This is a genomic window from Rhizobium sp. CC1099, from assembly GCF_029714385.1.
GTDB lineage: Bacteria > Pseudomonadota > Alphaproteobacteria > Rhizobiales > Rhizobiaceae > Rhizobium.
In genome coordinates, this window is the sequence record NZ_CP121642.1 from 56856 (window position 1) to 114526 (window position 57671).

Consider the following 57671-nt stretch of genomic DNA (forward strand, 5'->3'; position numbering starts at 1 on the left):
CTTTCGAACCACTCCGGTAGGCCGTCGGTGGACAGGCTGTCTTCCTTCACACCGTACATGATCACCGACCTGCCTTTGAATGAACGATCGGCTTGCCAGAACTCGAACATCAGCCCACTCTCTCCGAAGAGGTTCCGACTGGTAATGTCGTTCAACGCCGTGCGACCTCTGCTGTAAAAGCCGAGTTCGCTGGCGACGTTGTACTTGTCCATCCCGACAAGGAGCGGCGGCGAACCGGTCTCGGCCGCGACCTTTGTCTCAATGTCTTCGGCGGCGGAGACGAATTCGTCGGCCGTGAAGAACTCGGAAGCCGCTGATTTGACGTAAGAATTGAATGATCTGCAGATCTTATAGTTGCAGGAAACAGCCGCCGAACAGGCTGTTTCCTTGCAAAATCAGTTTGAGGTTTCCCTGGCTGGCGAAGCGTGATTCACTGGGTTATCGCGGTGAATCGGAGAGCCAGGCATGGGCAAACCACGTGAACGGCGCGAAACGGGTGAACAGGATCTATTCCGATCCCGGCTCGACCAGATCATCAACATGAAGCACGAACTGGTGCGTCTGGCGCAGGCCATTGACTGGTCAGTGCTGGAAGCCCGTTTTGGTGATGTCTATTCGGACGGAGCGGGCATGCCGCCATTGCCGACGCGGCTCATGGCGGGGCTGGCCATTCTCAAGCACACGTTCAACCTGTCGGACGAGGCCCTGTGCGAGCGCTGGGTGGAGAACCCCTATTTTCAGTACCTGTGCGGCGAGGAGTTCTTCCGGCACGAACTATCGTTCGACCGCTCCTCGATGACGCGCTGGCGGCAGCGCATGGGCGAGGAGCGGATCGCCGCGCTCTTGCAGGAGAGCCTGGCAGTGGCAGTCAAGACAGGCGCGATGAAGCCACAGGATACGCGGCAAGTGATCGTGGACACGACCGTTCAACCGAAGAACGTCATGTTCCCGACGGATGCCAAGCTTATTCACCGGGCGCGCGAACGGCTGGTGCGGCTGGCGAAGAAAATGGGGCTCGACCTGCGCCAGACCTATGTTCGGCTCGGTAAATTCGCCCTGATCCAGCATCAGCGCTATGCTCATGCGAAGCAATTCAAACGGGCTGGCAAGGCGCTGCGCAAGTTGAAGACCTATCTCGGTCGGACCGTTCGCGACATCGAGCGTCAGATCGCGGGCGACGAACAACTCGACGCGATCTTCAAATGGCCGGTCTATCAGGCAAAAACGGTCATGGAACAGCGGCAACGTCAGCATGGCCGCAAGATCTACAGCCTGCATGCCGACGAGGTCGAGTGCATTGGTAAAGGCAAGGCGCACAAGCCCTATGAGTTCGGGGTGAAGGTGTCCGTGGCCACAACACTGAACCGTTCAAAGGGCGGGCAGTTCGCGCTGCACGCGACGGCGCTGCCCGGCAATCCCTACGACGGCCACACGCTCGCGACCGTCATTCCGGATATGGAAAAGATGATCGGCAACGAGCTCTCCCGCATTCTGGCCGATGCTGGATACCGCGGCCATAATGCTCCCGAAAGTCACAAGCTGAGGGTCTTCACCAGCGGCCAGAAGCGCCGCCTCACGCCCGCCATCAAACGCCAGATGCGGCGACGATCGGCGGTCGAGCCCGTCATCGGACACCTCAAGAGCGAACACAGAATGGAGCGGAATTATTTCGCTGGCGAACAGGGTGATGCCGTCAATGCCGTTCTGGCGGCCGCCGGATACAACTTCTCCCTCCTGCTGCGATGGTTCAGGCAGCTTTTGTGTCTGTTAGCCGCACTACTCTTCCCGTTCCAGAGCCGACCAAAGCGGTATCTCCCTGCCTGAAAACGAGTTCTTCACGATCGACGAATTCTTCCCATGCGATGGGCAGCCCGCGCAGGCCGTTGGTATAGCCGACCAGGGGCAGGCCGAGCGCTAGATAATGGAAGAGGATCGCGAAGAACAAAACACTGCCCCCCGCGGCGGCTTTCACTGCCGCCAGCAGACGGGGCATTGTGCCCCGAGACAGCGCCGTCTCGACCACATTCGCCATGACCGGCAGCAAGGAAAGCCAGACGGGACCCGTCCAGTTCATCTTGACGCTATGGAACAGGCTGAAAAAGATGAAGACGAAGAGCGGCACCAAAGTGAAGACGGCGAGGAACGCCTCCTTGCCACGAAAGTCAAACCTGTCGGAAAGCAAAGCGATCCTGCCGGCGCCAGCGCCGGCGAGAAGCAGTCCAACGGGCCCAAGCAATATAGCGATGAAGAGGAGAAGGCTCGGCGTCGAAAAGACCAGGTCTTCGAATGCCCACCGCCGACTTCCCTGGAACTGAAACGATGCCCAATCGTGGCGGGCATTCCAGGCAATGACGGGCGAGAACAAAACAAATGCCAGAACTGCCCCGAGGTAGGGCCATTTCGTAAGAAGCCCCCGCCGATGCATAGGATGGAGGAGCAGGAAGACGAGCGTAGCAGGTCCAAGGAGGGCGATCGTATATTTCGAAAGCATGCCGAGGCCGATGCAAACGCCCGCGCGCAGCCACGCTTGCGGACGGTTTTGAAGAATTGCCCGCTGCAAGAAATACAAAGCGCCGGCCCATGCGGCGGTCAGCGGAGCATCCGGCGTCGTCACGGTTCCGATCATGAAGAAGAACGGAAGGACTGACAGCAGCAAAAGCGTCAGGAAAGCGGTCATGCGCCCGAAGAGACCGTCCGCGAACCGGAACGCGAAATATGCGGTCACCAGCCAGCACAAGGTGGCACCGATCCGCACGCCGAATTCGGTGTCGCCGAAGACCGCCGTTCCCAGCCATATCAGCCAGGCTACCATTGGCGGGTGATCAAAATATCCCCAAGCCGGATATTGCGCATATCTCCAGTAATAGGCTTCCTGCGGCATGAGGTCGATGGCGCCCTGGTAAAGCAGCCGCAGTGCGACGACGTAGCAGACGAGTCCGACAGTGGCCATTCTCCATCGGGTCTTGGCGGCGTGCTGGCCACCGCCTCGGAAGACGTAGAAATCATTTCCGATGTAGCTGACGATGCCTCCGCCGATGATGCCAGCGACCAATACGACGATCATTGGCAGGCCAAGCGCTGATGTCGTGGCGATCGCGCCCCCGCGCATCGCCAGGGCCATGATCCCTACGAGCACAAAGCGCTGCAACTGCATGCCGCCCTTCGGGCGATCGCGGAATGAAAAATGGGCATGTGCAACGTAGTTGCAGACTGTTGCGACGCAAAAACCCCAGATGTGGGCGACCATGATGTCGGCGCCGAGCGTCTGTGCGGAAGCCACGATCAGAAGGTCGAGGAAGAAGCCCACCAAACCGACCAGTGAAAAGCGCTGGAGGGTCTCAAAGGAAGAGGTTCCTTTGCAGAACCTTATCAACTGGCTGAGATAGGCGGCGAACTGGCTTCCTCCGATTTTTGACTTTCCCTTTTGCCGCTCGAAGAAAGAAATCGGGACTTCGCACACGTTGAGCGAGTCGCCGCCTGCAAATAGCGTCTCCAATCCGATCTTGAATCCCTTGGCACGAGTGCCTGCATCCAGGAGTTGCTCTCGGCGTATGGCAAAAAAGCCCGACAGCGGATCTTTGACATCGGTGAACGGGGACGCGAGCGCCGCGCCGAGACGGGAAAGCGCGTTGCGGTAGAAGGGCCAGCCGACCGTCGCTCCGCCATCGACGTAGCGGCTGCCGACAGGACATCTTCGGCCAGACTGCCGCCTCGGCCGTTCTGGATGAGGGAGACCGGGTGGGCTGGCTGCCATTGCTGGACTTTTTCGCAGGTTCCATCCGTTGAACCGCCGTCCGTCACGATGATTTCGAAGGTAAAGTGGCGGTAGACATTGTCTATGATTTCGCCAATCGTCTCGTCGATGTTTTCGGCCTCGTTCAGCGTGGGAACGACGATCGAGATGGACGGGCAAGGCGCGCCTCTCTCTGATTCCGAGGGCTGCGTTCCCTCGAACGCCGCGGTCCCCCGCAATGGCTTCACATGCGACAACATGAATTTCTCCAGGCAATTTCGATGAGGGCGCAACCGGCGGGCCGGAGACGCTAGGGCCTGGAAGTAGCGGTTCTGGCCGCCAAGTGGTTTTAAGTGATGTTAATGTGTGCTCCGATTTGTTTCCCTGCCCGCTGCAGCCCGGATGCCGGTGGTCCCCCTCAACTGGAGCGTCAGAAGCACGGTCTCCGGTCCTAGGAAGCTGCTTGCGCCTGCGGTGAAGGTCTCAGCGTTCGCCCGTCCTGAAGCATGGCTCGGCTTCCGCCGACGGCGCTTAGAAACATTTCTTAACAAGACAAAATCCATCCCAAAACGGTTTGCCTGCACGGTGCAGCCGGTCGGGGGGCGGCGAGCCCTTTAAAACACCCAGGAGCGGATGTTGTCTTCTATGAAGCAAAATGCTGGTTTGATGTTATTGTCGGCGCTGGCCGTGCCTCTTGCAGCGGGCACTGCGGCACGGGCCGCGGATCCGGGCGAATTTGGCGCCGGCGAACCTCCTGAAGCATCCAGCGAACGGCCCAGCGGTTTTCGCGGCAAGCTTCGCGACTGGAACGTCGTTGTTGGGGCTGGAGCCATATACGGACCGAAATTCGAGGGGTCGAAGGACTTCAAGGTCATGCCGGCCCCTTTCGTTTCTGCAAGCTTCTTCAACGATTGTGTACACGTCGGCCCGGCCGGCGTGCTCGTCGATATCTACAAGGTCGAAAATTTCAAGATCAGCGCTAAGGGCGGTATGGAATTTGGCCGTGACGAAGACGAGAGCGATCATCTGAAGGGACTGGGCGATATCGATTCCGGTGCGGAAATCGGAGGTGTCATTTCCTATGAGCTGGGACCGATCGAGCTCACCGCCGGGATTGACAAAATCATCGGTGGCAGCGACGGTCTCACCGGCACATTCGGCGCAGAATATTCCCATATGGTAGGTCGGTTTATCTTCTCCGCGGGCGCTTCGGCGACCTGGGCGGACAAGGATTACATGAAGTCCTATTTCGGCGTCACTCCTCTGCAGTCGGCAAGGTCCGGCCTCGAGGTTTATGACCCTGGAGCGGGCTTCAAACGCATCGACCTCACCGCGTCCGTCACATACCTGGCATCCGAGCACTGGTTCGTCCGCGGCCAGGCGGAACTCGGGATCCTGACCGGCGACGCACGAAATAGTCCGGTGGTTCAGAAGGAAACCCAGCCTTCCGTCATGATGTTCGTCGGCTACAAATTCTAGAAGGAACGCCTCAACCGAGATCATGTCCGAGCCGAGGTGCGGGCCGACGACTACATGGTCGATTGCCATGTCAGAGTGTCGGCCGGCTCGGCGCGGGCATATTCGTAAAGCTCCGCATCGGGCCGGTGATTGAGATCGCCCTAAACGCCGATAATTTGTTTTCGACGGCGCTGGTCCAACCGCGCATCTCTTTCCACGTAATGGGCGGAGATATTCTCAGCGGTCGACCCTTTTTAGCGAAGCTAAACGAGATCGACTCTATTTTTCTGTTAAACAGGATCTGAAGCGGATGCTTTTCCAAGTCCAGGCACCAAGTATGAACAACATCGCACCCAACGCGCCCTCGCAGGCTCCCGTCCGAATTCTTATCGTCGAGGACGATCGAGATATCGCGAGCATGTTGATCGACCTGATGAAGGATGCGGGCTACATTGCCGAAGCGGTCGGCTCCGCGATGGAGATGGACCGGGTCCTGAAGAAGAAGGAATTTCAGCTCATCGTCCTGGACGGCATGCTGCCGGGTGAGGACGGCTTCAGCATTTGCCGGCGAATCAGGTCTACCAATACTGTTCCAATCCTCATGCTGACGGCCCTGGCGAAGGAAGTCGATCGGGTGATCGGTCTGGAACTCGGCGCCGACGACTATGTTACGAAACCCTTCAATTCGAGGGAACTACTGGCAAGGATCAGGGCGCTCTTGCGGCGCTCTTCCTATTCCATGCAAGTCAAACCGGTTCAGGAGGCCATGACCTTCGCCGGCTGGCGCATCGACCCCGTCACGCGCGAACTGATCGACAGTGATGGGGTTCATGTGTCCCTGACGACAGCAGAATTCGATGTCTTGCTGGTGTTCTGCCAGAACCCGCGACAGGTCATGAATCGCCAGGAAATCCTTGCCCGCACCCATGCCGGTTCCGCCGGCCCGGTCGAGCGCAGTATCGATGTGCATGTCAGCCGCGTTCGGCAAAAGATAGAGCCAGACTATAAGGATCCGACGTTCATCAAGACGGTACGGCTGGGCGGTTATATCTTCACGCCTGAGGTTTCGGTGACGCGCGATTAGTATAAGCCGAGCCCGATTTCACCAGCGTTGCCGGCCTCGATGATCCGGTTGAACATGGATCTGTGTCCTTTACGTCTATGAGCGTCACGGCCTTGCGCGAGCCGCATCGATTTCTGCCGCCTGCGGAACATGCTGGAAATGCTCTGACACAGACTGCCTCGTGGCTGCTTCCCCAAGCCGCTTTTCCAGCTGTTCCACAGATACGCAGTCGGCCCGCATCATCTGTCCGATCAGTGGGTCGTTCAGGATCTCGGCGACGGTCATCTCATGATGGCGCATGGTAATCTCCTTTGTCGCCGACACGAATAGTCGGTGCAGGGAGCCTGGCGATGTCAAAACGGACGAAATCAAGGCGGTTGGTGAAGATATGTTTCCGGTCGATTCTCGCCCCAGCATGCGAAGCCCTAGGTCGCAGCAGCGATGTTGACGGTAAAGCGTGATGTGGAGCCGCGGCTAAGACGGGACGGGCAATACGCCCTTCTCCGCTGAAAGCCTGCGGGGTCCGCAACAACTCTTAACATCACAAAGCGAATCCGGATTAATGCCATCAGACGCGATCCGGAAGGAAGCTCGCGGGGCGACGCTCCACGGCCGGCGGCGATCTTGCCGCTCTCGCCGTGGTCGAAGACAGGGCGACAAAATTGATTCGACTGATGGTCATCCTGATGCTGGCCCTTCTTGCTGGTTGCATGGCGCCGGACCGGGTTGCCTATAGCCCGAAGGCGGCGGCCACCGCCAATATCGAAGGGTTCGGCGATATCCGCACCTATGCGGATACCGGCCGGCAACTGCCCGATGCGCGCGCCTGGCTCGCCGTCCCGAGACACAAGGACGTCAATTATCTCATCTTGTCTGGCGGCGGGGCCGGAGGAGCCTTCAGCGTCGGAGCACTGAAGGCCTGGTCGGACAGAAAAGAGCGGCCGGAGTTCGATATCGTCAGCGGGGTCAGCACCGGCGCGCTGATCGCGCCAATGGCTTTCCTCGGTCCCGCCTATGACGACACGCTCGTTGATCTCTATACGAGCGGGGTCGCAAAAGAACTGGTGGACGCGGATTTTCTGCCCAAGGGGCTGCTTGGCCCAAGCCTGCTGAAGCAGGAGCCGCTTCGCCGGATGGTCGAGCGCCATCTGACACCGGAGATCCTGAGAAAAATCGCCACCGAACACCGAGCGGGGAGGCGCCTTCTGGTCCTTACCTCCAATCTCGATTCACAGAGACCGGTGATCTGGAACATGGGCGCGATTGCCAATAGCGGTCGGCCCGATGCGCTGAAGCTATTTCAGGATGTCATCATTGCCTCGGCCAGCATCCCAGGGGTTTTCCCGGCCGTGCTCATCAAGGTTAAGGCAAGCGGCCAGGAGTTCGAGGAAATGCACTCGGACGGCGGCTCGTCATCCCAGATCCTGACGATCCCCGAGGGCTGGATGGCGAGTCCGCAGCAGGCCGCTTGGCCGAAGGGCTTCAAGCTGAACATGTATGTCATCGTCAACAACGCCCTCATGCCGGAGTTCTCGACAACGACGAACAACACGCTGGCTGTCATGGCCAGGGCGAGCGCAGCCCTTATCAAGTCACAGACACGCAGCGCACTTGTAGCGACCTACGTCTATGCCCAGAAGAACGGCATTCGCTTCCGTGTCGCCTCCATCGACAGGCAAATCCCCTACAAGATGACCGACCCCTTCAACACCAACTATATGCGTGCCGTCTACCACCTCGGATACGCAAAGATGGCGAGCGGCAGCCTGTGGAAAGATGAGCCGATCTTCACGGACCTTGTCTCTGCAGAGCCCGCCCAACCCTCGCAATAGTCGGCCGACTGTCCCAAACTTTCCAACCATAGGAGAACGAAATGTCACATTCCCATATCGGCACGGCCACCCATCGACGCCATTGTAGTCCGGCAGCCTTAGCACTCTTGTCTTGCCTGATCGTTTCGGCTGCCGCCGGTTGCGCCGCAGTGCCGCTGGAGGAGGCCCACACGCTGGTATCCTACGGCGGTCTGACGTCGAACAATGGCAGGATCACCAAGGCGAAATTTAAGATCGATCCCAACGAACTCGCGGCAACCAAGACCATCTACATCGAGCCGACGATGGTTTCGCCCAATGCGGCGCCGTCGATCAAGAAGCCTTCCGATCAGGCCCTCGTCGCCAATGTCATCAGCCGTGCCCTCTGCATTGGCGTCAGCGACCGTTTCCAGGTTGTCGATCGGAGGGAGAACGCAGACGTCGTCGTTCACGCCACCGTTACCCGCATCGTACCGACAAATGCCGCGATGGCCGGTGTGTCGACCGCGACGTCGCTCGGAGCGTCGTTGGTCGTTCCGGTTCCCGTGCCTCGGCTGCCGATGGGTCTCGGAGGACTTGCGGTCGAGGCTGAAGCGATGACAAGAGACGGCAAGCAGGTGGGCGCCATGGTCTGGGCGAAGGGCGCCAACGCCATCACCACGAGCGCACGTGTTTCGCAAGTTGGCGACGCCTACTCGCTCGGCTCGAGCTTCGGCAGCGATTTCTCCAAGATGCTCGTCACCGGCAAGACACCCTATAAGGGGCTGCCCAAATTACCATCGGCACAGAAGATCAAGTCAAACCTCGGCGGAAGGCCGAAATATCCGGCCTGCGAGCGGTTCGGCCGGTCACCTGGGGTCAAGGACTTCGCGGCCTCGCAAGTTGGCCTGCCACCATCCTGGACGGACAAGCGGCCTGCGGTTGTCGGCCAAGGTCCCCATGATGAGGCACGACGATAGAAGTTTAGCCGGTGAGCCGGCTTCGTCCGGTCTGTCGGACCGGACAATCAAGTCTACACCGCTCGATATGTAAAACGGCGCGGAATTTGAACCTCGTGTGATCCCTCGCCGACATCCCGGATGTCGGCGGATTTGTTTGTGGCCACGCGGCTGACGCGGTTCGAGAGACGCCGTCCGCCATTCGCGCGAGTGTCTCCTCCGAGCGACCTGGCGTGGAAACAAGGACTTCGATGGTGATTGGCTGCATGCCGAGACTGCATTTCGTAGAGCGTCTCTGGCGTGATTCAGTGAGCCTTTCCGGCCTCCGGAGCTACCCCGCAGGTCTAGTCTGCCGATTGCCCGAAGGCGGAACGAATGTCTCCTTTCGATCCGTCGCCGATAGCGAGAGCGGGATGCACCCCGTTTCATGGCAGTACTGGGAATTCGTCGATAGGCTGAGAGTTGGAGTGGGAGAGGCGGTCTCTCCTCTGTCGATACCGGCTCGATTGCACTTTATTGGCGACCTCCCCCGCTGAGCCCTGCGGGGCTAGTGCCGAACGCACCGCTTGCCCGTGCAAGAGCATCATTTCGCCAGGCTGATTTTTCCGCCGTGGCGCCTTGAATCCTTCGGAATTTCTTCCCGTTTTTCAGTTGCCGGCAAAGCCTCCTGCAGCCGTGCGCCGACAATTCTCCTGAGGATTTGGAGGAAGTCGTCGACGACGGTGAAGATGACGGGAATGACCAAGAGGCTGAGGACAGTCGAGGTAATCAGGCCGCCGATCACGACGATCGCCATTGGCTGCCGGAAGCTTGCATCGCCACCGCTGAGGCTGAGAGCCACCGGGAGCATGCCGCCACCCATCGCCATCGTCGTCATGACGATCGGACGGGCGCGCTTGTGGCAGGCATCCACCAGAGCATCCAAGCGCGAGGCACCTGTGCGTCGCGACATGATCGCATATTCGACCAGCAGGATCGAGTTCTTCGTCACCACGCCCATCAGCATCAGCAGACCAATGACAACAGGCATGGAGAAACTGGTCCCCGTCAGCACGAGCGGCAGGAGGGCCCCGCCGAGTGACAAGGGAAGCGCCATTAGAATTGTCGCCGGCTGGAGGAAGTCATGGAAGAGCAGGACCAACACAGCGTAGATGCAGAATACGCCAATTGCCATGGCAATGCCGAAGCTATCGAAGAGGTCGGACCTGCGCTCGAGTTCGCCCTGTTCGACAAGCCTCACGCCTTCAGGAAGGTTCTGGAGCGCAGGCAGGGCCTGGGCCTCGCGGTAAACGTCGCTGAGAACGCGACCGTTGAGTTCGACCGAGAGCATGACTTTGCGCGTTCGGTCGATGCGGCTGATCTCCGACGGACTGCCACCGATACGGATATTCGCGACCGAGCCGAGGTCGACGCTGCCTCTGCTGCCGGCGACGCGAAGATTGGCGATGTCGTCGAGCGTCTTGCGGTTGCTCGGATCGAAACGCACGCGAATGGCGAGTTGGCGTTGCGGCAGGTTGAGCTTCGCAAGAGCGGAGGAATAGTCGCCGCTGGTTGCAACGCGGACCGCCTCGGAGATCGAATCCGCCGTTACCCCGAGGGCGGCAGCCCGGACTAGATCCGGAACGATCTGGATTTCCGGAGCTTGGAGCGAGGCGCTTGATGTCACCGCCCCAATGCCCCGCAGCGTCCGAAGCTGTTCCTCGAGCGCGCCAGCCGCCTTGCCGAGTGCGCCGGCATCGTCACTGGCAAGCGTAATGTCCAGCCTGGTGCCGTTGCCCCCCGAGCCGACCTGGATCCGCGCGCCGGGGAGAACGCCGAGCGCCTGCCGGATATCGTTTTCAATATCTAGCTGCGACCGCTGCCGTTCGTTGATCTTCTTCATGTTGACCACGAGGGATGCGCTCGCCGTATCGACCGTTGTAGCGGAATCCAGGAGATCGCTTGATGAAACGGTTCCGACAGCGGTAAACACATGTGTCACGTCCGGCAGATGGGAGATGATATTGGCCGCGCGCCGCGTGGTCGCGTCGGTCTGTTCGATCGGTGTGCTAGGCTGCAACGTGATGGTGACCTGCGTTTGCGCATCGTCCGAAGCCGGCAGGAAGCCCGAGCTGAGCAGCGGGATCGTCGCCAGCGACAGACCGAGGAAGACGAAGACGCAGATCATGGTCAGCATGCGGTGATGGAGGCAAGTTTTGACGAAGGCCATGTAGTCCCGCATGATCCGACCGTCCTTGGCTTCGACAGGATGGGCTTTCATCATGTAGGCGGCCATCATGGGCGTCAAAAGCCGTGCGACCAGCAGCGAGGCAAGAACCGCGACCGACGCCGTCACCCCGAACTGCCGGAAGATCCGTCCCGGAATGCCGCTCATGAAAGCTGTCGGCAGGAAGACAGCGACGAGTGTCAAGGTCGTGGCGATGACGGCAAGGCCGATCTCGTCGGCCGCCTGGAGGGCTGCGTTCTTCGCCGATTTGCCCGACTTCAGGTGGCGCGCAATGTTCTCGATTTCGACAATTGCGTCGTCCACGAGGATGCCGACCACCAGCGAGAGCGCCAGCAGTGTCACCGTGTTAAGACTGAAATCGGCCAGATACATGACAAGGAAGGCCGGAATGACGGACAGCGGCAGCGCCACCGCGGACAGGAACGTCGCCCGCCAGTCGCGCAGGAAGAGCCAAACCACGACAACAGCCAGGATAGCCCCTTCGTAGAGCATCTGCATTGAACCATCGTAATTCTCGATGATCGGACCGACCGTGCTGTATGCCTCGACGATTTCAACATCGGGATTGGCCTTGGCGAAGTCCTGCATAGCTGTTTCGATGGCCGTGGCGACGGCCGTGTCGGAGAAGCCATTTGAGCGCTTGATCTCTAGGGCGATCACCGGTTTGCCGTCGAGATAGGCGATCGACGATCGGTCGGCAAAGCTGTCGGTTACCGTGCCGATTTCGTCGAGCCGCACCAGCGCCCCACTCGGAAGCGGGATTGCGAGTGCCGTCAGTTCCTCGACCGAGGAAACCGCTCCGAGCGTTCGGATCGCCTGTTTGATGCCTCCGACATCCCCTCGTCCGCCCGAGGTGTCGGACTGCACGGACCGCAGTCCCAAGGAGATGGTCGCCGCGTTGACGTTGAGCGAGCTCATGAGCTGCGAGTCGAGGTCGATATGGACTTCACGGTCGATGCCGCCGACGCGGATGACGTTGCCGACGCCTGGAACGGCAAGCAGCGCTTTCGTTAGGTCGTTGTCGACGAACCAGGAAAGCTCGGTCTGGTCGAGCCGGGTGGACCGCACGGCGTAAGCGATCAGGGTCGACCCCTGAATCATGTTCCTCGTTACGCTCGGGGCCTGCATGGCAGGGGGTAGATTCCCACTTGCGCTGTCGACGGCGTTGCGCACTTCGTTCAGCGCTTCCTCGCCGTCCTTGCCGATCTGAAAGGACACACTGATCAGGACCGTCCCCTCCGTGATCGTCGTCGTTATGTGGTCGAGCAGGCTGAGCGAGGCGAGTTTGTCTTCGATCTTGCGAGCGACTTCAGTTTCAAGTTGGGCCGGTGCGGCGCCCTCGAGAGTGGCGTTGATCTGAACCGTCGGAAGATCTATGTCGGGAAAATTCTGCACCGAGAGCCGGTCGAAGGCGATTAGACCGCCGGCAGTCAGCAGGATGAACAGAAGGACGGCGGGAACCGGATTTCGGATGGACCAAGCGGAGAAGTTCATCGTGCTTCTCCTTCCACGCGCACGAGCGCGCCGTCCGAAAGGAAGGCGCCGCCAGTTGACACGACCTCTGCTGAGTGATCGAGACCGGAGAGGATTTCGACTTCGCCGCCGTTACGGCGACCGGTTTCGACGCGGACGCGTGTAACGCGTTTGTCTCCATCGACGGCAACCACGTAGCTGATACCGTCGCGCACAACAAGCGCGGTCTCAGGCACGGTGAGGGCGGGTTCGGCCCCGAGCTCGATCTGCCCGGTCGCATAGAGGCCGATCGGCGGATGCGCCCCGGCTGGCAGGGAGATATAGACCAGCGCCCTGCCAGTATCGGCGCTGACAGTTGGGGCGACAAGCCGAACCATTCCCTCCATCTGCTGGTCGCCCGGACGATGAATCGTCGCCGCTAACCCTTCCTTGATGAGAGGGCGGTATCGCGCCGAGACCTCGGCCTGCCACTCGATGCGCTGTTGGCGCACGAGGCGGAACAGCTCCGTGCCGGATGCGACGACAGCGCCGAGCTGGGCGGAGCGAGAGGTAATAAGCCCATCGTCGACGGCCACAATGGTGGTCTGGGAAAGCTTGATCCTTTGGCTCTCGACCAAAGCCTCGGCGGATTCGACGCCAGCGATCGCCGTTTGCTCGGTGCTTAGATATTCGATTATCTTCTCATCCGACAGAACGCCGCTTCCCTTCATCTTGCGCGCGCGCTCGGCATTTGTCGCGGCCTTGGAGAGATCGGCTTTGGCCGTTGCCAGAGAGGCTTCCTCCTTCCGCAGATCGGCGCGGACGGTGTCGTCGGTGAGCCGCGCGAGTGGCTGGCCCTTCGTCACCACAGACCCGACATCGACGAGAACATCTGTGATACGCAGGCCGCCGACCTCCGCAGCGCTAATCGCCTCATGCCAGGGTTTCAGCCAGCCGCTGGCAGGGACAGTTTCGGGCCATTGTCGTTCCGCGGGCTTTTCGACAGCAACGGTGAGTGCCGCAGCACTGCTCTGTTGCGCGAACGCTGCTCCCTGGGAGACAGGCAAAGCGCCCAGTACAAGGCCAAGGACTAAGGGGAGACGTTGCGTCAAAGCAGAGTTCCTTTTCGTGATCTTCTTGCAGCCGGTGCGTAAAGTGCGCTCGCATGCCCGATGGCAGGCGACCTCGCGACGCATTGGCCCGCGATGGGCCTCGGCCGGGCGACGGTTGAAAGCCGCCTTTTTCTGCATGGGGTGTAGCGGATCGACCGCTCGATGCGGTCAAAGATCGGCAAAGATTGGTTAAGTAAGATTAAGCCGATGGCTGCAGGGCCCGCGGGCAACCCTGAATTTGCCAAGCGGCGCGATGAGAACGCCTGTCCGATCGGAGCGCGCGTGTGCGGTGCTATTCCCTCCTCCCAAGCACCGCTTACCCGCCGCATCCAAGCCGGGCAGCCGTGGTGACAGGCTTGCGACAGGTCTGCGGCGTTTGCCCCTGCTATGCAGTCGCTGCTTACTGTGCTGGCTGGGAGGGGGCTGAGGGGCCTCTGGTGAGGTGGCCGGATCGTTGGAGCGCCGAAAGTGTTGTCAAGAGTGCGAGCAGGCTCGGATGGCTGCAGCTATAGTAGCGGTACTGCGCCTTCTTTCTGACGGACACCGGCCCGGATTGGTGCGGGCGCGCCAAGTGCCGGCTTAAAGCCGACTGCGTAGTCCGACCCTCGTGGCAAGGCTGCTGACATCAAACTCGTCCCGCGACAGCAGCGGACAGATTTTCAGGCGCCTGAAATTGGCGAGCTTCTTTAAAGTCGCGATTCAGTCTGGAAACGGTCGGCTTTCCCCTGTTTTCCAACGCTGAGATCCCTTCCGGCGTAACTGGACTATGGAGATAGACTAGCGTCGGCACTTGCTAAGATCCTTTCGGATTTATTAACAATTGTTGCAGGAGCGAGACGTCTCTTGCTGTTCCCAAATGGCGCAGAGGAATTGCTCCACGGGCAGTCCGCTTGAACTCCTGTTCGCTTGCCGCCGGTCTTAACAAATCAAAATATAACTCGTGGTGACATTCGGGAGGGCGTCGAAGATGATCCGGATGATGTCATAGAACCCCTTGATGAACCTCGCGACTTTTCACATCGGCCCTGGGCTGTCCGGGCCAGTTCTCGCCACGGAGCACTCAAGAAAATCAACGCCATTTGCATTCCATCGTAGAAAAGACTTCTACGGGAAAGGAAATCCCCATGTCTGCCGAGTGCCTGCCCAGGGACCGCTCTATTCCAGCATCGGTTATTTTGTTGATCGCTACCGTTCTGGCCAGGGAACCCGTCAGAGCCAACGAGCCCCTGGCAAGCGTCATCGCCGACGGCAAGCCATGGGAAATGTTCGTTGTAAAACGGCGGGCTTCCAATATTCTCGTGTTTCGACCGGACGGCGGCGGAACAATCAGCGACAGCTTGGCAAGCATCCATCCGACATGGAGAGCTGTTCCCGATGGAATTTGCATAACTCCCAAACCTGGTGATGCCGAAAAATGCCTTCAGCTGACTCGGACGAAAGGCGGCATTAAGGCTTCGCAGAACGGCGAGACGGTTTGGGTGCTTAAGCGATGACCCTGACGTCAGCGGCAGATTCTCGCTGTCGGCGACGCGGTTTGGCTAGCCCTGCGCTCCGGGCACCTGCCGGGATCCAGACTCGTGGCTGACAAATTGGATCCGGTCTTGGAGGCCGACATGCATTGGCTGTGGTCCGTGCTCCCGACGATCATTCCGTCTGCGCGGGCCCCGCTCATAGCTAAACTACTCCGTAGTGATATTCCTGCGTATCTTTTGGCCTCGCCGTTTGCCGCTGTGGCCGGGATGCTCTGACCGTGCTGAAGAAGATGACGCTCGCTGAAGATCAACCGCGACGCCGTGCACGCCTCTTGGAACTGATTGCTGCTTTTCCTGATCCACTCGCAACTGCGTTTCTGGTTGAGCTCTCGGCACGCGGTCGGCTCGGCATGCCGGTCAGCGATGACACGATCCTTCGGCAATTGGAGTGGGACCCCGTGCTTGCGCGCAGCGACTCCTCGATCCGTGTGGTTGGCATAGATGACTGGAGCTGGCGGCGATCCTGGCGCTACGGCACGATGATCGTCGACCTGGAGCGTCGCTCGGTTGGCGACATCCTTGAGGACCGCAGTGTGGCGAGTGCGGCGCAATGGCTGGAGCGGGACCCTCTATCGAGATCGTGAGCCGAGATCGATGCGGGCTTTACGCGCAAGCTGTTCGCGAGGGTGCGCCGCAAGCGCGTCAGGTGGCCGATCGATTCCATCTCATGCAGAACTTGCGGATCGCAATCGAGGAACAGATGAGCCTTTCCGGCCGCCACACAGGACGGGCATTGCTGTTCGATGAGAGTATAGGGCGCGCGCAAGTCGATCTAATTCCCAATGATCCACACAACGACGCAACGCATCGACGCCGTGCCCGTGCTGCCCACCGACAATCACGGCAGACGGTGTTCGATACGGTGCACGCCCTAAACAAGGAAGGTCTGTCCTGTTCGGAAATAGCGCGGCGCACCGGGTACGGCCGGCGCAGCATCGCGAAATGGCTAGCTTTCGAGACGCCACCCGACCGACGTAGGCCGGCGTTGAGACCACGTCACCCTCGTATTTTGAGGCGTTTCTCAACGCATCACGCCCGTAAAGCTGAAATTTGCCGGCACCTTAGCGCGGATCCTGCGTGACTGGGATGTGCGTGTCGCGAGCTCGTATCCTTTCAAGGCGGTTACTGAGCCCCGCTTATTTAAGAGCGCTTATCTTAGCCTCTCCTTATTGAAATGCCTCTTGCTTAAATAGAGATCGAAAATACTCCGGCCATGTCTGATTTTGAACCCAATCAGCGGCTCGGCCGCTTTTGTAGAAACATCCGCTGCCGGCGAAACGGTGCGGGCGTTCATACCGCCGCCATTGCCGCCCCTGCCTGCTATCGACGTGCTTTCACTGCTGGAGCGCCTTAGCTTGGCGGAGCGAGCTCTCGGACGCTTGGACGGCATCACGGTGCTGCTCCCGCGTCAGGAGCTCTTTCTCTATATGTACTTTAACTTTGCGGCATGTGACATTGGGAAGGTGGGGATGTTGAAGCCGGAAATGTCGCATGGACGTTGAGGCCGCGCCTTGAGGCTTCGACGTGAGCGCCCGATCGGGCGTCAGGTGGTCAGGGTTGCTCAGCCCGATCGGGTGCGATCCAGTCAATCTTCCCCGGCTTTAGCTTTCTCATCCCGATTGCGACACGATCTCGAACCGGAGCTTTCGACCCGAAGCGGTCGCTGACGAAGTGAGCGCGGATAGTCATTTCTTTTCACTTGTGGCGGCCGCCGCGAAGGTGTACCAGCTTTGCATTGTGCACCCTGGTCCTAAATAGGGTCCACGTTTTGCGCCCTGCCAGGCCCGACAGCGGTTCGGCCTGCGCCTCATCCCTACATCCAAAGAGTTGTTTCCCCGAGAAAGACGGAGGATTTTCCATGTCTGATGCCCAATGCGTATGCGGCGCACTCAGACTTAAGATGCGAGAGCCAACAAAATTGGTTGCCGCGTGTCATTGTTTAGCGTGCCAGCGGCGAACGGGTACATCATTCAGCGTCAACGCGTTCTATACAACTGATACCGTCGAGGTTTCGGGAGCCGCAAGGGAGTTCATTCGCGTTGCCGACAGCGGCCGCAATGTACGCATGTATTTTTGCCCGGCCTGTGGTTCGACAGTCTATTGGAAGCCTGATGCTCTACCCACAATGATTGGAGTAGCAGTTGATGCATTGGCCGATCCAAATTTTCCGGCCCCAACCTTATCAATATTCGAGCGAGATAAACATCATTGGATAACTCTTCCGGAAGCGGTCGAGAGCTTCCAGACAAGTCTGGACGACGACAGGTCCGGCATTATTTATGAATAATCGCCCTGATCTGACGCGAAGCTCACTACAGCGTCTCCTTTCCACCCAACCTCTTGGCGCGCTGCGCAACAAAACTTAACAAAGTGAAGCGTTGCGGGACCGGCCGAGATACCTACTGAGAAGAGTGGCGCCATGAACCAGACTGCGTGAGGTCGGGTCGCGTATCGACAAACACCCCCGGCAGCCGGTCTCTACGATAGGCGTTTCATCGTTCGGTTTCGTAGCAAATCGACACTCAAATCGTAGCCGAGAGCTATTCAAGACCGCCCTGCGGATTTCATTGCTGCAAGTTTGACCCTTACAGTCTCTGTATGTCCCGAAACTACCTGGAAAAATATTCACCCAAACGGTTGACTAATGTTCGCCGATGATTATATTCAACCATACGGGTGAATAAATGAACGAAGACGCTCTGTCACATATACTCAAGGCCGCTGGCGACACCACGCGGCGCAAGATTCTCACGCTCCTCGTTCAGGAGGGCGCGTTGAGGGTGACGACGCTTGCTGCTCATTTTGACATGTCCCTGAACTCCGTTTCCAAGCACATCAAAGTTCTGGAGGAGGCGGGGCTGGTCATCCGCCGGACTTTGGGCCGCGAGCATCTCATTGCCGCGGAACTTGAACCCCTGCGGCTGACGGAGGCCTGGTTCGCCGAACTGAAGTCCGTCTGGGAACTGCGCCTGCAGGCGCTCGAAGACGTGCTAAATGCAAAGGATGAAGGAAATGAGTGAGCTTGAAGTGACTATCAACCGCAAGATCGCCGCGCCTCGCGAGAAGGTGTTCGCCGCATGGCTTTCGGCGGAAATGCTTGCCAGATTCATGCATACCCCGACGGGCAGCAATGGCCCGTCGAGGGTCAGCGCGGACGCCGTCAAGGGCGGTCGGTTTTCGATTGTCATGCTAGCAAACGATCGCGAAATACCACATGCAGGCACCTATCTAGAAATCGATCCCTATTCGCGCCTGTCCTTTACGTGGGAATCTCCTTATTCCCTTGACGACAGTGTCGTCACGATTGATCTCGCCGCCATCGACGCGAACACGACCGAGATTACCTTGAAGCAGGTCAAGTTCCGAAGCGAGGAGGCGCGTCTCGGTCACATCGGCGGATGGAACGCGATCCTGAACAATCTCGAAGAAGCCATCGCTTGACGTTTCGCTGAAATGCCAATGCCCGCCCGGTTGCGCCGGCGGGCTCGCGGCTCCGTCCGCTCAATGATCTCACTATAGTTTTGTTTAGCCGATGCGGCGCTGCTTGAGCAGCGTCGAACGGGCAGGAGGAGAGTTATGTCTTCAATCAAGGTTACACGTAGAAATATAGGTAAAGCAATTGTTGTGGCCCTCGAACGCGCAGGCGACATCTTTAGGGGAGCCACAGAACGACTGCTCGCCGTTGCCATCGCGCTCGGCATCAGCATCGCTTTACCGGGCAGGAGTCAGGCAAACGACACGGCCCTCGACAAAATGGCATCCGACCTCGAAATCCGGTACGCTCTCAGCGCGCTTCCCCCGGCTTTACGGGGCAAGGCTGCAGTCTACATTCTCGATCCCGCCAAGGGATACGCGCTGGCCAGAACGGGAAGCAACGGATTGGCCTGCCTGGTCGAGAGGACGGCGTGGGAACTCGCCGACTTTCGAAACGATATCTACATTCCGCTCTGCTACGATGCCGCCGGCACAAATGCTCACTTTAAGGTCATCATGGACGTGGCCGAACTCCGCGCTCAAGGAATGTCCCCGATGGCCCTGAAATCCGAAATCGAAAAGCGATATGCGGACAAGACCTACGGCGTTCCCAAGAGACCAGGCCTCTCTTACATGGTATCACCGATCATGCGCACGATTGGGCCGCCGGACATGGAGGTTCATACCATGACAATGCCGCACTTCATGTTCTATGCCCCCAATGTCACGAATGAAGATATCGGTGCTCGGCCTGCCCTTGCGAACCCCGAAAGCCTCTTGAACCCGTTCATCGACAGACAGGGCAATGATCAGCAGAGCTACATCATCCAGCTCGTAGGCGAGGCGGAGAAGGCTAAAATCCTCGCCACCGAAAGGACGCTGATTAATGAGCTGTGCGCGTATCGCGAAATTCTATGCCTTGCGCACGCGAAACACTGAAACGACTTGGCTGCGTATGGCGGCAGCTGTCGTCAACGATCCTCGAAGACTTTATCGCCTCGTTGCGCGGCGACAATCACGCACCCTGGTGGCGATGCTGGCGAAGGCTCACAGCGACGGCTCGCCAGCAACTGCATATCGGCCCAGCATTGCAATGGCTTGCTCAAGGCGAGTTGGTCACGACATTGCCGGCGACTTCGGTTACGAGAGCGTCGGTGCGTTCATCTGTTCAGGCGGATGCTTGGCACAACGCCCACGGGTTACTTTGGTGCGGGATCGAGCGGCTTGGAGCGTAGCGATCGGAAGATGCTCGCGCGCGATCGGAGTGGAAGCGACGCCTTGGAAGAAGCCGATAACGGCGCCGCGAATGTCCGCGTAGGCGGTCGAGGATCAGCGTCGGGGTGTCGAAGTTCTGAAAAGACGTCTGCAATCGGACAGGAGGGGTGTAGGCGCGAAGTGGCGCGCGATCTTGCGACTGTCTTGCAGACGCTTTCGGTCAGCTCCTCGGCGAGCCCCAGCCTGTGCTGATTGCGCATGATTGCTGGCTATCGCGGCACACCAGCCGAGGCGGTTGGAGGGGAGGAAGTCCATCAGTTCCTCGAGTTGGTCCACTCGAAGCCGCCGACGTAGTCGTCGCCGTCGATGTAGCCCCGGGGAGGGCGGTCCTGTCGAAACGGGTGGCCTGGCTGACCCCGCCTTCCGCCAGGACGATGGCGCTGAAGCTTAGGTTGGCGGAAAGTCCGAGGCTCAATCCGGCCGCAACGTCTTGCCCGATCCCGCATCGAATAGATGGAGCTTTCCGGTACGAGGGGCTATCGTCACGACCTGCCCCGGCTCAAAATCGTGGCGTTCCGAAAACACCGCGACAAGCTCGCCCGGCCCGTAACGCAGAAACACCATCGTTTCATGGCCGGTGGGTTCGGTGACGTTAACAGTTGCCGTGAGGCCGCTTTCGGCCAGCGACAGATGTTCAGGCCGCACGCCTAGGAGGACAGACTGCCCGTCGGACGCTTCCGGGGTGAAGCCAAGCGCGATCTCGTCGCCGTTCTCCGTGACGAAGATTGCACCATCGGCCCTGTACCGGCCTTTGAGGAGATTCATCGACGGCGAGCCGATGAAGGTTGCCACGAACGTGTTGCTGGGACGGTCGTAAAGTTCCAGAGGCGTGCCGATCTGTTCGACCTTGCCGCCCTGCATCACCACGATCTTGTCGGCCATGGTCATCGCTTCGACCTGGTCATGAGTGACATAGATGGTCGTGGTTTTCAGCCGCTGGTGCAGTTCCTTGATCTCCTTGCGCATCTGCACGCGCAGCTTGGCATCCAGGTTCGACAAAGGTTCGTCGAACAGGAATACTTGCGGCGACCTGACGATGGCTCGACCCATCGCCACACGCTGCCGCTGGCCGCCCGAAAGCTGGCGCGGATAACGGTCCAGATAGGGCACGAGATCGAGCGTTTCGGCCGCCGCCTGCAGGCGCTGTTTGATGACGTCCGCTGGCTGCTTCTGTAGGCGCAGCGCAAAGACCATGTTTTCGGCAACGGTTTTGTGCGGATAGAGCGCATAGCTCTGGAAGACCATCGCAATATCGCGGTCCTTGGGCGGCAGATTGTTGACGACCTTTCCGCCGATTGAGATGGTGCCGCCCGTGATGCTTTCGAGCCCTGCGACCATCCGCAACAGAGTCGACTTCCCGCAACCGGACGGGCCGACGAGCACCACAAACTCGCCGTCGCGAATTTCTATATCTACACCATGCAGGACATTTAAGGCGCCGTAGGCCTTCTGCGCCCCCGAAATATTGACCTCAGCCATGTGCCTCCCACTCGCTTTCCGGCGACCCCCCGGGCAGCCCCAAGGGTTATGCATCTCTTGACAGCTACTCCAGGCATCCGGGCGCGCGAAACCGCCCTCTGCCCCCACCCAAAAGTACCCGCCAGACCTCCTTCATGAAACGTTTCATTTTTCATTGACTTTTTCCGCCTGCCGTCTAATGCTCGATGGCGAGACCGGGAGGAGCGGTTTCAAGCAAGATATGAAACGTTTCATATTCTTGTTTACCAGATAGTTCTGCACGAGGCCAGCCTTAAATGGGCCCGGAGCCAGCCTGGCAACACCGGCTGGCGGCAGCACAACGAAACGTGGAGGAGGAAGACATGAAAGTCGAAATATACGATGCATTAATGCGCCGTCAGGCAAGTCGCCGCGACGTTTTGCGCGGAACGGCAAGTGCCGCGGCTCTGCTCGGCTTGTCGGGCGCGATGGGCGGGATTGCTGGCACCGCGTTTGCCGCCGATGATTTGCGCGCTCAAATCCTGCAAATTCCGGGTGTCGGCAAGGGCTCGCCAACGGACGCAGACTGGCAGAAGGTGGGCGAGCTCTGCCTCGGCCCGACCAAGGCGAATGTCAAGGAGGGCGAGTTCGCCGGTGTCGAGCTGACCTTCATGGGGCTCAACAATCAGAATCTCCACAACTTCCTGTTCCGCGGTTTCCTGAAGCCGTGGGAAGCTTATACGGGAGCCAAGATCAACTGGATCGACCTTGCCCAAGCCGACTACAACGCCCGCCTTCAACAGTCGATCGCAACGGGCACGGTCGACTTCGACATCCTTGAAATGGGCGCACCCTTCGAAGGCGACACCGCCGGGCGCGGGCTTCTAGACGAGATGCCCGACTGGGTTGGAAAGCAGATCGAGGCCGACGACATGGTGACCTACCTGAAGCCGCCGGTCGGCACCTGGGACGGCAAGACCTATCGCGTGACGATTGACGGCGACTGCCACACCTTCGCCTATCGCAAGGATTACTTCGGCGAAGGCTCGATCAGCGGCATGGCCGAGCCGCCGAAGACCTGGCAGGAAGTTAACGAAGCTTCCAAGGCGCTGATCGGCAAGACCGATCCGCTGACCGGCCAGCCAGCCTACGGTTATCTCGACCCGCTCAAGGGCTGGGGCGGTTTCGGCTTCTATTTCATCGAGAACCGCGCGACGGCCTATGCCAAATATCCGGGCGATCCGGCTTGGCTGTTCGATCCTGAAAACATGAAGCCGCTGGTCAATAACCCCGCGTGGGTTCAGGCGATCCAGGACGTTTTGGATCTGATCGCGGCTAAGGCCTATCCGGCCGACCAGATCAATGCTGATCCTGGCACCACAGCCTTCTCGCAGTTCCTGGCAGGCACCGGCGCAATGCTGATGTGGTGGGGCGATGTCGGCTCCGGCGCGCGCACCTCGGACACCTCAGTTGTGGGCGACGTGGTCGGCTTCGGCATCAACCGCGGCTCCAACCGCGTCTTCAACCGCAAGACCGGGCAATGGGAAGACAAGTATAACGAAGCGCCGAACATGGCCTATATCGGCTGGGGCATCTACGTTACCAAACAAGTCTCCAGCGACGAGAAGAAGCGCAAGGCGGCTTGGTCTGCTGCTGCCCATCTCGGCGGCAAGGATCTGTCCCTGTGGACGTCGGCCTATCCCTCCGGCTTCCAGCCCTACCGTCAGTCCAACTTCAACTATGACGAATGGGAAAAGGCAGGTTACGACCGCGCCTATATCGAGGACTATCTGGGTTCGAACGCCGACAGCTACAACCACCCGAACGCGGCCATCGAACCGCGCATCCCCGGCATCTTCCAATATTACTCTGTCGCCGAGGACGAACTGGCGAAGGGTTTTGCCGGACAGTACAAGTCGGCACAGGAAACCGCGGATGCGATTGCAGGCGCCTGGGAGAAGATCACCGACCAGATCGGCCGCGATAGCCAGCTGAAACTCTATCGGGCGAGCCTCGGGCTCTGACCGGTTGACTAAACGCGCTGGCGCATCGGAAGCGATTTCGCCAGCGCCCATTCTGTCCGGGCGAGGAATATCATGTCGACAGTCGAAGGCGACCTGCTCCACACGGTCGAAGCCGGCTCCATTTCCGCGAGCCGTCGTTTCTGGGGCCGCACGGTTCTGTGGCTGAGCGCTATATGGTTCGTAGCATCGTTTGTATTACAGGGTGCCCATGAGCTGGGCTGGACCGATTGGGGATTCGCGAACTGGCGCCCGGTTCTCTACGCCTATTTTCTCTGGGCCGCCGTTCTCTGCGTCACTCGCGTCGTCATTTACGGCGAGGCAGGCAAGAAGGCGCTTTTTGTTCTGCCGGCAGCGCTTTTCGTTGTGTCGATGGTGGTATTCCCGCTGATCTTTGCGCTCTGGATCGGCTTTTCTGATTGGAACCTCGCCTCTTCAACCGGGCGCCGCTTCAACGGGCTCGACAATGTGCGCCGGATGATCGCGGATCCGTTCTATACCAACGCCTTGCTCAATATGATCCTTTATTGCCTGGCGATTGCGGTCGAATATGCAATCGCGTTCGGCCTGGCCTTGCTCCTCAACCAGGAAATCATCGCACGCAAGTTCTGGCGCGTAACCTTCCTGGTGCCCTTGATGCTGTCGCCGGTCGCGGTGAGTTGGATGGTCGGCAAGTCGATGCTGGAGACCCGTTTCGGCCCGGTCGCGCGGGTTGCCCGCTGGCTCGGCTGGGAAAATCCATCCTTCTTCGGCGACCCGGTGACAGCGCGGCTTTGGATCATGATCATGGACGCCTGGACCTTCATTCCCTTCATGATGATCATGCTGCTCGCCGGATTGCAGGCCTTGTCGCGGGAGGTGCTGGAGGCGGCCGAAGTCGATGGTGCCACCAAGTGGCAACGCTTTTGGAAGGTCATTTTCCCGCTCATGCTGCCGGTTTCGGTAACGGCGGTGATGATCCGCATCATCTTCAAGCTCAAGCTCGCCGACATCATCATCACGGTGACATCAGGAGGTCCCGGCGGGGCGACCGATTCCGTCACCAGTTTCATTTATCGCGAATACCGCGACCGTTCGAATGTCGGATACGGCACCCTTCTCGCACTCGTCTATCTGGTGATCATCGTCTTCGGTATGACGGTGCTGATGAAGTTTTCCGACCGCATTGTGAAGCGTATGACAGGAAGGCTCTGATGGTTCGGATCGATTTCGAAAAATACGCGCGTGGCCAGCGCATTCGCTGGTGGGCCATGCGTTTGGCCGTCTACGGCCTGCTCGTCATATGGGCATTTGTATGTGTCTTCCCGCTGTTCTGGACGGTCTCGACCTCGTTCAAGACTGCCGCCGATGTCATGCGGGGCAATCTGATCCCCTGGTTCAACTTTTCGCCCAGCTGGCTGGGCTGGCGCTCGCTCGGGCTTTCCCCGGATACGATTTTCCAGATATCGACGGTGCGTGACGAGTTCATGCGCAGGCTCTGGAACAGCGTCATCATCTCGGTCACGGCGTCTGCCCTTGCGGTCGTGCTCGGATCGCTCGCGGCCTATGGCCTCAGCCGCTTTTCCTATAAGTTCGGTCATATGCGCAACTCAGACATTTCCTTCTTCTTCTTGTCGCAGCTCATTATGCCGCCCGTCGTCCTCGCCCTGCCGTTCCTGGTTCTCTACAAGGAGCTGGCGCTGCTGGACACTTATGTGGGCATGATCGCCGTCTACACGCTGATGGTCCTGCCGATTGTCGTCTGGATCATGCGCGACCAGTTCGCTACGGTGCCAGTAGAGCTCGAGGAGGCCGCGCTCGTCGATGGGCTGTCGATCTGGGGCGCGTTTGCCCGCATCGTCGTGCCGCTCGTTCTGCCGGGCATGGTTGCCGCCTTCCTCCTGGCGCTGATCCTGTGCTGGAACGAATATTTCTTCGCCGCACTGCTGACCTCCACCAATACCAACACCCTGCCGGTAATGATTGCCAGCCAGACGGGCAGCCAGGGCATCAACTGGTGGTCGATGGCCGCCCTTTCCACCGCCGGTATCCTTCCGCTGGTCATCGTTGGCGTCGTGCTGGAAAAGCACATCATCGCCGGGATGACCGCAGGAGCAGTAAAGTAGCTGCGGGACGTTCGAAAATGTCAAAGATGCCCACAGTCAAGGATGTCGCCGAATATGCAGGCGTATCCGTGGGCACCGTTTCGCGCGTGCTGTCGGGCGAAACCGCGGTCAAGCCTATGCTGCGCGAAAAGGTCAACGGCGCGATTTCTGCGCTCGGTTACCGTCCGAACGTGACCGCGAGAGCGCTGCGCACCAGCAGGACCGATGTCATCGGCCTCGTCGTTCCCGACATCACCAATCCTTTCTTCGCGCAGCTTGCCGCAAGCGTCGAGCGTGCGGCGCTCGAATGCGGGCATAGCCTCATGCTGGCGAGCTCGCATAACGATCGCGCGGCGGAGCAGAGCCACGTTTCTGCGTTTCTTGACCGGTCGGTGCGCGGCATCATCGTGGTGGCTTCGAGCGACGGTTCGGGGCTCCACCTCGAGGCAGCGGTTCCGATCATATCGCTGGACCGGCGCTTCGGCACCTTTCCCCTGGTGTCGACCAACCATGCCCAAGCGGCCGCGCTGATTGCGGACCATCTCTACGGGCTGGGGCACCGCCACATCGCCTATATCGCCGGGCCGCCCGACACGGAGGCCGGGCGCATGCGCGAGGAGGGCTTCGTCAGCCAAATCGACCGGTTCGGCAAGACCGGCGAACCTGTTGAACTCGAAATTGCCTACGGTAGATTCGACTACGAGTCCGGTGAAAGAATTGCCCGCGAGCTGCTTTCGCGTCCGCCGCAGGACCGGCCCACGGCGGTTGCAGCTGCCAGCGACCAGCAGGCCATCGGCGCGCTGCGCGCTGCCCGCGACCTCAAGATCGACGTGCCGCGCAAGCTGTCAGTGACGGGTTTCGACGACATTTCGCTCGCCAATCTCGTCGTGCCGCGGCTGACAACCATACGCCAGCCGGCCGACACGCTGGCACGGCGCGCGGTCGGCCTTCTCCTTGAGGAGCAACCGGGCAGGGGAGACGAGATGGTTGACGGGTCGCTGATCGTGCGTGGTTCGAGCGGCCCGCCCGCGCAACCTAAGGCGGATATCGCTGGGCATAAAAATTGAAGCAAGGCCGGCACTGCGGCCATTAGAAAGGGATGGAAAGATCAATGCTCAAGGGAATCAGGGCCGAACTCAACGGCGACATTCTTCAAGCACTTTGCAACATGGGACACGGCGACTATCTCGTCATTTCCGACATGAACTTTCCGTCGGACTCGATAGCCCGCCAGACGCGTCTGGGTACGCTTTTGACTATGGAAAACATCCCCGCGCCGCAGGCGATAGACGCGGTCCTTTCCGTCTTCCCGCTGGACACACCAATCCAGCCTTCGGTGGGCCGCATGGAAGTGATCGGCAAGCCCGATGAAATTCCGCCGATTCAACAGGAAGTCCAGGCCATTGTCGACCGCGCCGAAGGCAAGCCATCGCCGATGTATCCCGTCGAACGGATGGCGTTCTATGACATCGCCAGCAAGGCCTATTGTGTGATCGCAACCGGGGAACTGCGGTTCTACGGATGTTTCCTTCTAACCAAGGGTGTCATTCCGGCGGCGGAGGCCGTCAGATGAGCGAAAAAAGTGGGATCGTCATTCTGGGCATTTTTGCCGCCGACACCGCCTACAAGGCCAAGCGCCTGCCCCATCTTGCCGAGACGTTGATGGGGTCGGGCTTTACGCTTGGGCCGGGAGGCAAGGGCTCCAACCAGGCAATTGCCGCGGCAAAAGCCGGCGGTAAGGTGACCTTTATCTCCCGGGTCGGCAACGACCCGTTCGGGGAGATGGCGCTTGCGGCCTATGCGGCGGCGGGCGTCAAAGCCAATGTAATGAAGATGGAAGGCGTATCCACAGGCGCGGCCTTCATCTTCGTCGACGAAGTAAGCGGCGACAATGCCATCATCGTCGCACCGGGTGCCGCAGGCCTTATCGGCATCGACGATGTCGACGCGAACCGGACGGAGATCGAAAACGCTGCCATTTTCATGACCCAACTCGAACAGCCGCTCGAAGCGGCCATACATGGCCTGTCGATGGCGAAAAGGGCAGGAGCGACGACGATCTTCAACCCCGCGCCTGCCCGCGCCATCCCGGACAGCATCTACGGCTTGTGCGATTTCATCGTCCCGAATGAAGTCGAAGCAGCGGAAATGGTGGGCCACCCGATCGAAACCGATGAACAGGCACGTGCGGCGGCCTGCAGCTTGCTTGATCGAGGGGCGCGAGCGGTGATCATCACGCTCGGCGCACGCGGCGCCTTCTATCACAGCACCGGGCAGAGCGAATTCGTACCCGCGTTCTCGGCGGGCAATGTCATCGACACAACCGGAGCCGGGGATGCCTTCCTTGGCGCCTTCGCGACGGCGATTTCCGAAGGATGTGCGCCGGTCGAGGCTGTCCGATTCGGTTGCGCGACCGCGGCAATCGCCGTGACGCGGCCGGGCACGGCCCCCGCCATGCCTTCGCGCGCCGAGATCAATGCCTTGCTGCGCTCATCATGATTGAACAACGCAAGGGAAATCTAGATCACCCGGCTGTTGGATGCGCGGAGCGAGAGAGTGGTCGGTTTGTCATCGGCGTGACGTGGGAACTGCAACGTGCCGCTCGTTAGGCAACTGTGGCCGGCGAGTGCGACACGGAAAGTCTTAGCCGGGAAGAGGGGCGTCGGCTCACGCCACGGTTTTTGGCCCGAACAGGTCGGCGCTCACCTCGCCCGAGAAAGTCGGTCGAATAGCTTTTGGAGCGCGCGTTTTGTCACCGAAGGTTTCGATCACTTTGCCCATCGAGCAGAACTCTCTAAGGTCCTCCAGCACAACTTGGCCTTAGCCGTCGTCGCCAAGATGGCGAAACACCCGGACCCAAAAGGCGAAGTCGCCTCTCCGCCCATCACTGCGCGCGTGAATGGCGCACCAGGCGACAGCCGTTTTCGCGTAGGCGCCGTAGAGTGAGGAGGCGGCGGCCGCCGCCGCTTCGATTGTAGTGCCAGCGCCAAGCGCCGCTTCAAAACAATGTTGTTGCTTCAGACCTTTGTCACGCATCCACTCGTCCCGTCACCGTCCGGCGCGGGTTGATCGAAAGACGATTGCCGGACGTCAATCCCTGCGCGGGCCACGATCACGTGCCGTCCTTGGCAATCAGCCACGAGTGCTAGCGTTCAAGTAACGCAGCTCACATTATGTTGTAACAAAAATAGAAGGTCAAGCCTTCATGAATCACGTAAAACGTGTTTAATAGACGAAGTTCTCGTATATACGCCTATTGGAGGTGGTTTTGCCGCTATCTGCCTTGTATGATGTAACATCAAAAATGGCTTTTCATCGCAGGACGTCCGCGAGGTACCAAATGACACCCCGTATCGCAATCCTATCAATGGATGCGGACTACTACCTGATGCTGTCCCACGTTCTCTTGGCCGCAGGCTATTCGACAGTTCTGGCCGATGGATCCGAGGCAGCACTGGCATTGATCGCCGAGAAAAAGATCGAAGTGCTGCTGATCGACTGCCAGCCGGCGTCCTCCATCCTTTCAGACCTTTCCGACCGGCTGAAGGCATCAGGCCATTCAATAGACGTGCTGGTTGTCGCGCTCGTTGCCGAAGGAGTTCCCTATATCGACATTCTCAAGGCTGAGGTCGATGAGAGTTTCATCCGCCCGATGAAGCCCGAATGGCTGCTGTCTTACCTTCATGGCCGTCTTAAAGGAGGCACCAATGACGCTGCCGGTCGCTCCGCCACTTCCGGTCCAAACGATCTTCGGCTCGATGCCGGCGCAAGGCGGGCGCTCGCAAACGACAAGCCAGTAGGCCTCAGCCCGATCGAATTCCGGATACTCAGCACTTTGATGAGCACACCCGGGCGGGTGTTTGGCCGGCCCGAATTGATCGAGGCAGTCTGGCCAAAGGCGAATTTCGTAGACCCGCGAACCGTCGACGTGCATGTGGCGCGATTGCGCCGCTCCTTGCACGATGCTCTCGGGCGCGAGGTCATCCGGACCGTTCGCGGCGAGGGATATGCTGTCGATATGAAGGAATGAACGTCACGCAAGCCTTTCGGACCGTCACAGAATCTTAAGGAAAAATTCGGGCTGGCTTCGTTGTATGAAGGTGGGGCTCCTCCTTACGCTTAATGGATCAGAAGCGGGCGGGGAGGGTTCCATGCAGAACGAACAACAGCGCAATGCGCCGATGCCAATGCGGCATCGCAACACCGCGGCTCTCATCCATACCTCGGCGCCGCATTTTGCCGCGGCACATTCGAAGGGCCTTATGGCGCTCTATGCAAGGCCGCTTGCAGGGCGAAAGGTCGAGATACGATCGGCAAAAGGCCAGAAGAGAATCGTCACCGATTTCGTGCGGTGTTCCTATCTCGGACTCGACAACCATCCAGTGATCGCGGCCGGTGCGATGGCAGCAGTCCTGGACTACGGGACCCTTCACTGGTCCTGCGCGCGAACGCGCCTGAATTTTGCCGCTCTCGGTACCCTCGAGGAAGCCCTATCGGATCTCTTCGGTGCGCGTGTCATTACATACACGACGGTGCTTGCCGCCAACATGAGTGCATTGCCGCTAATCGCCTCGGGCGCGCTGACAGAGGGTGTGAAGCCCGCCATGGTTTTCGATCGTTTGGCCCATGCAACGCTCGCCATTAACAAACCGGTTGTCGCCGAAGAGACCGATGTCCGCACGATCGCTCATAACGATCTTGCTGCGCTCGAAGAGCTCTGCGAGACACACCCATGCGTCGCCTATATCTGCGACGGCGTCTATTCGATGGGCGGTAATGCGCCCATCGCCGAGCTTCTGGAATTTCAGCGGCGCTATGGATTATTCCTTTATATCGACGACGCCCATGGCGTTTCGATCTTCGGCGACAGGGGCGCGGGTTTTGCCCGTTCGCAGATGCCAGGTGGCCTTGGCGACCGGACAATCATTGCAGCCTCTCTCGGCAAGGGCTTCGGTGCTTCCGGCGGCATCCTGATGCTCGGCACGGCGCCACAGGAGGAGATCTTTCGGCGTTTCGCCATCGCCCATGCCTTTTCCGCTTCGATCAACGTTGCCGCAATCGGCGCTGCCATGGCGTCTCAGAGGCTCCATCGCACGGATGAGCTCAGGCAACGGCAGCAGAGGCTTGCGGCAAACATCGCACTTTTCGACGAACTGGTGCCGACCGCCCAATCCGGATCGACGCTCCCGATCCGCACCGTTCTCATCGGCGATGAATTGGCAGCGATCAACGCCGCAAGACGTGTTCTGGTCGCGGGCAGCTATGTGTCGGCCATCTTCTTTCCGACAGTTGCTTCCGGGCGGGCCGGCCTGCGCGTCTGCCCGACCGCCGATCATACCGTCGACGAGATCAAGGCTCTTGCCGTGGCAATCGACAAGGCAATGGAGGTGTAGGGAGGGGAGCCGGGTCTTTCGACCCGACACATCTTCAGCGTATCCAGGCGTTCCAGCGCTCCAGCAGCAAAGCGGCATTGGTGTTGATCCACGTGGCATCCGGGATGACGATATGATCCCGGATGTCTTCCTCGCTCGGAAGCGCTGCACGGGCCGCCGGCGACATCGCCGTGATCGCCTTGCTGCTTGGCGGCGTGCATAGTAGCTCCTCGCAGACGCGCGCCTGCGCGTCCGGACTGTTCAGCCAGAAGGCGATCAGCTTCAGGGCATTTTCCTTATTCGGCGCTCCCTTGATGACGGTCAGACGATCGCCGACCAGGAAGGACGCTTGATTGGACCAGCCGATGGCGCGACCCTCGGCCTTCAACGCATTGGCTCGCGTCAGCCAGATCTGGCCGATGCTGTAGTCGCCGTTGCGGAAGCCCTGCACACTCTGGTCGCCCGTCTTCCACCAGACGGAGATGTCGCCGCGAATGGTCTCAAGCTTGGCGAGCGCCCGATCGATATCGAGCGGGAAGAGCCTCTCCCGCGCTACACCGTCGGCAAGCAGGGCAGCCGCCATAACGCGCCAGGGATCGTCGAAATTCGGAAAAGCCCGCCCGCCTGGAAAGCGCTTTGTGTCCCACATGTCCGCCCATGTCGTCGGCGCTCCATCGGGGAACACGTCGTATTTATAGGCCATCAACGTTGCCGTCGAAAAAAGCCTGGCGCCGGCACCGATGCAGGCGTCCTCAACGAGGTCCGGCCGGTCCTTGAACGCCTCGCAGAATACAGCGAGGTCTTCCGATGTCGCCTTGTGATTGTCGGAATCCGCCTGGATTTCTCCGTCGGGATAAAGATCCCAGGTCACATTGCCGGTTTTGACCATGGCCGTTGCCTTGGCGCGCATCTCGGCATTGGTCGCAGCCACCGAAACGACCTTGATCCCGGTGCTCGCGGTGAATGGATCGAACCAAAACTTCCTCAGGGCAGCGTCATAAGAGCCACCCGTCGTCGCCACGACAACGCGCTCCTCAGCAACCGCCGGCGAAACCACAGCGAACTGCAGGGCAGCCATGCAGGCTGCGATAAATGTCATTGACCTCTTCATGTCTTTCCTCACGTGATAAAATTTCGACCGCCTACTCCTCCCGGCGGCCGAGATAAAGCGCGACGCCGAAGACGACATGGGGAACGATCATCGGGGCCATCGCCAACGCCTTCAAAGCGTTCCGGCCGGGCAGGCTCCCGCGCACGATCGCAAGCGACGCCAGCGTGCCTGTCGCAGTCGCTGCGACAGCGGTCGAAAGCGCAATTTTCAGACTGAAGACGGTTGCTGCCCGCCAGTCCGGATCGGCCAGATAATCGAGGTACCATTGCAGCGTCAGCCCACGCGGCGGCAACTCGATATAGGCCGTTCCGTTGAGCGACATTGGAACGATGAGAAGCGTGGGCATCAGCAGGAAGAACAGCACGGCGCCGATCCCGACACCGCCCGCGAACCGAACGATTGTCGTGCGGAGCGGATGGCCAATGGTTTTTGCTGCAACGGATTGATCAGGCGACACTGTTTATTCCTTTGCTGATCGAAAGTGCGCGGCGGAAGGCGAGGACGACGAGCAGCGTTACCAGGAGCAGGACGCTCGAAAGAGCTGCTGCAAACGGCCAGTCGAGAACGACCGTGGTCTGCTGGGCGATAAGGGTCGCCATGGACATGGCTTCCGGTCCGCCGACGAGTGCTGGAGTGATGTAAAAGCCGATCGCCAGGATGAAACACATGACGCAACCGGCAAACACGCCCGGCAGCGAGAGCGGCAGGACAACGCGCAGGAAGGTCGCAAGCGAACCGGCGCCAAGGCTGCGGGCCGCGAGCGCATAGTCAGGGGAGATCGAGCGCAACGCATTGGCGATGGGCAGGATCATGAACGGCATCAGCACATGCGTCATGGCCAGGATGACCGCGCCGTCGGTATAAAGCAATTTCAGCGGCGCGGCGATGAAACCGCTCTCGACCAGAAAGGCGTTGACGAGGCCGCTGCGCTGCAAGAGTACGATCCAGGCATAGGAGCGCACGAGCACCGAGGTCCACAATGGAACGAGAACAGCCGCGGCAATGACGAGCGCCAGGCGGCCCCGCGCTTTGGACATCGCCAGAGCGACTGGATAGCCGAACATCAGGCTGAGCAGCGTGACGATAGCGGCAGTCGAGATCGTGCGCGACAAGACGCCGAGATAAAGCGGTGTCGCAAAGATGCGCCGGTATTGCTCGAGATCCGCTGCGGCGTCGCCGAAGCTCATGATCACGAGTCGCGCGATCGGATAGAGGAAGCCGATCGAAAACAGGACCATCAACGGCATCAGGAGAACGAGTGTCAATATTGGTCCGTAGCGCCCAGCCGGTATCGCTTCTCGAAGGCGCAGCGCCGGTCTGATGAGGCGTCCAGGTGTTGGTGCGGCCGACATGTCCATGCTCACGACCCTTGCCTTTCGAACAGATGCAGACTGTCTTGGTCTGCCACGATGTCGACCTGCGCGCCGGCATTGAGACCGGCCGGTTTGGTATCGACGGACGTCTGGATCTGGATAAGCGGACGGCCATCGGTCTCGGCGCGCACCAGATGCAGGTCGCAGGCTCCGGTAAACACACTCGCTTCAAGCGTTCCGGGAATGACGTTCCTTCCGCCCTTGCCGCGTGCCGTCAGGCATAGCTTTTCCGGGCGCATGGCAAGCTTCAGCCGCGCGCCTGGACGGATCGTGCCGTTGACGCCGCTTGCCTGCAGCACGACGGTCTCGCCAAGCCTCACCGCATGAAAACCCTCATGAAGCCCAAGATAGATTCCCTCCGCAAAGCTCATTCGCCCGATGAAATCGGCAACGAATGCGGTTTGCGGTTGCCGGTAAAGCGATGCAGGGCTACCCACTTGGACGATCTCGCCGGCCGCCATGACGGCGACCCGATCCGACATGGTGAGCGCCTCCTCCTGATCGTGCGTGACATAGATCACCGTCGCGCCAAGGCGTTGCTGAAGCTGCTTGATCTCCAACTGCATGGCCTCTCGGAGCTTCTTATCGAGCGCGCCGAGCGGCTCATCCATGAGGAGGACCGGTGGCTCGAAGACGATGGCACGGGCAACCGCGACGCGTTGCTGCTGGCCGCCTGACAGTTGATTGGGATAGCGGCGCGCGAGGTCACAGAGCTGCACGAGTTCGAGCGTCTCGACCACCTTGTGTTCCCGTTCGTTTCGCGGCAGGCGGCGCATTTTCAGGGGAAAGGCGATGTTTTCGGCAACCGTCATGTGCGGAAAGAGCGCATAGCGCTGGAACACCATGCCGATGTCGCGCCTGTTCGGGGCGAGCTGCGTGACGTCCCGCCCGCCGATGACGATGCGCCCGGCGCTTGGCGTCTCAAAGCCGGCAATCATGGTCAGAAGCGTCGTCTTTCCCGAGCCCGATGGCCCGAGGATCGAAACGAATTCGCCAGCTTCGACCTCAAGCGTCACGCTTCGGACCGCGGTATGGGCGCCATACTGCTTGCATGCGCCGTCGATGAGTATGGGGGCACCGATCAAGTTTCTCCTCCTACAGAATTTGAGCCGTCCGTACGGTCTGAAGACATGGCTTTGCCGCTCCGGCGGCGGGTCTTTCCAAAGCACCCGCGCCGCAGTCTCCGCCCTAGCGTTGCGAATGTTCACAATCTCGTTATGCTGTTACATTAAACCGTAATATTCCTGTAATATGTGTTTTGTTGCAACAAAAACGCGGCATGTCAATGCTGGGGGGAGAAAAAATGGACGAAAGTACAACTGCGAGTCCTTCTGGTGCGGAAGGCCACCACGGGCGGCTCAGCGATTATGTCTATGAATCGCTCAAGGATCAGCTCACCCGCGGCGCTTACAGCCCCGGCAAGAAGCTGCCGATCCGCACTGTCGCCGAGACATTGGGCGTCGGGTCTACTCCGGCGCGCGAAGCGATCAATCGACTGGTCTTCGAAGGCGCCTTGGTGATGTCGGGTCCGAAGACCGTCATCGTTCCCTATCTCGATCTTGCGGGGCTTTATGAGGTGACACAGATGCGGCTTGCCCTAGAGGGGCTTGCGGCCGAAAAAGGTGCCGCCAACGCAACCGGCGAAACCGTCGAAACTCTTTTGAAATTACAGGAGAAAATTAGCCTTTCCCTCGACGAGAAGCGCTACAGGGATGCGCTTCACGTCAATAAAGAGTTCCATTTTACCATCTATCGTCTTTGTGGCATGCCGCATCTTCTTTCGACGATCGAAGCTTTATGGCTGCGTGTCGGATCATCCTTCCACGACCTCTATCCGGAATTCGCCGAGCAGCGCTACGGCGTCCACAACCACATGGTCGCCATCGAGGCGCTGGCCGAGGGTGAGGCGTCTTTCGTGCGAGCGGCCATGGAAAATGACATTCGCGACGGCTACAGGCGCCTCAAGAAGGCGGCCATGTCGCGCGCCGGACATCGCGCTGCGCCGTCTGGTTGATCTTTTTTGTTGCAACTTCTTCGCCATTGTGATTTTTGTTGTAACATAATTGCAATGTTCGGACGCGTGGTGCGTCCCGGAGGAAGAAGATGCTTCATACACGTGACATTTCCGGGGACCGGCCGCTGTCGCGCGCCCGGTCCCATCATTTTTTCAACAGAGGGCGGAAAATCTTTCCCTCGGGCGTGACGCGGGTGACCGTCGAGCGTCAACCGGTGCCGCTCTACATTGCCCGCGGCCAAGGGGCTTATGTGCTCGACGTCGACGGCAACCGGTTCTTGGATCTCAACAACAATTTTACGACGTTGATCCACGGCCACGGTTTCCTGCCGGTCGCCGACGCCGTTGCCGACCTCCTTCACCGCGGAACCTGCTTTTCCAATCCGACGGAACACGAAATCGCCCTTGCCGAACTCCTCGCCGAGCGCATTCCGGCGATCGAACACGTTCGCTTCGTCAACAGCGGGACGGAAGCCGTGATGTTTGCGATCAAGGCGGCGCGTGCCTTTACGGGCCGGACCGGCATCATCCGCGTCGAGGGCGCCTATCATGGCGCCTATGACTGGGCCGAGGCCGGTCAGTCGAGTTCACCGACACGGTGGGGGGACGGCTCGAGACCCGATGCGATTCCCGCCTATCGCGGGACGCCGCCGTCGGTCGCCGACGATGTTGCCGTCATTCGCTTCAATGATGTCGAGGGCGTCGAACGCAGAATGGCGGACGTTGGCGCAAGAACGGCCTGCGTCCTGATCGATCCCATGCCAAGCCGCGCGGGGCTGATCGAGCCGAAGGCGGATTTCCTGGAGGCGTTGCAGGCCGCCGCGCGCAAGCATGGCGTTCTCCTCGTCGCCGATGAAGTGCTCAATCTGCGGCAGTCCTATCGCGGCGCCTCGGCCCGCTATGACCTTGAACCGGATCTGATTGCCTGCGGCAAGATCATCGGGGGCGGCTTTCCAGTAGGCGCTGTCGGTGGACGGGCAAACGTCATGAGCGTTTTCGCCAACGACAAGGGAAAGCCGCTCCTGCCGCAGGGCGGAACATTTTCGGCAAACCCCGTGTCGATGGTGGCCGGCCGTGTTGCGATGGAGGCGATGACCGAGGAGGCCTTCCATGGCCTGGAGCGCCTTGGAGATCACGTCCGGTCCGGATTGCAGGACGCAATCGATCGCACCGGCGCGCCCTTCAGTGTCAGCGGTGCCGCCTCCTTGTTTCGCATCCATCCGAAGAAGCAGCCGCCCAGCGACTATCGAAGCGGCTATCCGACACAGGCCGAAAACGACATCAACACCGCACTTTCCGATTATTTCCTTCACCGCGGCATCCTGCTGCCGAACGGCGCCGCCGCCTGCCTGTCGACCGCAATGACGGCCTACGACGCCGATGCGGTCGTCACGACCTTCTCCGACTTCCTCTCGGCCCCTGCCGCTCAAGAATTCGAGGCCTCCCGATGACACATTCCCCTGACATGTTGACAGTCGCAGAGCGTATTGCGCTCAGCTTGAAGCGGCACGACGTTTCAATGATCTTTGCCCAAAGCCTTCCGTCCGCCGTCATTCTCGCAGCCGAGGCAATCGGCATCCGGCAGGTTGCCTACCGGCAGGAAAACATGGGCGGCACGATGGCCGATGGCTATGCGCGGCGGTCGGGAAAGGTCGGGGTGGTCGCCGCCCAGAACGGTCCGGCGGCAACACTTCTCGTTCCGCCGCTCGCCGAAGCCGTGAAGGCCTCCGTGCCGATCGTCGCCCTCGTTCAGGACGTCGAACGGGATCAGGCCGATCGAAACGCCTTCCAGGAACTCGACCATCTGGCGCTCTTCCAGTCCTGCACAAAGTGGGTGAGAAAGGTGATCGTTCCCGAACGCATCGACGACTATGTCGACGCCGCGTTCACCGCCGCGGTATCGGGGCGGCCAGGGCCTGTCGCCCTGCTGCTTCCCGCCGACCTCCTGCGCGCAAAGATCGAGGCGCCGGTGCTGCGCCGGTCGGTGAGCTTGGGACGATGGCCACTTGACCGCAACCGTCCGGCGGACACAGATATCGCGCGGGCTGCGGCAATGATCGCCGCGGCACGGGCGCCCGTCGTCATCGCCGGCGGCGGCGTGCATGCGAGCGGCGCCGCTCAGTCGCTCGCAAAGCTCCAGGAGGAAGCATGCCTTCCCGTTCTGACGACCAATATGGGCAAGGGTGCCGTCGACGAACATCATCCATTATCGGCTGGTGTCCTGGGCGCGTTGGTCGGTCCGAAGTCGCTCGGCCGCCATACGCTTGCCCTTGTCCAGGAGGCGGACATCGTTCTCCTCATCGGAACGAGAACCAATCAGAACGGCACCGACAGTTGGCGTCAGATTAACCCAGCCTCGGCCGTCATCCATATCGACGTCGACCCTTCGGAAATCGGACGCACCTACGAAGCCGTCAGGCTAGCAGGTGATGCGGCCGAGACCATTGACGCGTTACGGGCAGCCCTCGCGACGCGCGATCTGTCGAAACGTCACGCCGCGCGCGCGGAACTGGTCGAACGCATCGCCAACTGCTGGGCCATGTTTGACGCCGAACGGCAAGGCGTCAGTCATTCAGGTGCAACTCCGATCCGGCCGGAACGGATCATGCGCGAGCTGCAATCGCAATTGACAGCAGATACGACGGTCGTCGCAGACGCGAGCTACTCCTCAATGTGGGTTGCAGGACAGCTCCGGTCGCTTTCAGCCGGGATGCGGTTTTTGACGCCGCGCGGTCTTGCGGGCCTCGGTTGGGGATTGCCGCTTGCGCTGGGCGCAAAGCTTGCCGATCCGGACAAGCCTGTTGTCGTCCTCGTCGGCGACGGCGGTTTTGCCCACAGCTGGGCCGAGCTCGAGACCATGGTCCGAAGCAACATCCCCGTGCTGATCATCGTTCTCAACAACGGTATCTTAGGGTTTCAGCGCGATGCAGAGACCGTAAAGTTCGGACGCTTCACCAGCGCCTGCCATTTTGTCGATGTCGATCACAGCCAAATCGCTGCAGCGTGCGGATGCCCGGCCGTCCGTGTCAGCGTCGCCGACGGGCTTGCCGAACATATCCGCACGGGGCTAACCGGCAATAAACCCTTGATGATCGAGGTCTTGACCGATCCCGAGGCCCATCCGCCGCTGTCACTTTTTGCCGCAATGGACGAGGCGGCATGAGCACCGGCGGGACGGGGCGGGTTGCCGTCATCAGCGGCGGGACCACTGGCATCGGCCTTGCAACTGCCCGTCGGTTCCTGAGGGATGGCTATCGCGTCGGCGTTTTCGGCCACAGCGCCGAGAGCGTCGAGCAGGCCGGCGCCAGTCTTGCCGAGAGCGTCAAAGCGGGTCGCGCGGTCGCCTCGCAGGTCGACCTTCGCAAGCCCGAAGCCATTCAGAGCTTCTTCAATGACATCCGTGCTCGCTTTGGTGCGCCGTCGGTCCTGGTCTGCTGCGCCGGGGTCTCACCGAAAGGCTACAATGGCCCGTCACTGGTCGGTACCATTCGGCGCGGGGAATGGGATGACGTGCTTTCCATCAATCTGACAGGTGCCATGCTGTGCTGCCAGTACGCTTTGCCCGATATGCAAAACAACCGGTTCGGGCGCATCATCTTCGTAGGATCGCTCGCTGGCCGGACGCGACCATTGATTGCCGGGCCGGCCTATGCGGTCTCGAAGGCAGCCCTTGCCGGATTGTCACGTTCGCTTGTAACCCAATACGGACGCTTCGGTATCACCGCCAATGTTGTTGCGCCCGGCCGAATTCTGACCGGAATGACGGGTCCGGTTTCAAGCGATGTCAATCGTGAGGCAATTACGCGAATTCCGGCCGGCCGCTTGGGGACAGCCGACGAGGTCTCGGCCGCCATCGTGTTTCTCGCATCCGACGACGCAGGCTTCGTCAATGGCGCGATACTCGACGTCAATGGCGGCGAGTTTACGCCAAGCTGAGAGGAGGGCTGCGATGGAAAATCGGGTGCTGATCTGCACAGAGGATCCGGAGCTCTATCTTCTCCTAAACCACATCCTGTCCGTAGAAGGTTTTCCGAGCCAGCTCGCCGACGGTGACGCCGATGTCGAATCTTGTCTGCAGAAAGGCGGGCTGCTTGCCGTCATCTTCGATGGTGTCGCGTGGCACGGCGATATCGTCGGCCTTTGCAGCCTGTCAAAACAGGCCGGACTTGCCGTCGGCGCGTTGATCGCCGGCGACATGCGAACCATGCATCTGCAGATGATCAAGGCCGGGCTTGATGACGGCATCATGCGACCGCTTGACCCCGAACGCCTGCTTGCCTTTCTCCGGCACGCACGTCGTGCGGCCGGTAATCCGTCTGCTTTTGGTGTAGTCCCGCCGTCAGCTTTGCCCACCCATATATCGGTTTCGTCCGATTCACAGCACGTCACCATCAGTGGAAGGCATCTGGCATTAACCTCCATCGAAAGTCGAATCCTTGAAACACTCGTTCGCCACCGCAACAGGACCTGCTCCCGGGACGATTTGCTGACTGCCGTCTGGCGAGAGCCGCACGACGTTGGCGCCCGCACCGTGGATGTCCATATCGCTCGCCTTCGAAAGGCTCTGTCCGCCTGTCATGACGTCCGGATCAAGACAGTCTATGGCGAAGGATATGCGCTTGTTTCAACGAGAAAGGGTGAGGAGTTACGCGTCGCGGCGAGGCGATAATGTCGTTATCAACCTTAAAAAGACCTAGGCAATCAATGGCTTACGTTGCTCGAGGCTCCCCTGCAAAATCACAGATGTAGTCGCCGTCGACGCCGGAGTTCGGTCGTTCTAGTCTCTCACCGCCGTGTGCAACTTTGTGCCACTTTCCCCGAGAATTTAGGGATATGCCTCGGACTTCTTTATGGCAAGGTTGGTGTTTGGAGCGGTCGTCGAAGAATAGGAACCAGTGGCATGTCGACCAGTACCGAAAGCTGGCGTGCACTCTTCAAAAGAGAAGTATTGATCACCGAAAAGCTTCTGTCCCAGGATTTTCCCGGATGCCATGAGCTGCGGATGCAATTGCTTTCGGCCCGTGTCAGTCCGATTGACCGCCAGGGCAGTTTGCAATTTCGCATCGTTGGTCCCGCTGCACTGGTCAAGACCCGCGTTCCAACCGAAGCATATTATTTTGATGGACCCAACAGAGACAGCGGACCAGCTGTCCATCTGCTTATTCACGTTGTCGAAGGCAAGCTGCATGAACTCGAAGTCTACAAAGACGACGACACTGCAATCACCGTGCTTCCTGCCGATATTGACCTAACGAAACTGCATCTTTTTTAGTCTGCCAACTTTTGTGGTCCTGCCATCTTCATCACTCAAATCGTCACGGGAGGCGAGCACATTATGAAAATCGATCCAGTTTATGCGTTCGAGCTGGTTGCCGGAAGCGACGAACTCCTCGGATACGAAGCGACCGAAGAGGATGCACGCAAAGCTGCCCTGGCGCATCTCCGCGAACTGCGGGTGAGGGATCGAATGAAAATCAAGATCCCAACGACGATCTACAAGATTTGGCTGAACCCAATCGACACGTCGCTGCTTCTCGAAATCATGAATTTCCCGGACGAACGTGCGGATTGGCGGCTCGTAGAACGCAAGGAGCGCATTGCGGTCGTAACGGAATGATGGCGACGATCCCAGCATACTGCTTGTCGCGACACCTTGCCGCTTGTTTGGGCGCGCCCCTGCAGGCACACGTTCTGCGCATGGCCGCTGAAGGCGCTCTCAGCGCCTATGAAGAGATCACCGGCGAGACCTGGAAGCCATATGAGCGCGCGGGCCAGGCACCTTCCGCTCGGTCGATCGATCAGAAGGCGGCTTCGCTACAGATGTCCGCCTCTGACCGGAAGGGACAAAAGCCCCTTCTTCTTGGAAATAAGGCTGGTGACGCAGCGCACCGGCCGTCTTTCGTGTCATTGGTGGGGCCATGCCCATCACGGTTCGTCCCGGTTTGTGGTCTAGCTTCGCCCGGAGATGGACGCGCAGTGGAACGTCGTCCTGCACTACCGTTTCGGCTTGCCCGCTACGGTCGAATTATCAACCAGCATGCCAGCAGGTGCGCCGCATCCGACCTCCGCTTCCTCGACCGCCATGACGAACCGCGACGGGCGCGGTTCGCAGGAATGGTCAAGAGGATGGAGAAGGCAGTAAAGAACACCGGGCAGCGCGTGGACATACGCAGTCGTTACCGACAAAATCGTAGCCGCGCTCGACGATGGTGTGCGGCCCTCGGTACAGCCATGGAGTACGACGCATCTGAGTGTATTGCGGCTCTTGCGACCATAACGGCGAGCCTTACTCGGCATCAACGTGCTCTGCTGAACCCCCGCCCGCAATGACATCTCCTCCCCGCGAACAGATGATTGGACGCGCCCGCGCTTCGACCGATGACCAAGCCACGCGAGCGCAGGAGACGGAACTGCGAGCAGCGGGCTGCCTCTGATCGTCGAAGAGCATGGCTCTGGCGCCTCCCGCGCCCGCCCTGCCCTCACGAAACTCCTGAACGAAATCGCCGGTCGCGAAGCCCTCGTCGTGGTCCGGCTCGACCGTTTGGCGCGCTCGGTCAGCCATCTGCTCGACGCGATGAGCAACTTACGGAAAAGGGTGCGCATTCTCGGTCCCTGGGATGTTTTCGCTGCAAGTGCTCGGCGGGGCCGTTGCCCAGCTCGAGCTGGCATAATCCGTCCAATTTTTCGCCGGTCGAGTTTGCCTTCGGTTGCTGGGCCGACGCGCGCATTGAAACTGCTATTTGGCGAGCGCCAAAGGGCTAGCACACCAAATGCGAGTTTGACGTTTAGTTAAACAGACAAGACTAAAATTCATAAAATGCTTACCAAAAGCCAAGTCTGGTGACCTGGCCTGTCATCGTTCTAAAGGAGTGAGAATAAATGCGCAGGCCTACCGTCCGAACTTCCCTGAGCGTCATCAATCTGACGTTTGCGTCCATTTTTCTCGCCTTCGCCTTATTCTCGCTGAGTAGCGTGCGAGCGGTAAATGAAGACACCACTGCCATCGCCAAGAACTGGCTGCCGAGCGTTTCCGTAGTCCGGAATATGCAACTCAAACTCCAGGAAATGAAGTTTGCGTATGCCAATCATATTATGTCAATCAGCGATGAGGCGATCGCAGCCGCGGAAAAGCACGTTACCGAGCAGAGGGAGGAACTGGCAAAAGCGATCGAAGCCTATAGTGCACTGATATCGTCGCCTCGCGAGAAGGAATTGCTGGAGCAGATCGGAAAACGCGCCGCTGACTATGCCAGTGCGGCCGCGCCGATGCTCGAGAAATCCCGAAAGAACGACAACGACGCAGCCAAGAGCATTTTCTACAAGGATATGGAGCCCATTGTCCAGGAAGCCCAAAACCGTGCGAGCGAGTTACTCGACATCAACGTGAAGGGTTCGGATGCTTCCTATGACAGCAGCGAGCTGACCTATGCCGCGATCCTTTGGAGCACATGGGCGCTTATCGCCTTGGTCCTGGCAATCGTCGTCGGAGCCATTGCTTATGTTGCTGTGCAAATCTCCCGCCCGATCAGGGCGATTACCAGTTCGATGACGGGGCTTGCAGCAGGCGATACGGCCTCGGCCATTCCTTATGCGAGCCGAACGGACGAAATCGGCTCGATGGCCGGAGCAGTCGAAGTTTTCAGGCAGACGGCACTCGATAAGATCAAAGCTGACCAGGAAATCGAGGCAAACCGAGCCCTTTCAGAAGGTGAGCGCCAGCGGCGGGAGGAAATCGACCGGGCGCGCGCGGCAGCGATGGCCAAGGCGACGAATGGATTGGCCGCAAATTTGAAGATGCTGGCCGACGGCGATCTCACAATCCGGATCAGCGAGATGTTCGATCCTGATTTCGAGGCGCTAAGAAGCGACTTCAACAGCGCCGTTGCCCAACTCTGTCGCACTCTGAGCAAAGTGGCCGGGTCGACAGGAGGCATCGACAGCGGATCGAACGAGATCGCCAACAGTGCGCATGACCTCGCAAGACGCACCGAACAGCAGGCGGCTGCCCTGGAGCAAACGGCCGCCGCGCTGGACGAAATCACGGCAAACGTCGCCTCATCTTCGAAACGCGCCGAGGAAGCTCGGAAGGTTGCAGCCGAGGCCAACGCCAGCGCAGCGACGTCGGGCCAGATTGTCACCCAGGCAGTCGACGCGATGAGCCGGATCGAGCAATCTTCCAACGAGATATCGAACATTATCGGTGTCATTGACGAAATCGCCTTTCAGACCAATCTGCTCGCGTTGAACGCAGGTGTTGAGGCTGCACGCGCGGGCGAAGCTGGCAAGGGTTTCGCGGTCGTGGCCCAGGAGGTACGCGAACTGGCGCAGCGTTCCGCCAAGGCGGCGAAAGAAATCAAGGCGCTTATTCAAACGTCGAGCTGTGAAGTGGCGACAGGTGTGGAACTCGTCTCGAAAACCGGCGGTGCCCTGAAGCAGATTGGGGAACTCGTGGTGGTGATCAACCGACACGTCGACGCGATTGCTGTATCGTCGCGCGAGCAGTCAGTGGGTCTCGCGGAGATAAACACGGCAGTTAACAGCCTCGATCAAACGACCCAGCAGAATGCCGCTATGGTCGAGGAAGCGAGTGCCGCTTCCGCATCCCTGGCCAACGAGAGCGCCACGCTACGCGAATTGATTGGTCAGTTCAACGTTGGGAGTGCAACGCGACAACAAGCCTATCCGTTCCGCGAGACCGCGTAGTTGCCATGAACCACCGTCGCATCCCGTTAAGACCCGGTTCTGATGCCGTTTCTCGCCCGCCGCGCGTTCAAGTTGGCTATCCGAACGGCGCGAGGGGTAGGCTGCTCCCTGGTCGGAAGCGCGTCGTAGCATTGTGTAATGCAGGCAAACGAACCGCGGCTGCGGCGACACCCGATCGCTGGTGTCGCTGCATTTTCGGCTCGATCGAATTGCAGCCCCATTGTGAGCATGAAAGCTTGGCGTCCTTCGGCGTTGCCTAAAGCCGTCGCTATTCAAACAAACCGGAACTCCAGTAGAAGAGAGCCGAGATGAGGGCCGCGGCCGGAAGCGTGACAACCCAGGCAATGACGATGTTTCCGGCCAGCCCCCAGCGCACCGCCGAAACCCGTCTTGCCGCACCGACACCGATGATCGCGCCGGTGATCGTATGCGTGGTCGAGACGGGAATACCGAGCCATGTGGCGCCGAAAAGCGTCAGCGCGCCGCCGGTTTCGGCGCAAAATCCCTGCATCGGATTGAGGCGAGTAATCTTGGAGCCCATCGTATGGACGATGCGCCAGCCGCCGAAAAGCGTTCCGAGCGCCATTGCCGCCTGGCAGGAGAGCACCACCCAAAACGGCACATGAAAACTTTGGCCGAGATAACCCTGCGAATAAAGCAGGACTGCAATAATGCCCATCGTCTTCTGCGCATCATTGCCTCCGTGGCCAAGCGAGTAGAGCGAGGCCGAGACAAATTGCATGACGCGAAACGTGCGATCGACGGCAAAGGGCGTCTGACGTACAAAAATCCACGAGACGACCAGGACCAGAACAAGCGCGAGGAAAAAGCCAATCATAGGCGACATGACGATGGCGCCCGCAGTCTTGAGCAGACCGCTCCAGACGATCGAGCTCAAGCCGGTCTTGGCAAGTCCGGCGCCAACCAGCCCGCCGACCAGGGCGTGAGAAGAGCTGGAGGGAATGCCGAACATCCATGTGACAATGTTCCAGATGATCGCGCCCATCAGCGCCGCAAATATCACCTGCGGCGTGACAATGCCCGGATTGATGATGCCGGTTCCAAGGGTCTCTGCGACATGCAGCCCGAAAAATAGGAATGCTATGAAATTGAAGAAAGCTGCCCAAAAGACAGCATAGTGCGGTCGCAGCACGCGGGTCGAAACGATGGTTGCGATCGAGTTGGCGGCGTCGTGCAGGCCGTTCAGAAAATCAAAGAACAGCGCAATCCCGATGAGGCCCACAAGCAGGGGGAAGGCAAGTGTAACCTCCATCAGACGTTCTCGATCACGATACCGCTGATCTCGTTGGCGACGTCCTCGAAGCGATCGACGACCTTCTCCAGCTCACCATAAATCTCGCTGCCAATAATATAGGCCATTGGATTCGAGGTGCCGTAGCGGCTGAAGAGATCCTTGAGACCCTGGTCATGCAGATCGTCCGAATGACCTTCGACCCGAGTAACCTCTTCGGCGATGGCGGTAAGCCGAGGCGCATTGGATCCTATCCGGTCCAGTAGGGGGATAGCTTCGGCTATCAGATGCGCCGCCTGGACGATTGCCGCACCCATCTCCTGCATGCCCGGATCGAACGAAGTCTGCTGAAACAGACGGATGGTCTTGACCGTCTTTTGCATCATGTCGATCGCGTCATCCATCGATTGGATGAGATCCTTGATGTCGCCGCGATCGAAGGGGGTGATGAAGCTTCTCCTGATGGCAAGCATCACCTCGCGCGTTATTTCGTCAGCTTCATTCTCAAGACGAACGATCGTCTCGCAATGGCGCTCGATCTCGCTGCCAGCTAACAACTGATTCAAGGCTTCGGCAGCTCCGACAACGGTGCGCGAATGTTGAGCGAAGAGATCGAAGAAGCGATCTTCACGCGGCATGAGTCTACGAAACCAGCTGATCATCGACATCCCATTTAACTGTCACAAATCTGTCATAATGGAGCGATGCCGCGGTGAAAAGCACCCGGGAGACTTGTTTCGCGGATCGTCGCAAACGGGTTACACATCTTGTTCATTGCGTTGGCGCAAGCCTGCGCAAGTACAACGACGATGGATCATCGAAATCGACAACAATGCGGCGGAGGGACGATCTGTCATCCCTCAGCGATTTCGCGCCGCCTTAATGACCAATGTTTACATCGAAATTTTGGACAGTTTGCCCACTTCACGACATTCGTCCCTCTGAAAATCCGAAGTCCGTTCGCGATACCCATCCATGATCGATCCTGCGAGCAGCGCGATCGGTTTCGGGAACGAAGGGCAATCAACTTCAGGCGGTCACCTTCCTCATTATTGTCGCCGCTCAGATCGCGGTTTTCTCAAAATAGTCCATTCTGAGGGATCGACGGTTCGTTTCTTATCGAGGCGGACAGTTGGATCTTCGATATCACAGACGCATGGTCGGCGGAGGTGCTGGGGGATTGCTGCGGATATGTTTTAGCGCGTCGGGAATTTCCGCCCTCGCGAGACGCCAACTAAATCTTCCATTGCTTGGCGGGCGGCATTGGGATTGCGCATTCGATTTGCGTCGAGGACATCATGATGCTTCTGGGCTCGCTCGATTGGTATGGCGAAAACATTGCAAAGCAGCGCCGCGCGGATCGCAGTCGGGAATTGCCTGAGCATTGTCGTCGAGGAAGGCAGCGCGGCGGCAGACAGCCCATTAGACTTTAACGCTCTGAATGGGCAGTGTAATGCCGCAAACCGGATTTTTGCCTTTGCCTTGCATCCAGAAGCGTCTATTTATGTCGCCGCAAGTTGCGATTGCCGCACCAGGGTGCGGCAGGATTAAATGATCAAAGGAAGACGCTATGGCGACGGGTACCGTGAAGTGGTTCAATGCAACAAAAGGGTTTGGCTTCATCCAGCCCGATGACGGCAGCGGCGATGTCTTCGTTCACATTTCCGCGGTCGAGCGGGCCGGCCTGCGTGGCCTCAACGACGGCCAGAAGATTACCTATGAGCTGGTCAAGGATCGCAAGTCCGGCAAGATGTCGGCGGACAACCTGCAGGCCTGACGCCGATTGATCCGAGAGTACGAAGGCCGGGTTCGCCCGGCCTTTTCGCTTGCAGAAGTTTCGGATATCGAAACAGCTCTGTCACCGCGCTTTTGGGCGGCAACCTCAAACGCAGGCGCGATTTTCGGCCTTGTTGAACGCCTGACGCGGGGGCCGGGGAGGGAGTTCTTGTCGGCTCGCTCTGTGCGCACTAGCTCTTCATCGAACGATTCTTCACGCACAGATCGTGGGAGATCTGCCTACCAAGCCGAGATAGATGGCGCTCGTCAGGTCTGCCGATCCCGTCTGAGAAGGGCGGCGCGGATCTGCTCAGTCTTACTTGGGGGAGCTGGGGAAGCGGCCGGCTCGATACTAGGGGCGCTATTCTCGTCATTGCTTCGTTTCAGGCTGAGAAAGCGTCGCTGCGCAACAAGTCGGTCTTCGATTGAAAGTGATTCCACGGGCTTGCCATCGATGTCATGGCGCATCGAGCCAGGTTGGGCGCTCGCGAAATAGTACCGTTTTGAGTGGACAAAGGAGCCAACGGCTCGGCGCAATGCCGTCGCTTTGACATCAGGCTTTGCCAGCGCGCGGATATCGTTGAAGAGGCCGAGCGCGAAGGGACGGATCGGATCGCCTGGCTTATTGGGGAGAATGCCGATCGGACGCATCAGCAGTACGCTGATCGCCTCTGCCTTCTGAACATCGAACTGTGTTGCTATGATCGGTCCGTGGCTGACGGTCCAGGGTTTGTCCATGAGCTCCTACCTTGCGCTTCCTTTCACTACGGATCGATTGTGAAGAGAGGTTGACAGCAGGTCTATTTCTAGATTTCCGCTGGCGGCGCTTTATCTAAACGTACACGAGCCCTTCGCAATAGCCCTGGCGCCCCTTAAGCGGCCACCCCGCCCTTGAAGTACGAAGGAGATGAAGATGAAGATGAAGATGAAGATGAAGGAGACGGGGAGCAACTCATGTGCCGAAACATAAGAACGCTGTTCAATTTCGATCCGCCGGCGACGGACGAGGAAATCCATGACGCTGCGCTGCAGTTCGTGCGAAAGCTGAGCGGAACCACCAAACCGTCGAAACGCAATGAGGCGGCGTTCGACCGCGCGGTCGGTTCGATCGCGGCATGTGCCCGCGAACTGCTCGATTCGCTCGAAACTTCGCAACACCCACTCAACCGCGAGGAAGAAGCCGCAAAAGCGCGCGCGAGAAGTCTGACCCGGTTCGCGTGATTGTGCCGACGGTCCGGCGTGCCGCCGCAAGCTCGGTTCGGCCTTCCGGGCGGGGGAGAGGCAGGCCCTCACAAGCGCGGTCCGGCCCCGCATGACACGTCGACTTCCGCCTAAAAGGTGAGGAGGCACCCTCGGTGCCTCCCGCGGACAGCTTGCCGGGCGCAGTCGGTGAAAAATTCCAGTTCCACATCGCCTGATTTAACGGGGGCACGTCACCGCACCGATCGCCAAGGCATACAGGATTGCTAGCCTGGACAATTCCCCAGCGTCCTATCATCGGCGTCCTCGCATCACCGAAGGACAACTGCATGTCAAACGTCTGCGGCCTTCCTAAGACAAATCGCCCTGCGTACTGAACCCGATTGCTGGGCTGTCGTGCGATGAAAATCTCCATTTATCCTACGGCCGGCGCGGCAGCTTTGCGACGGTTCTGCACCAAAATGGACAGCTTGATCTGCCCAACCGCGCCTTTGAGCTGAAGGTGGTGCGGGGAATCGACTTCAAGATCGGGCATGGGTTGCCTGGAAAGATCCACCGCATCGCACGACGACATCATCGACATCCGCACGCTCATGGGCACGACCGGGGCGCTGACGAGATCACCGCGGCGTTCTCACCAGCACGATCTTGCGAGGTCATTCTTCGAGCCATCGGATTTGGCAGCGTGTTGCCCCCGCCCCCGCCGTCGAACAATCCCTGCGGTGCTGCGACCATCGCGTCCTGCCCCGGCTTTAGGTCCTGCCGGGCCCGCGCCGCCCCGCAACGGCTTTGCCGTCCTTCACGTCCGTTCCGGCCCTATCGGGTGCTGGCCCGCGCTTGAGGCCCGGCATTCGGACCGCCGTAGCAGGTCGCGATGGTCGCGGCCTCAAAACGGAGGTTTCGACATGTGCAGGCAACAAACTCACCAACGATCCGACATCTACAGCCGCATCACCGACAAGATCATCGCCGAGCTCGAACAAGGCGTGCGGCCCTGGATTAAGCCCTGGAGCTCAGCACATGCGAACGACCGGATCACCCGGCCTTTGCGCCACAACGGCCAACCCTATTCGGGCATCAACGTCCTGCTTCTGTGGTCAGAGGCGATCGCCCGCGGCTTCACCTCGCCGACCTGGATGACGTTTCGCCAGGCCCGCGAACTGGGGGCTGCAGTCCGCAAGGGCGAGACCGGCACGTTGATCGTCTTCGCCAGTTCTTTCATCCTTACCGAAACCAACGACATGGGCGAAGACGTTGAGCGCAATATCCCGTTTCTCAAGCCGTACACGGTCTTCAATGTCGATCAGATTGCCGGACTGGATGCTCGCTTCCATCAGGTCACATCGGTTCAGGATCCAATTGTCCGTATCGGACATGCCGATCGCTTCTTTGCAAACACCGGCGCACTGATCCGGCACGGCGGATCGGCGGCATACTATGCCCCAGCCCGTGATTACATCCAGATGCCAGCCTTGGAAGCCTTCCGCGACGCTGCGTCCTATGTTGCGATCCTCAGTCACGAACTGACCCACTGGACGGCGGCACCGCATCGACTCGATCGCGATCTCAGCCGCTATGCCGGGGATCAAAGCGAACGCAGCCGCGAGGAACTGATCGCCGAGCTCGGCAGTTGCTTCCTTTGCGCTGATCTCGGCATCGTTCCCGAACTCGAGCCGCGGCCCGATCATGCGAGCTATCTTGACTCCTGGCTCAAGGTTCTCGCCAGCGACAAGCGTGCAATTTTTGTCGCGGCCGGTCATGCGCAGCGCGCTGTCAGCTACCTGCACCACTTGCAACCAGGTCAGATAGACGGAGGGGAGGCGGTGTAAGCCGCCTTTCCCACTCCGTCCGACCACCGATGCTTGCCGCGCGCAATATGCGCGGCGGCGCTCCGACTCGATGCCGAAGACCGGCAGCAACCCAAGTTCGGCAAAACGCAATGGCATGCAACCTATGGCATGGACATCCGCCAGGCGCTACGCCCAGCCCTGGCCGCCCATCGCGACCGCACCCGATGATGACGCGGGGATATCCTCGCCTTGCGGCAGGGCCGGAGCCGTATCGGCTTTGCCCGTCGCCATGATCAGATGAGCTGGTTTCCGCAGATTGCGGCCGGGCCCTCAAGGCAGGATCGCAGGAGGTCGAGATTGCCGAACGTGACGAAACGATCTCGAACGTCCGCCGCGAGATTCTTTTATACCGGCCACGACTTGGCCGCTGGAGGACCACAACAAGCGGCAGCATCGGCAAAGGCCCCGACCGAAAAGACGGACACGCTCCTTGGTGTGCCGAAAACGCTGCCCTGGATGACGTTGCCTGCGCAGGCGTGTGAACGACGATGCGCCTCGCCCGGTCGCCTCCTCTTTGTACATGCGCGCACCGACGCAGACCTCGATGAGGCCGGTGTGACCGACGGACGACTAAAGTCTCGATCAGCCGACCGCAACGGGCGTCTCCGGCTTTTTTCCGCCGCCTTCGGCTTTGCATCGCGAAACAAAAAAGCCGGCCCCGCCCGCCTTCCACTACGTTCCAGCCCTTGCCACCCCGATGCGCAGGCGCAACGGGGCCCCGCAGGGTGCGTTGGCGATCGCCCCCGGTCCTTCCACCGCCATCGAGGCCGCGATGGGCGCGGCTCGAGCAACCGAAAGGAACGAGATCATGGCAGTCATCGGCGAATTCACCACCAACGGCAACGTCATCCAGGGCAACGTCCGCACTCTGACGGTTAACATGAAGGTCCGCCTGCACTCAATCGAGCGCGTCTCGCGCGACGCCCCGGACTTCCGAGCCGTATCCAACGGCGCCGAAGTCGGAGCCGGCTGGAAGGCGGTCTCGGGCAGCGGCGAGCCCTATATCTCGCTCAAGCTCGACGACCCGAGCTTCAACGCTCCGATCAGCGCGGCACTGTGGCCGGCAGAAGCCGACGGCGACTATGTCCTCGTCTGGTCTCGCCTGAACCGTGAATCAGTCTGAACCAGCACCGAAGGCCCTGCCGAAAGGCGGGCCTTCCCCGCATGGTGAAGCCGAAAGCAGGCATCGAGCCCGCTTCCGGCTTTTCGGGTGCCACAGGGGAACTGAAATGTCTGATCAGTCCGTCCAAGCGTGCCATGACGGAATGAAGGCCTCAAGGACGAGCGGTTCCCCCAAATTTCAGGCCCGGTCCTGCGGCCGAACCAGAAATTCGGCTCCCCCACTCGCCGGCTCCGCCGGTCGCGTTCCGCGCTCCTTGACCCCTCCATCCCGCGATGACCGGGGCCGTCGTCTTTCACAAACGTCAAGGAGACGACAATGACGAACGAACTCGACCGCACCATCGAAGAACTCAAGGCCGAACTGCGGAACGCCGATGCAGCCGAAGGCCGCCAGATCCACGCCGAACTTGAAGTGGCGCTCGCCGAACGCGAGGTCATGGTAGCCGAGCAGGAAGGCCGCATCAACCGTGAGCGACGCGCGCACGTCCAGATCGATCATCGGCGGCGAGTTCATCGCCGAAGCGATCGGAGAGACCGAGATTGGCGGGCGAAAGGCCGTACTCCCGCGTGTCACCGGGCGAGGCTACGTCTATGGTCGCACCGAACTTCGGGTCGAGGAAGACGACCCGTTTATGACGGGTTTCGCGCTGTCGGATACCTGGGGGCCGCAGGTCGGTCTTCTGAAATGAGGTAAGGAATGACCACGGCACTCGAACGGCAGAACATACTGGTGACCGGTGCCTCGGGCGGCATTGGCGCAGCCATCGTCAAGCAGCTCGCCACTGACGGCGCCCGGCCGATCATCCACTATCGCCGAGACAGAGCAAGCGCCGAGGGGCTGCTCTCCGAAATTGGCGGAGAGGGTTGGATCGTGCAGGGCGATCTTTCATCGGACGAAGGCCCGTTCGAACTGTGGGGGAAATCCCTGGCAGTGTCCGGACGGATCCATGCGCTTGTGAACAATGCTGGGATCCGAACGGAGATTTCCATCGAGGCATCCCCTTCGGACTGGAAAGCCGCTTGGCAGCGCGAGTTCCAGATCAACTTCTTCGCCGCCGCCGATCTCTCCAAGGAAGCCATCCGGCATTTCAAGGCGAATGGCAGTGGCCGGATTATCAACATGGCAAGCCGTGCAGGCCAGCGCGGCTACACGGCAGACGCCATGCCGTACGGATCCACGAAAGCTGCCCTCGTCAATCTGACGAAGTCGATCGCTAGAAGCTTCGGGCCCGATGGCGTGACCGCGGTCGCGTGACCTGCTTCAACTCACTGATACCGGGGGCTCCGCAGCAGTCTCCGCCATGATGATGCGCTCCTCATCGTCATCGCACCGACTTTGGCCATTTTCAAACTAGGCGAGGAATTTAGCCTGGATGAACTCGAACGCTCTCGCCGTGTATTCCTTTGGCGCCGCAACGGCAGGATCCTGTTCCGCCTCGACAACCAGCCAACCGGCGTAGCCACTATTCTTCACGAACCGGACAATCGGGCCGAAATCTACAACGCCGTCGCCGGGAACCGTGAACATGCCGTTTCGCACGCCGTCATTGAAACTCAGATCCTTTGACTGGACCTCGGCGCGGATTGCCTTGCGAACGTCCTTCAGATGGATGTGAACGATACGGTCGCCGAACCGCTCGATCAGTCTCGCATAGTCGAATCCGGCTGCTGCGGCGTGTCCGGTGTCAATAAGAAGCCCAGTTTCCGGCCCAGCCGCTCCAATAATGTCGGAGATCTCTTCGAAGGTCTCCGCGACCATCATGAGGTGGTGGTGATAGGCAAGCCTAAGGCCGTATGTGTCGAAGAGCCGCTTTCCGAACTCAGTCAGGCGGGAGGAATATCCGGTCCTCTGCGTAGACGGCATGAGAAGGCGGCGGGACATCGGCTCGTCGAGCGGCGAGCCGGGCGTCATCATCGCGACCTCGCCATACACGAGGACACTGCATCCCATGGCCTTCAGAAGTTCTGCGTGCGCAGCTACGGAAACCATCTCCTCATCGACCGACTTCTCTGCCAGTTGACCGGAGTGCCATCCCGATGCGAGGGCAAGGGCGTTACTGTCAAGCAGCGGCTTCAGAACCGATGCTTCGCGCGGAAACTTCCTTCCCAGCTCGACGCCGGCATAACCGTTGGCCGCGGCATCGCTCAAGCATGTATCAAGGGAGATATCCGCACCGAGATCTTCGAGGACATCATTCGCCCACGACAGCGGGCTCACGGCTAGTCGCGCCTTCGACGAAGGCAGGGTTGATTGCTGGCTCATTGAATTCTCTTTCGTTGTGCTGACTGTTGATCTGCAATTCGGTTTGGTTGGTCGCCGCGCCGACAAGCCACAGCGACAGACGACTCGGCCTAAAGCTCTCCGGTCAGGAACTGCGCCCGGCCTCGGCCAAAAGACCAGTCCTCGTCGGTGTTCTGCGTGAAGGACACCATCACGTCGGTGGAGGCTGTTCCGCATCTCTCCTGGAGAGCCGAACAGAGAGCCTCGTAGAAGGTCGTCTTCTCTTCGGTCGAACGTGGACGCGAGACGACTTCGACCATCACAAAACGGTCCGTCCGCGGGATATCGAGTCCTGTGTCGAGAGCACGGAGATGGCTCGCCTCGTGTTCGTTGAGGATCTGGTATCGATCCCGCTCCGGAACGTTGAAAGACCTGACCATGGCATCGTGCGCGGCATCGAGCAGCGTATCGATCTGCTCCGCGCTGCGACCGCGATAGATGTGGAACTTCATGAGTGGCATTGGGGTATCCTCGAACCTGATTGTCGTTGGCCTCGGCGAGCTGTCAGGCGTCGCGTTTCATGATCCATTCGACTTCAGGAGCCGGAATGAAGCGCCACTTCCGAAGCGGCCCAGCCATCACGTTGAGGTAGTACATTTCGAAACCATAAGGTGCTCCGCAAGGATGGTGTCCCCTTGGAACCAGAACGACGTCCCCGTCGGAAACTGCCATCGTTTCGTCCAGCCTTCCGTCGTCGGTGTAAACGCGCTGGATCCCAAATCCTTCGCCTGGATTGATTCGATGATAATAGGTCTCCTCGAGGTACGTGATCCGCGGGAAGTCATCCTCGTCATGCCGATGAGATGGATAGCTCGACCAGCGTCCCGGCGGAGTGAACACCTCCGTTACGAGAAGGCTGTCGCAATAGTCCTCGGTCTCCATCGCGATGTTGTTGATGTACCGGGTGTTCGTCCCTTTGCCCCGTTCTGTGAGCGAGATGCCATCGGGCCCAATACGCCGCGCTTCGTGGCCGCCCTTACCCGGCGCGGAGCATACGGCAATCGTGCAGTCCGTCTCTGCCCTGGCGCTCCATTCGCGATCATTCGGAACGTAGAGGCAATGCGGCGGCGTCTTCTCGAACACGTTCATCCGCTCGCCCAGAACGCCCCATTCCTGCCCGGCGGCGGTAATCGAAGCCTTGCCTTCCACCATGACGAGGATGACTTCGTTGGCTCCCGTCTGCGCGGAGGCGTGCTCGCCTGCACGCAGCCTGTAGAGTGAGAAGCCGACATACCTCCAGCCCGCAGACTGCGGAGTGATTTCGTGTACCTTGCCATGACGGCCGAAAGGCTTGCGTAGAAGATCGCTCATTGGGGGCTCCTCAATTCACTAGGCTCTGCAGGCTGATACTCCGCAGATACTGTGAGCGAGCCGCTTCTGATTTCTCAGTGCGGCCGACTTCCGGCACAGCCACGTCCCACCAGAAGCCGCCGCCGGCTTCACCGGGGCCGGGCTTCGGATCCGTATCGATGACTATTACCGTCGGACGGTCCCTGCCTCGTGCTTTCGCGATCTGCACTTCGAGATCTGCGATGTTCTTCGCCTTGACCGCATGGGCGCCCATGGAGGCGGCATGCGCTACGAAGTCGATCTCCGGCTGCGCCTCGATGTTGCAGTCCTTATAGAGATTGTTGAATTCCTCGCCGCCGCAATGGATCTGCAGTCGATTGATGCAGCCGTAGCCCCTGTTGTCGGTCAGGACGACGGTGAACGGGATCCGGCGCATGACCGCCGTCGCCAGTTCGGAATTCGCCATCATGTAGCTGCCGTCGCCTACGAAGCAGACGATCTCTCGCTCCGGCATCGCCAGCTTGATTCCGAGTGCACCTGCAAGCTCGTACCCCATGCAGGAATAGCCGTACTCCATGTGATAGCCGCCCTGCGCTGGTTGCCAGAGGAGCTTCAGGGCGCCGGGCATCGTTCCCGCGGCGCACATGGCAATCGTCTGATCGGTGGAGATCCGTTGCACCGCTCCAATCACCTGGGCATCGGTCGGCAGATAACCGTCGGGCTTGTTCTCCGGCGCGGCGCAGTGCGCATCCACCTTCGACAGCCAGGAGGTTCTCGATTGCGGATCGAAGGAAGAAGCCTTGTGGGATCCGAGGCGACTAGACAGCTCCTCCAACGCCACCCGGGCATCGGCGATCAGACCGACAGCACCGTGCTTCTCGGCGTCGTATGGCTGGGTGTTGATCGACACAAGTCTCCGCCCGGGTTTGCCGAACAGTGCCCAGGAGCCTGTGGTGAAGTCCTGGAACCGGGTGCCCACACCGATGACCAGATCTGCATTGGCGCAGAGTTCGTTCGCCGCTGCGGACCCATCCACGCCCGCCGCGCCGAAGTTCATCGGATGTGACCGAGCGAGAGCGGATTTACCAGCCTGCGTCTCGACGACCGGGATGCCGTGGCGTGTCGCGAAATCGGCAAGCGTATTCTCGGCCTCGGAATATATCACCCCGCCGCCACAGACGATGACCGGGCTGGCAGCACCGCGGATGAGCTGCACCACGTCCTCGAGGTCACGCCGATCCGGCTCGGGGCGACGGATCCGCCATACCTTTGGCTCAAAGAAGTCGACGGGAAAGTCGTGGGCCTCGGCCTGCACATCCTGGCAGAAAGCGAGCGTTACGGGACCGCAGTTTGCCGGATCGGTCATTACGCGGAGCGCGCGCGGCAATGCCGTCAACAATTGCTCCGGGCGATGGATCCTGTCGAAATACTTGCTGACGGGTCGCAGGCAGTCGTTCGCTGACAGGCTGCCATCCTCGAAGTCCTCGACCTGCTGGAGGACCGGGTCGGGACGACGGTTTGCGAAGACATCGCCCGGGATGAACAAAACTGGAAGCCTATTGACGTGAGCCAGTGCGGCTGCCGTGACCAGGTTCGTCGCGCCGGGACCGATCGACGATGTAACAGCATGGGCGCGTCGGCGCTTGCTCGCCTTCGCGTAGGCTATCGCGGTATGGGCCATGGTCTGCTCGTTCTGGCCTCGCCACGTGGGAAGGGCATCGCCGATGCCTTCGAGAGCCTCGCCAAGTCCCGCCACGTTGCCGTGTCCGAAAATCGCCCATACCCCCTCGATGAAGCGGTCACCCTCCTCGGTCATCTGGACGGAGAGAAAGCGAACCATGGCCTGTGCCGCGGTCAATCGTATGGTCGTCATGTCAGTTTCCTTTCGCGGCGCTGCGCGCCTTGTCCCAGATGCCGCAGAGGCGTTCGAAACGAGACGCCATGTCGGCGACCGCGGCTTCGTCGGCCAGATCGCCCTTCATCCAGGCGCGTGCCACGTCACCGAAGATCGTCCGGCCAACGGCGAAGCCCTTCACGAGCTCGAAAGACGCGGCAACCTGGAACGACGCGGCGAGTTCTGCTTCGGGGGCATCGAGACCTAGAACGACGATCCCGCGCGTGTTGTCGTCATTGCGCTCGATCGCCCGGATTGTGTTTTCCCAGCCCGCTCTCGTCTTCATCGGCTCGAGTTTCCACCAGTCGGGATAGACGCCGATGTCGTAGAACTGCTGGATAAGTGTGGCGGTGGTGTCCTCGTCGACGGCGGAAACCTTCGACGGGATGATCTCCAATAGAAATTCCAGCCTGTTGCGACGGGAGGCCTCGCAGAGCCTCTTGACCGTCTCCTCCTGATTGGCGCGCTGCTCTGCGCTGTCGGAGGGATGGCAGAAGCAAAGAACCTTGACGACATTGTCGCGAGCCCATTCCTCCAGGCCACCGCAGTCCGGGCCCAGTTCTGGTTCAAGTGTCAGCGGACGCGATCCCGGCCATTCGCAGGGTCGGCCGACCCACAGCCCTGTGCCAGCGGCCGCATGAAGTGCGCGCCGACCGATCCGATTGTCGCACAGGATGCCGTATCCGGCTCTGCCGTTCTGGACACGCTCTGCGGCCTGCAGGCAGAGAAGCTTGAAATCACCGCCGCGCTCCTGCGTGTAGCCCGGCATCTCTTCGAGCTGCATGCGATGATCGAAGGCGAACACATGCATGCTCG

Annotated in this window: 50 protein-coding genes and 7 pseudogenes (2 of these 57 cut by a window edge); 37 read left to right on the plus strand and 20 right to left on the minus strand. The window is 59.8% G+C overall.

What is annotated here, in order from left to right:
• Positions 1-110, minus strand: partial view of a hypothetical protein gene (locus tag QA644_RS21475; protein ID WP_283073274.1) — the 5' portion only. 169 nt of this gene lie to the left of the window's left edge; only the first 110 of its 279 coding nucleotides appear in the window; it begins with the start codon at positions 108-110; its stop codon lies beyond the left edge, outside the window.
• Here QA644_RS21475 and QA644_RS21480 point away from each other — a divergent pair.
• Positions 93-317 (plus strand): hypothetical protein, encoded by a 225-nt coding sequence (locus tag QA644_RS21480; protein WP_283073275.1) that lies wholly within the window; start codon positions 93-95, stop codon positions 315-317. The genes QA644_RS21475 and QA644_RS21480 overlap by 18 nt on opposite strands.
• Before the next feature lie 148 nt (positions 318-465).
• A complete protein-coding gene (locus QA644_RS21485; protein ID WP_283068614.1) occupies positions 466-1824 on the plus strand; it encodes an IS5 family transposase in 1359 nt (452 codons plus the stop codon).
• On the opposite strand, the gene QA644_RS21490 is transcribed toward QA644_RS21485, so the two are convergent.
• Positions 1748-3754: a glycosyltransferase family 39 protein gene (locus QA644_RS21490; RefSeq protein WP_283073276.1), complete on the minus strand. Its 2007-nt coding sequence runs from the start codon at positions 3752-3754 to the stop codon at positions 1748-1750. The two genes, QA644_RS21485 and QA644_RS21490, sit on opposite strands and share 77 nt — an antisense overlap.
• Positions 3755-4378: 624 nt before the next feature.
• Here QA644_RS21490 and QA644_RS21495 point away from each other — a divergent pair.
• Positions 4379-5212, plus strand: a complete 834-nt coding sequence (locus QA644_RS21495; protein WP_283073277.1) for a MipA/OmpV family protein — start codon at positions 4379-4381, stop codon at positions 5210-5212.
• 316 nt (positions 5213-5528) lie between these two features.
• The gene (locus tag QA644_RS21500) at positions 5529-6275 is read left to right on the plus strand and encodes a response regulator (protein ID WP_283073278.1); all 747 of its coding nucleotides are present in this window, start codon (positions 5529-5531) and stop codon (positions 6273-6275) included.
• 84 nt (positions 6276-6359) lie between these two features.
• Here the strand turns inward: QA644_RS21500 and QA644_RS21505 are convergent, their stop codons facing one another.
• On the minus strand, positions 6360-6554 hold the full coding sequence (locus QA644_RS21505) for a hypothetical protein (protein ID WP_194730337.1): 195 nt from the start codon (positions 6552-6554) through the stop codon (positions 6360-6362).
• Between the two features lie 374 nt (positions 6555-6928).
• Here QA644_RS21505 and QA644_RS21510 point away from each other — a divergent pair, with 374 nt between their 5' ends.
• Both QA644_RS21510 and QA644_RS21515 read left to right on the plus strand, forming a co-directional pair.
• A complete protein-coding gene (locus QA644_RS21510) occupies positions 6929-8086 on the plus strand; it encodes a patatin-like phospholipase family protein (RefSeq protein ID WP_283073980.1) in 1158 nt (385 codons plus the stop codon).
• Positions 8087-8127: 41 nt separating this feature from the next.
• Positions 8128-9024, plus strand: a complete 897-nt coding sequence (locus tag QA644_RS21515) for a DUF3313 domain-containing protein (protein WP_283073279.1) — start codon at positions 8128-8130, stop codon at positions 9022-9024.
• Positions 9025-9586: 562 nt separating this feature from the next.
• On the opposite strand, the gene QA644_RS21520 is transcribed toward QA644_RS21515, so the two are convergent.
• Both QA644_RS21520 and QA644_RS21525 read right to left on the minus strand, forming a co-directional pair.
• Entirely contained in the window at positions 9587-12724 is a 3138-nt protein-coding gene (locus tag QA644_RS21520; protein ID WP_283073280.1) for an efflux RND transporter permease subunit, read from the minus strand.
• Complete coding sequence (locus QA644_RS21525; RefSeq protein WP_283073981.1) at positions 12721-13749, minus strand: efflux RND transporter periplasmic adaptor subunit; 1029 nt, start codon at positions 13747-13749, stop codon at positions 12721-12723. The genes QA644_RS21520 and QA644_RS21525 overlap by 4 nt, the downstream gene beginning before the upstream one ends.
• A gap of 1169 nt (positions 13750-14918) precedes the next feature.
• On the opposite strand from QA644_RS21525, the gene QA644_RS21530 reads away from it, so the two are divergent.
• From QA644_RS21530 to QA644_RS21560, 7 genes and pseudogenes are all read left to right on the plus strand, one after another.
• The gene (locus QA644_RS21530; RefSeq protein ID WP_283073281.1) at positions 14919-15287 is read left to right on the plus strand and encodes a hypothetical protein; all 369 of its coding nucleotides are present in this window, start codon (positions 14919-14921) and stop codon (positions 15285-15287) included.
• Positions 15288-15667: 380 nt separating this feature from the next.
• Positions 15668-16349, plus strand: a pseudogene (locus QA644_RS21535) (transposase); the annotation flags it as partial.
• A 190-nt stretch (positions 16350-16539) separates the two neighbouring features.
• A pseudogene (locus QA644_RS21540) lies at positions 16540-16759 on the plus strand (Fic family protein); the annotation flags it as partial.
• A 425-nt stretch (positions 16760-17184) separates the two neighbouring features.
• Complete coding sequence (locus tag QA644_RS21545; RefSeq protein ID WP_283073282.1) at positions 17185-17613, plus strand: GFA family protein; 429 nt, start codon at positions 17185-17187, stop codon at positions 17611-17613.
• Between the two features lie 397 nt (positions 17614-18010).
• On the plus strand, positions 18011-18346 hold the full coding sequence (locus tag QA644_RS21550) for a metalloregulator ArsR/SmtB family transcription factor (RefSeq protein ID WP_283073283.1): 336 nt from the start codon (positions 18011-18013) through the stop codon (positions 18344-18346).
• The gene (locus tag QA644_RS21555; protein WP_283073284.1) at positions 18339-18767 is read left to right on the plus strand and encodes an SRPBCC domain-containing protein; all 429 of its coding nucleotides are present in this window, start codon (positions 18339-18341) and stop codon (positions 18765-18767) included. Before QA644_RS21550 ends, QA644_RS21555 begins: the two co-directional genes overlap by 8 nt.
• A 135-nt stretch (positions 18768-18902) precedes the next feature.
• Positions 18903-19739, plus strand: coding sequence for a hypothetical protein (locus QA644_RS21560; RefSeq protein ID WP_283073285.1), 837 nt, complete (start codon positions 18903-18905; stop codon positions 19737-19739).
• A 747-nt stretch (positions 19740-20486) separates the two neighbouring features.
• On the opposite strand, the gene ugpC is transcribed toward QA644_RS21560, so the two are convergent.
• Positions 20487-21554: a sn-glycerol-3-phosphate ABC transporter ATP-binding protein UgpC gene (ugpC, locus tag QA644_RS21565; RefSeq protein ID WP_283073286.1), complete on the minus strand. Its 1068-nt coding sequence runs from the start codon at positions 21552-21554 to the stop codon at positions 20487-20489.
• Between the two features lie 341 nt (positions 21555-21895).
• Here ugpC and QA644_RS21570 point away from each other — a divergent pair, with 341 nt between their 5' ends.
• From QA644_RS21570 to rbsK, 6 genes are all read left to right on the plus strand, one after another.
• Positions 21896-23536, plus strand: coding sequence for an extracellular solute-binding protein (locus tag QA644_RS21570; RefSeq protein WP_283073287.1), 1641 nt, complete (start codon positions 21896-21898; stop codon positions 23534-23536).
• Positions 23537-23608: 72 nt separating this feature from the next.
• Positions 23609-24727 (plus strand): sugar ABC transporter permease, encoded by a 1119-nt coding sequence (locus QA644_RS21575; protein WP_283073288.1) that lies wholly within the window; start codon positions 23609-23611, stop codon positions 24725-24727.
• A complete protein-coding gene (locus tag QA644_RS21580; protein WP_283073289.1) occupies positions 24727-25638 on the plus strand; it encodes a carbohydrate ABC transporter permease in 912 nt (303 codons plus the stop codon). The genes QA644_RS21575 and QA644_RS21580 overlap by 1 nt, the downstream gene beginning before the upstream one ends.
• 17 nt (positions 25639-25655) lie before the next feature.
• A complete protein-coding gene (locus QA644_RS21585) occupies positions 25656-26684 on the plus strand; it encodes a LacI family DNA-binding transcriptional regulator (protein ID WP_283073290.1) in 1029 nt (342 codons plus the stop codon).
• Positions 26685-26728: 44 nt separating this feature from the next.
• Positions 26729-27190 carry an RbsD/FucU domain-containing protein gene (locus QA644_RS21590; RefSeq protein ID WP_283073291.1) on the plus strand — a complete coding sequence of 154 codons (462 nt, stop codon included), beginning with the start codon at positions 26729-26731 and terminating at the stop codon, positions 27188-27190.
• On the plus strand, positions 27187-28116 hold the full coding sequence (gene rbsK / locus QA644_RS21595) for a ribokinase (protein WP_283073292.1): 930 nt from the start codon (positions 27187-27189) through the stop codon (positions 28114-28116). Before QA644_RS21590 ends, rbsK begins: the two co-directional genes overlap by 4 nt.
• A 321-nt stretch (positions 28117-28437) precedes the next feature.
• Here rbsK and QA644_RS21600 read toward each other — a convergent pair whose 3' ends face one another.
• Entirely contained in the window at positions 28438-28653 is a 216-nt protein-coding gene (locus QA644_RS21600; protein ID WP_283073293.1) for a hypothetical protein, read from the minus strand.
• 304 nt (positions 28654-28957) lie between these two features.
• Here QA644_RS21600 and QA644_RS21605 point away from each other — a divergent pair, with 304 nt between their 5' ends.
• Both QA644_RS21605 and QA644_RS21610 read left to right on the plus strand, forming a co-directional pair.
• Complete coding sequence (locus QA644_RS21605; RefSeq protein ID WP_283073294.1) at positions 28958-29647, plus strand: response regulator transcription factor; 690 nt, start codon at positions 28958-28960, stop codon at positions 29645-29647.
• Between the two features lie 121 nt (positions 29648-29768).
• Positions 29769-31010 (plus strand): aminotransferase class I/II-fold pyridoxal phosphate-dependent enzyme, encoded by a 1242-nt coding sequence (locus QA644_RS21610; protein ID WP_283073295.1) that lies wholly within the window; start codon positions 29769-29771, stop codon positions 31008-31010.
• A gap of 34 nt (positions 31011-31044) precedes the next feature.
• Here the strand turns inward: QA644_RS21610 and QA644_RS21615 are convergent, their stop codons facing one another.
• The 4 genes and pseudogenes from QA644_RS21615 to QA644_RS21630 all read right to left on the minus strand — a co-directional run bounded on the left by QA644_RS21615 (position 31045) and on the right by QA644_RS21630 (position 34558).
• Positions 31045-32088 (minus strand): extracellular solute-binding protein, encoded by a 1044-nt coding sequence (locus QA644_RS21615; protein WP_283073296.1) that lies wholly within the window; start codon positions 32086-32088, stop codon positions 31045-31047.
• A gap of 61 nt (positions 32089-32149) precedes the next feature.
• Positions 32150-32446 (minus strand): annotated as a pseudogene (locus QA644_RS21620) (ABC transporter permease); the annotation flags it as partial.
• Positions 32447-32546: 100 nt separating this feature from the next.
• Positions 32547-33347 carry an ABC transporter permease gene (locus QA644_RS21625; protein WP_283073982.1) on the minus strand — a complete coding sequence of 267 codons (801 nt, stop codon included), beginning with the start codon at positions 33345-33347 and terminating at the stop codon, positions 32547-32549.
• Between the two features lie 113 nt (positions 33348-33460).
• Positions 33461-34558 (minus strand): ABC transporter ATP-binding protein, encoded by a 1098-nt coding sequence (locus QA644_RS21630; RefSeq protein ID WP_283073297.1) that lies wholly within the window; start codon positions 34556-34558, stop codon positions 33461-33463.
• Positions 34559-34776: 218 nt separating this feature from the next.
• Between QA644_RS21630 and QA644_RS21635 the strand changes: the two genes are divergently transcribed.
• The 9 genes and pseudogenes from QA644_RS21635 to QA644_RS21675 all read left to right on the plus strand — a co-directional run bounded on the left by QA644_RS21635 (position 34777) and on the right by QA644_RS21675 (position 44190).
• A complete protein-coding gene (locus tag QA644_RS21635; protein ID WP_283073298.1) occupies positions 34777-35487 on the plus strand; it encodes a GntR family transcriptional regulator in 711 nt (236 codons plus the stop codon).
• Between the two features lie 89 nt (positions 35488-35576).
• Positions 35577-36938, plus strand: coding sequence for an aspartate aminotransferase family protein (locus tag QA644_RS21640; RefSeq protein WP_283073299.1), 1362 nt, complete (start codon positions 35577-35579; stop codon positions 36936-36938).
• Positions 36935-38650 (plus strand): acetolactate synthase catalytic subunit, encoded by a 1716-nt coding sequence (locus tag QA644_RS21645; RefSeq protein WP_283073300.1) that lies wholly within the window; start codon positions 36935-36937, stop codon positions 38648-38650. The genes QA644_RS21640 and QA644_RS21645 overlap by 4 nt, the downstream gene beginning before the upstream one ends.
• Entirely contained in the window at positions 38647-39423 is a 777-nt protein-coding gene (fabG, locus tag QA644_RS21650) for a 3-oxoacyl-ACP reductase FabG (RefSeq protein WP_283073301.1), read from the plus strand. The genes QA644_RS21645 and fabG overlap by 4 nt, the downstream gene beginning before the upstream one ends.
• Before the next feature lie 13 nt (positions 39424-39436).
• Positions 39437-40156 (plus strand): response regulator transcription factor, encoded by a 720-nt coding sequence (locus QA644_RS21655; protein ID WP_283073302.1) that lies wholly within the window; start codon positions 39437-39439, stop codon positions 40154-40156.
• A gap of 231 nt (positions 40157-40387) precedes the next feature.
• Positions 40388-40759 (plus strand): hypothetical protein, encoded by a 372-nt coding sequence (locus tag QA644_RS21660; RefSeq protein ID WP_283073303.1) that lies wholly within the window; start codon positions 40388-40390, stop codon positions 40757-40759.
• A 63-nt stretch (positions 40760-40822) separates the two neighbouring features.
• Positions 40823-41104 (plus strand): hypothetical protein, encoded by a 282-nt coding sequence (locus tag QA644_RS21665; RefSeq protein ID WP_283073304.1) that lies wholly within the window; start codon positions 40823-40825, stop codon positions 41102-41104.
• A 709-nt stretch (positions 41105-41813) separates the two neighbouring features.
• A pseudogene (locus tag QA644_RS21670) lies at positions 41814-42155 on the plus strand (recombinase family protein); the annotation flags it as partial.
• 211 nt (positions 42156-42366) lie between these two features.
• The gene (locus QA644_RS21675) at positions 42367-44190 is read left to right on the plus strand and encodes a methyl-accepting chemotaxis protein (RefSeq protein ID WP_283073305.1); all 1824 of its coding nucleotides are present in this window, start codon (positions 42367-42369) and stop codon (positions 44188-44190) included.
• 268 nt (positions 44191-44458) lie between these two features.
• On the opposite strand, the gene QA644_RS21680 is transcribed toward QA644_RS21675, so the two are convergent.
• A complete protein-coding gene (locus QA644_RS21680; protein WP_283073306.1) occupies positions 44459-45463 on the minus strand; it encodes an inorganic phosphate transporter in 1005 nt (334 codons plus the stop codon).
• Positions 45463-46104, minus strand: coding sequence for a DUF47 domain-containing protein (locus QA644_RS21685; protein ID WP_283073307.1), 642 nt, complete (start codon positions 46102-46104; stop codon positions 45463-45465). Before QA644_RS21685 ends, QA644_RS21680 begins: the two co-directional genes overlap by 1 nt.
• A 908-nt stretch (positions 46105-47012) precedes the next feature.
• Here QA644_RS21685 and QA644_RS21690 point away from each other — a divergent pair.
• Positions 47013-47219, plus strand: a complete 207-nt coding sequence (locus QA644_RS21690) for a cold-shock protein (RefSeq protein WP_022713126.1) — start codon at positions 47013-47015, stop codon at positions 47217-47219.
• 266 nt (positions 47220-47485) lie between these two features.
• Here the strand turns inward: QA644_RS21690 and QA644_RS21695 are convergent, their stop codons facing one another.
• Positions 47486-47956 (minus strand): ProQ/FINO family protein, encoded by a 471-nt coding sequence (locus QA644_RS21695; RefSeq protein ID WP_283073308.1) that lies wholly within the window; start codon positions 47954-47956, stop codon positions 47486-47488.
• 216 nt (positions 47957-48172) lie between these two features.
• Here QA644_RS21695 and QA644_RS21700 point away from each other — a divergent pair, with 216 nt between their 5' ends.
• The 4 genes and pseudogenes from QA644_RS21700 to QA644_RS21715 all read left to right on the plus strand — a co-directional run bounded on the left by QA644_RS21700 (position 48173) and on the right by QA644_RS21715 (position 51391).
• Positions 48173-48439, plus strand: a complete 267-nt coding sequence (locus QA644_RS21700; RefSeq protein ID WP_283073309.1) for a DUF2277 domain-containing protein — start codon at positions 48173-48175, stop codon at positions 48437-48439.
• 454 nt (positions 48440-48893) lie between these two features.
• Positions 48894-49033, plus strand: a pseudogene (locus QA644_RS21705) (LysR family transcriptional regulator); the annotation flags it as partial.
• A gap of 290 nt (positions 49034-49323) precedes the next feature.
• Complete coding sequence (locus QA644_RS21710; RefSeq protein WP_283073310.1) at positions 49324-50247, plus strand: zincin-like metallopeptidase domain-containing protein; 924 nt, start codon at positions 49324-49326, stop codon at positions 50245-50247.
• Between the two features lie 829 nt (positions 50248-51076).
• The gene (locus QA644_RS21715) at positions 51077-51391 is read left to right on the plus strand and encodes a DUF736 domain-containing protein (protein WP_283073311.1); all 315 of its coding nucleotides are present in this window, start codon (positions 51077-51079) and stop codon (positions 51389-51391) included.
• Between the two features lie 177 nt (positions 51392-51568).
• On the opposite strand, the gene QA644_RS21720 is transcribed toward QA644_RS21715, so the two are convergent.
• Entirely contained in the window at positions 51569-51889 is a 321-nt protein-coding gene (locus QA644_RS21720; RefSeq protein ID WP_283073312.1) for a hypothetical protein, read from the minus strand.
• Here QA644_RS21720 and QA644_RS21725 point away from each other — a divergent pair.
• Positions 51858-52079 (plus strand): annotated as a pseudogene (locus tag QA644_RS21725) (proline racemase family protein); the annotation flags it as partial. The gene QA644_RS21720 and the pseudogene QA644_RS21725 sit on opposite strands and share 32 nt — an antisense overlap.
• An 8-nt stretch (positions 52080-52087) precedes the next feature.
• Positions 52088-52642: pseudogene (locus QA644_RS21730) on the plus strand (SDR family oxidoreductase); the annotation flags it as partial.
• A 99-nt stretch (positions 52643-52741) separates the two neighbouring features.
• Here QA644_RS21730 and iolE read toward each other — a convergent pair.
• The 5 genes from iolE to iolC all read right to left on the minus strand — a co-directional run.
• On the minus strand, positions 52742-53653 hold the full coding sequence (iolE, locus tag QA644_RS21735) for a myo-inosose-2 dehydratase (protein WP_283073313.1): 912 nt from the start codon (positions 53651-53653) through the stop codon (positions 52742-52744).
• Between the two features lie 89 nt (positions 53654-53742).
• Positions 53743-54132 carry a tautomerase family protein gene (locus QA644_RS21740; RefSeq protein ID WP_283073314.1) on the minus strand — a complete coding sequence of 130 codons (390 nt, stop codon included), beginning with the start codon at positions 54130-54132 and terminating at the stop codon, positions 53743-53745.
• A 43-nt stretch (positions 54133-54175) separates the two neighbouring features.
• Entirely contained in the window at positions 54176-54982 is an 807-nt protein-coding gene (gene iolB, locus QA644_RS21745; protein ID WP_283073315.1) for a 5-deoxy-glucuronate isomerase, read from the minus strand.
• A gap of 10 nt (positions 54983-54992) precedes the next feature.
• On the minus strand, positions 54993-56834 hold the full coding sequence (gene iolD, locus QA644_RS21750; protein WP_283073316.1) for a 3D-(3,5/4)-trihydroxycyclohexane-1,2-dione acylhydrolase (decyclizing): 1842 nt from the start codon (positions 56832-56834) through the stop codon (positions 54993-54995).
• A gap of 1 nt (position 56835) precedes the next feature.
• Positions 56836-57671, minus strand: partial view of a 5-dehydro-2-deoxygluconokinase gene (gene iolC, locus QA644_RS21755; protein ID WP_283073317.1) — the 3' end only. The gene runs 1072 nt beyond the window's last position; only the last 836 of its 1908 coding nucleotides appear in the window; its start codon lies off the right edge, out of view; its stop codon occupies positions 56836-56838.

Coding starts and splice junctions, on each gene's coding strand:
- QA644_RS21665 (WP_283073304.1), top strand. CDS start 40,823: ATGAAAATCGATCCAGTTTATGCGTTCGAGCTGGTTGCCGGAAGCGAC.
- QA644_RS21570 (WP_283073287.1), top strand. CDS start 21,896: ATGAAAGTCGAAATATACGATGCATTAATGCGCCGTCAGGCAAGTCGC.
- QA644_RS21635 (WP_283073298.1), top strand. CDS start 34,777: ATGGACGAAAGTACAACTGCGAGTCCTTCTGGTGCGGAAGGCCACCAC.
- QA644_RS21675 (WP_283073305.1), top strand. CDS start 42,367: ATGCGCAGGCCTACCGTCCGAACTTCCCTGAGCGTCATCAATCTGACG.
- QA644_RS21685 (WP_283073307.1), bottom strand. CDS start 46,104: ATGATCAGCTGGTTTCGTAGACTCATGCCGCGTGAAGATCGCTTCTTC.
- QA644_RS21680 (WP_283073306.1), bottom strand. CDS start 45,463: ATGGAGGTTACACTTGCCTTCCCCCTGCTTGTGGGCCTCATCGGGATT.
- QA644_RS21690 (WP_022713126.1), top strand. CDS start 47,013: ATGGCGACGGGTACCGTGAAGTGGTTCAATGCAACAAAAGGGTTTGGC.
- ugpC (WP_283073286.1), bottom strand. CDS start 21,554: ATGGCTGAGGTCAATATTTCGGGGGCGCAGAAGGCCTACGGCGCCTTA.
- QA644_RS21660 (WP_283073303.1), top strand. CDS start 40,388: ATGTCGACCAGTACCGAAAGCTGGCGTGCACTCTTCAAAAGAGAAGTA.
- QA644_RS21640 (WP_283073299.1), top strand. CDS start 35,577: ATGCTTCATACACGTGACATTTCCGGGGACCGGCCGCTGTCGCGCGCC.
- QA644_RS21520 (WP_283073280.1), bottom strand. CDS start 12,724: ATGAACTTCTCCGCTTGGTCCATCCGAAATCCGGTTCCCGCCGTCCTT.
- QA644_RS21545 (WP_283073282.1), top strand. CDS start 17,185: ATGTCTGATGCCCAATGCGTATGCGGCGCACTCAGACTTAAGATGCGA.
- QA644_RS21515 (WP_283073279.1), top strand. CDS start 8,128: ATGTCACATTCCCATATCGGCACGGCCACCCATCGACGCCATTGTAGT.
- iolB (WP_283073315.1), bottom strand. CDS start 54,982: ATGAGCGATCTTCTACGCAAGCCTTTCGGCCGTCATGGCAAGGTACAC.
- QA644_RS21580 (WP_283073289.1), top strand. CDS start 24,727: ATGGTTCGGATCGATTTCGAAAAATACGCGCGTGGCCAGCGCATTCGC.
- QA644_RS21710 (WP_283073310.1), top strand. CDS start 49,324: ATGTGCAGGCAACAAACTCACCAACGATCCGACATCTACAGCCGCATC.
- fabG (WP_283073301.1), top strand. CDS start 38,647: ATGAGCACCGGCGGGACGGGGCGGGTTGCCGTCATCAGCGGCGGGACC.
- QA644_RS21550 (WP_283073283.1), top strand. CDS start 18,011: ATGAACGAAGACGCTCTGTCACATATACTCAAGGCCGCTGGCGACACC.
- QA644_RS21655 (WP_283073302.1), top strand. CDS start 39,437: ATGGAAAATCGGGTGCTGATCTGCACAGAGGATCCGGAGCTCTATCTT.
- QA644_RS21615 (WP_283073296.1), bottom strand. CDS start 32,088: ATGACATTTATCGCAGCCTGCATGGCTGCCCTGCAGTTCGCTGTGGTT.
- QA644_RS21530 (WP_283073281.1), top strand. CDS start 14,919: ATGTCTGCCGAGTGCCTGCCCAGGGACCGCTCTATTCCAGCATCGGTT.
- QA644_RS21695 (WP_283073308.1), bottom strand. CDS start 47,956: ATGGACAAACCCTGGACCGTCAGCCACGGACCGATCATAGCAACACAG.
- QA644_RS21485 (WP_283068614.1), top strand. CDS start 466: ATGGGCAAACCACGTGAACGGCGCGAAACGGGTGAACAGGATCTATTC.
- QA644_RS21720 (WP_283073312.1), bottom strand. CDS start 51,889: ATGATCGATCTGGACGTGCGCGCGTCGCTCACGGTTGATGCGGCCTTC.
- QA644_RS21600 (WP_283073293.1), bottom strand. CDS start 28,653: ATGCGTGACAAAGGTCTGAAGCAACAACATTGTTTTGAAGCGGCGCTT.
- QA644_RS21495 (WP_283073277.1), top strand. CDS start 4,379: ATGAAGCAAAATGCTGGTTTGATGTTATTGTCGGCGCTGGCCGTGCCT.
- QA644_RS21505 (WP_194730337.1), bottom strand. CDS start 6,554: ATGCGCCATCATGAGATGACCGTCGCCGAGATCCTGAACGACCCACTG.
- QA644_RS21510 (WP_283073980.1), top strand. CDS start 6,929: ATGGTCATCCTGATGCTGGCCCTTCTTGCTGGTTGCATGGCGCCGGAC.
- QA644_RS21605 (WP_283073294.1), top strand. CDS start 28,958: ATGACACCCCGTATCGCAATCCTATCAATGGATGCGGACTACTACCTG.
- QA644_RS21715 (WP_283073311.1), top strand. CDS start 51,077: ATGGCAGTCATCGGCGAATTCACCACCAACGGCAACGTCATCCAGGGC.
- iolD (WP_283073316.1), bottom strand. CDS start 56,834: ATGACGACCATACGATTGACCGCGGCACAGGCCATGGTTCGCTTTCTC.
- QA644_RS21610 (WP_283073295.1), top strand. CDS start 29,769: ATGCAGAACGAACAACAGCGCAATGCGCCGATGCCAATGCGGCATCGC.
- QA644_RS21490 (WP_283073276.1), bottom strand. CDS start 3,754: ATGGCAGCCAGCCCACCCGGTCTCCCTCATCCAGAACGGCCGAGGCGG.
- QA644_RS21700 (WP_283073309.1), top strand. CDS start 48,173: ATGTGCCGAAACATAAGAACGCTGTTCAATTTCGATCCGCCGGCGACG.
- QA644_RS21585 (WP_283073290.1), top strand. CDS start 25,656: ATGTCAAAGATGCCCACAGTCAAGGATGTCGCCGAATATGCAGGCGTA.
- rbsK (WP_283073292.1), top strand. CDS start 27,187: ATGAGCGAAAAAAGTGGGATCGTCATTCTGGGCATTTTTGCCGCCGAC.
- iolE (WP_283073313.1), bottom strand. CDS start 53,653: ATGAGCCAGCAATCAACCCTGCCTTCGTCGAAGGCGCGACTAGCCGTG.
- QA644_RS21740 (WP_283073314.1), bottom strand. CDS start 54,132: ATGCCACTCATGAAGTTCCACATCTATCGCGGTCGCAGCGCGGAGCAG.
- QA644_RS21575 (WP_283073288.1), top strand. CDS start 23,609: ATGTCGACAGTCGAAGGCGACCTGCTCCACACGGTCGAAGCCGGCTCC.
- QA644_RS21555 (WP_283073284.1), top strand. CDS start 18,339: ATGAGTGAGCTTGAAGTGACTATCAACCGCAAGATCGCCGCGCCTCGC.
- QA644_RS21590 (WP_283073291.1), top strand. CDS start 26,729: ATGCTCAAGGGAATCAGGGCCGAACTCAACGGCGACATTCTTCAAGCA.
- QA644_RS21625 (WP_283073982.1), bottom strand. CDS start 33,347: ATGCCGTTGATGGTCCTGTTTTCGATCGGCTTCCTCTATCCGATCGCG.
- QA644_RS21560 (WP_283073285.1), top strand. CDS start 18,903: ATGTCTTCAATCAAGGTTACACGTAGAAATATAGGTAAAGCAATTGTT.
- QA644_RS21500 (WP_283073278.1), top strand. CDS start 5,529: ATGAACAACATCGCACCCAACGCGCCCTCGCAGGCTCCCGTCCGAATT.
- QA644_RS21645 (WP_283073300.1), top strand. CDS start 36,935: ATGACACATTCCCCTGACATGTTGACAGTCGCAGAGCGTATTGCGCTC.